The sequence below is a fragment of the Brevibacterium sp. 239c genome, from assembly GCF_900169365.1.
Taxonomy (GTDB): domain Bacteria; phylum Actinomycetota; class Actinomycetes; order Actinomycetales; family Brevibacteriaceae; genus Brevibacterium.
The window spans coordinates 1-56,621 of record NZ_FXZH01000010.1; the positions used below are offsets into that span (position 1 = coordinate 1).

56 protein-coding genes (1 of these 56 running past the window's edge) are annotated in these 56,621 nt (G+C 62.5%); 41 read left to right on the plus strand and 15 right to left on the minus strand.

The window, feature by feature from the left end; all coding sequences use genetic code 11:
* The first annotated feature begins 352 nt into the window (after nt 1-352).
* The 3 genes from BSP239C_RS10560 (at nt 353) to BSP239C_RS10570 (ending at nt 4,971) form a co-directional block, all read left to right on the plus strand.
* Nucleotides 353-547 (plus strand): hypothetical protein, encoded by a 195-nt coding sequence (locus BSP239C_RS10560; RefSeq protein ID WP_101572622.1) that lies wholly within the window; start codon nt 353-355, stop codon nt 545-547.
* Nucleotides 544-3,138, plus strand: coding sequence for a CDP-glycerol glycerophosphotransferase family protein (locus tag BSP239C_RS10565; protein WP_101572624.1), 2,595 nt, complete (start codon nt 544-546; stop codon nt 3,136-3,138). The genes BSP239C_RS10560 and BSP239C_RS10565 overlap by 4 nt, the downstream gene beginning before the upstream one ends.
* 720 nt (nt 3,139-3,858) lie before the next feature.
* Nucleotides 3,859-4,971 carry a hypothetical protein gene (locus BSP239C_RS10570; protein ID WP_145997435.1) on the plus strand — a complete coding sequence of 371 codons (1,113 nt, stop codon included), beginning with the start codon at nt 3,859-3,861 and terminating at the stop codon, nt 4,969-4,971.
* A 21-nt stretch (nt 4,972-4,992) separates the two neighbouring features.
* Here the strand turns inward: BSP239C_RS10570 and BSP239C_RS10575 are convergent, their stop codons facing one another.
* The gene (locus BSP239C_RS10575) at nt 4,993-6,201 is read right to left on the minus strand and encodes a YbfB/YjiJ family MFS transporter (protein ID WP_101572628.1); all 1,209 of its coding nucleotides are present in this window, start codon (nt 6,199-6,201) and stop codon (nt 4,993-4,995) included.
* A 133-nt stretch (nt 6,202-6,334) separates the two neighbouring features.
* Nucleotides 6,335-7,717 carry a cation:dicarboxylate symporter family transporter gene (locus BSP239C_RS10580; protein WP_101572630.1) on the minus strand — a complete coding sequence of 461 codons (1,383 nt, stop codon included), beginning with the start codon at nt 7,715-7,717 and terminating at the stop codon, nt 6,335-6,337.
* 53 nt (nt 7,718-7,770) lie between these two features.
* Between BSP239C_RS10580 and BSP239C_RS10585 the strand changes: the two genes are divergently transcribed.
* The 6 genes from BSP239C_RS10585 to BSP239C_RS10610 all read left to right on the plus strand — a co-directional run bounded on the left by BSP239C_RS10585 (nt 7,771) and on the right by BSP239C_RS10610 (nt 12,716).
* Nucleotides 7,771-8,337 (plus strand): hypothetical protein, encoded by a 567-nt coding sequence (locus BSP239C_RS10585; protein ID WP_308298064.1) that lies wholly within the window; start codon nt 7,771-7,773, stop codon nt 8,335-8,337.
* A gap of 43 nt (nt 8,338-8,380) precedes the next feature.
* Nucleotides 8,381-10,126, plus strand: a complete 1,746-nt coding sequence (locus tag BSP239C_RS10590) for a sensor histidine kinase (protein ID WP_180958981.1) — start codon at nt 8,381-8,383, stop codon at nt 10,124-10,126.
* Nucleotides 10,113-10,823: a response regulator gene (locus BSP239C_RS10595; protein ID WP_101572634.1), complete on the plus strand. Its 711-nt coding sequence runs from the start codon at nt 10,113-10,115 to the stop codon at nt 10,821-10,823. Before BSP239C_RS10590 ends, BSP239C_RS10595 begins: the two co-directional genes overlap by 14 nt.
* Before the next feature lie 115 nt (nt 10,824-10,938).
* Nucleotides 10,939-11,478, plus strand: a complete 540-nt coding sequence (locus BSP239C_RS10600) for a type IV toxin-antitoxin system AbiEi family antitoxin domain-containing protein (RefSeq protein WP_101572636.1) — start codon at nt 10,939-10,941, stop codon at nt 11,476-11,478.
* Nucleotides 11,475-12,392 carry a nucleotidyl transferase AbiEii/AbiGii toxin family protein gene (locus BSP239C_RS10605; RefSeq protein WP_226842081.1) on the plus strand — a complete coding sequence of 306 codons (918 nt, stop codon included), beginning with the start codon at nt 11,475-11,477 and terminating at the stop codon, nt 12,390-12,392. The genes BSP239C_RS10600 and BSP239C_RS10605 overlap by 4 nt, the downstream gene beginning before the upstream one ends.
* Before the next feature lie 21 nt (nt 12,393-12,413).
* Complete coding sequence (locus BSP239C_RS10610) at nt 12,414-12,716, plus strand: helix-turn-helix domain-containing protein (RefSeq protein WP_226831672.1); 303 nt, start codon at nt 12,414-12,416, stop codon at nt 12,714-12,716.
* A gap of 55 nt (nt 12,717-12,771) precedes the next feature.
* On the opposite strand, the gene BSP239C_RS10615 is transcribed toward BSP239C_RS10610, so the two are convergent.
* The gene (locus BSP239C_RS10615) at nt 12,772-13,719 is read right to left on the minus strand and encodes a LysR family transcriptional regulator (protein ID WP_101572640.1); all 948 of its coding nucleotides are present in this window, start codon (nt 13,717-13,719) and stop codon (nt 12,772-12,774) included.
* Between the two features lie 104 nt (nt 13,720-13,823).
* On the opposite strand from BSP239C_RS10615, the gene BSP239C_RS10620 reads away from it, so the two are divergent.
* The 9 genes from BSP239C_RS10620 (at nt 13,824) to BSP239C_RS10660 (ending at nt 24,480) form a co-directional block, all read left to right on the plus strand.
* Complete coding sequence (locus BSP239C_RS10620) at nt 13,824-15,368, plus strand: aminotransferase class I/II-fold pyridoxal phosphate-dependent enzyme (RefSeq protein WP_226831671.1); 1,545 nt, start codon at nt 13,824-13,826, stop codon at nt 15,366-15,368.
* 45 nt (nt 15,369-15,413) lie between these two features.
* Nucleotides 15,414-16,850, plus strand: coding sequence for an APC family permease (locus BSP239C_RS10625; protein WP_101572644.1), 1,437 nt, complete (start codon nt 15,414-15,416; stop codon nt 16,848-16,850).
* The gene (locus BSP239C_RS10630; RefSeq protein ID WP_101572646.1) at nt 16,847-17,779 is read left to right on the plus strand and encodes a universal stress protein; all 933 of its coding nucleotides are present in this window, start codon (nt 16,847-16,849) and stop codon (nt 17,777-17,779) included. Before BSP239C_RS10625 ends, BSP239C_RS10630 begins: the two co-directional genes overlap by 4 nt.
* Nucleotides 17,780-17,822: 43 nt before the next feature.
* Entirely contained in the window at nt 17,823-19,247 is a 1,425-nt protein-coding gene (gene lysA, locus BSP239C_RS10635; protein WP_257930171.1) for a diaminopimelate decarboxylase, read from the plus strand.
* On the plus strand, nt 19,240-20,946 hold the full coding sequence (locus BSP239C_RS10640; protein ID WP_101572650.1) for an amidohydrolase: 1,707 nt from the start codon (nt 19,240-19,242) through the stop codon (nt 20,944-20,946). The genes lysA and BSP239C_RS10640 overlap by 8 nt, the downstream gene beginning before the upstream one ends.
* Before the next feature lie 39 nt (nt 20,947-20,985).
* Complete coding sequence (locus tag BSP239C_RS10645) at nt 20,986-22,155, plus strand: M20 family metallopeptidase (RefSeq protein WP_101572652.1); 1,170 nt, start codon at nt 20,986-20,988, stop codon at nt 22,153-22,155.
* 22 nt (nt 22,156-22,177) lie between these two features.
* Nucleotides 22,178-22,378, plus strand: a complete 201-nt coding sequence (locus BSP239C_RS10650; RefSeq protein WP_101572654.1) for a hypothetical protein — start codon at nt 22,178-22,180, stop codon at nt 22,376-22,378.
* Complete coding sequence (locus BSP239C_RS10655; RefSeq protein WP_101572656.1) at nt 22,375-23,817, plus strand: sodium:solute symporter; 1,443 nt, start codon at nt 22,375-22,377, stop codon at nt 23,815-23,817. Before BSP239C_RS10650 ends, BSP239C_RS10655 begins: the two co-directional genes overlap by 4 nt.
* 306 nt (nt 23,818-24,123) lie before the next feature.
* Nucleotides 24,124-24,480, plus strand: a complete 357-nt coding sequence (locus BSP239C_RS10660; protein WP_226831670.1) for a nucleotidyl transferase AbiEii/AbiGii toxin family protein — start codon at nt 24,124-24,126, stop codon at nt 24,478-24,480.
* A 63-nt stretch (nt 24,481-24,543) separates the two neighbouring features.
* On the opposite strand, the gene BSP239C_RS10665 is transcribed toward BSP239C_RS10660, so the two are convergent.
* Nucleotides 24,544-26,079, minus strand: coding sequence for a class I adenylate-forming enzyme family protein (locus tag BSP239C_RS10665; RefSeq protein WP_101572658.1), 1,536 nt, complete (start codon nt 26,077-26,079; stop codon nt 24,544-24,546).
* Nucleotides 26,080-26,174: 95 nt separating this feature from the next.
* On the opposite strand from BSP239C_RS10665, the gene BSP239C_RS10670 reads away from it, so the two are divergent.
* Nucleotides 26,175-26,969, plus strand: a complete 795-nt coding sequence (locus BSP239C_RS10670; RefSeq protein WP_101572660.1) for an SDR family oxidoreductase — start codon at nt 26,175-26,177, stop codon at nt 26,967-26,969.
* A 101-nt stretch (nt 26,970-27,070) separates the two neighbouring features.
* On the opposite strand, the gene BSP239C_RS10675 is transcribed toward BSP239C_RS10670, so the two are convergent.
* Nucleotides 27,071-28,477 (minus strand): MFS transporter, encoded by a 1,407-nt coding sequence (locus BSP239C_RS10675; protein WP_101572662.1) that lies wholly within the window; start codon nt 28,475-28,477, stop codon nt 27,071-27,073.
* A gap of 100 nt (nt 28,478-28,577) precedes the next feature.
* On the minus strand, nt 28,578-29,537 hold the full coding sequence (locus BSP239C_RS10680) for a phosphotriesterase (RefSeq protein WP_101572664.1): 960 nt from the start codon (nt 29,535-29,537) through the stop codon (nt 28,578-28,580).
* A 203-nt stretch (nt 29,538-29,740) separates the two neighbouring features.
* Between BSP239C_RS10680 and BSP239C_RS10685 the strand changes: the two genes are divergently transcribed.
* From BSP239C_RS10685 to BSP239C_RS10755, 15 genes are all read left to right on the plus strand, one after another.
* Complete coding sequence (locus BSP239C_RS10685) at nt 29,741-30,220, plus strand: MaoC family dehydratase (RefSeq protein ID WP_101572666.1); 480 nt, start codon at nt 29,741-29,743, stop codon at nt 30,218-30,220.
* A gap of 126 nt (nt 30,221-30,346) precedes the next feature.
* On the plus strand, nt 30,347-31,147 hold the full coding sequence (locus BSP239C_RS10690) for an SDR family oxidoreductase (protein ID WP_226831669.1): 801 nt from the start codon (nt 30,347-30,349) through the stop codon (nt 31,145-31,147).
* 29 nt (nt 31,148-31,176) lie between these two features.
* Nucleotides 31,177-32,172: an NADPH:quinone oxidoreductase family protein gene (locus tag BSP239C_RS10695; protein ID WP_101572668.1), complete on the plus strand. Its 996-nt coding sequence runs from the start codon at nt 31,177-31,179 to the stop codon at nt 32,170-32,172.
* Nucleotides 32,173-32,239: 67 nt separating this feature from the next.
* Nucleotides 32,240-33,463: an acyl-CoA dehydrogenase family protein gene (locus BSP239C_RS10700; RefSeq protein WP_101572670.1), complete on the plus strand. Its 1,224-nt coding sequence runs from the start codon at nt 32,240-32,242 to the stop codon at nt 33,461-33,463.
* Nucleotides 33,460-34,485: a phosphotransferase family protein gene (locus BSP239C_RS10705; RefSeq protein ID WP_101572672.1), complete on the plus strand. Its 1,026-nt coding sequence runs from the start codon at nt 33,460-33,462 to the stop codon at nt 34,483-34,485. The genes BSP239C_RS10700 and BSP239C_RS10705 overlap by 4 nt, the downstream gene beginning before the upstream one ends.
* A 52-nt stretch (nt 34,486-34,537) precedes the next feature.
* Nucleotides 34,538-35,224, plus strand: a complete 687-nt coding sequence (locus BSP239C_RS10710) for a TetR/AcrR family transcriptional regulator (RefSeq protein ID WP_101572674.1) — start codon at nt 34,538-34,540, stop codon at nt 35,222-35,224.
* Nucleotides 35,225-35,232: 8 nt separating this feature from the next.
* Nucleotides 35,233-36,201: an alpha/beta fold hydrolase gene (locus tag BSP239C_RS10715; RefSeq protein ID WP_101572676.1), complete on the plus strand. Its 969-nt coding sequence runs from the start codon at nt 35,233-35,235 to the stop codon at nt 36,199-36,201.
* A gap of 162 nt (nt 36,202-36,363) precedes the next feature.
* The gene (locus BSP239C_RS10720) at nt 36,364-37,449 is read left to right on the plus strand and encodes an ImmA/IrrE family metallo-endopeptidase (protein ID WP_101572678.1); all 1,086 of its coding nucleotides are present in this window, start codon (nt 36,364-36,366) and stop codon (nt 37,447-37,449) included.
* 11 nt (nt 37,450-37,460) lie between these two features.
* Entirely contained in the window at nt 37,461-37,952 is a 492-nt protein-coding gene (locus tag BSP239C_RS10725; protein WP_101572680.1) for a hypothetical protein, read from the plus strand.
* Nucleotides 37,953-38,217: 265 nt separating this feature from the next.
* Complete coding sequence (locus BSP239C_RS10735; protein ID WP_101572682.1) at nt 38,218-38,712, plus strand: alcohol dehydrogenase catalytic domain-containing protein; 495 nt, start codon at nt 38,218-38,220, stop codon at nt 38,710-38,712.
* 9 nt (nt 38,713-38,721) lie between these two features.
* Nucleotides 38,722-39,063: a zinc-binding dehydrogenase gene (locus BSP239C_RS10740; protein WP_101572684.1), complete on the plus strand. Its 342-nt coding sequence runs from the start codon at nt 38,722-38,724 to the stop codon at nt 39,061-39,063.
* The gene (locus BSP239C_RS21365) at nt 39,056-39,184 is read left to right on the plus strand and encodes a hypothetical protein (protein ID WP_374701026.1); all 129 of its coding nucleotides are present in this window, start codon (nt 39,056-39,058) and stop codon (nt 39,182-39,184) included. Before BSP239C_RS10740 ends, BSP239C_RS21365 begins: the two co-directional genes overlap by 8 nt.
* 53 nt (nt 39,185-39,237) lie before the next feature.
* Nucleotides 39,238-40,056 carry a 2-keto-4-pentenoate hydratase gene (locus tag BSP239C_RS10745; RefSeq protein ID WP_219618883.1) on the plus strand — a complete coding sequence of 273 codons (819 nt, stop codon included), beginning with the start codon at nt 39,238-39,240 and terminating at the stop codon, nt 40,054-40,056.
* A 123-nt stretch (nt 40,057-40,179) separates the two neighbouring features.
* Entirely contained in the window at nt 40,180-40,953 is a 774-nt protein-coding gene (locus BSP239C_RS10750) for a type II toxin-antitoxin system antitoxin SocA domain-containing protein (protein WP_101572686.1), read from the plus strand.
* A 14-nt stretch (nt 40,954-40,967) separates the two neighbouring features.
* A complete protein-coding gene (locus tag BSP239C_RS10755) occupies nt 40,968-41,318 on the plus strand; it encodes a type II toxin-antitoxin system death-on-curing family toxin (RefSeq protein WP_180958982.1) in 351 nt (116 codons plus the stop codon).
* Between the two features lie 36 nt (nt 41,319-41,354).
* On the opposite strand, the gene BSP239C_RS10760 is transcribed toward BSP239C_RS10755, so the two are convergent.
* Nucleotides 41,355-42,131, minus strand: a complete 777-nt coding sequence (locus BSP239C_RS10760) for an AraC family transcriptional regulator (protein WP_101572690.1) — start codon at nt 42,129-42,131, stop codon at nt 41,355-41,357.
* A gap of 60 nt (nt 42,132-42,191) precedes the next feature.
* Between BSP239C_RS10760 and BSP239C_RS10765 the strand changes: the two genes are divergently transcribed.
* On the plus strand, nt 42,192-42,668 hold the full coding sequence (locus BSP239C_RS10765; protein ID WP_257930172.1) for a DUF2000 family protein: 477 nt from the start codon (nt 42,192-42,194) through the stop codon (nt 42,666-42,668).
* Nucleotides 42,669-42,745: 77 nt separating this feature from the next.
* Entirely contained in the window at nt 42,746-43,612 is an 867-nt protein-coding gene (locus BSP239C_RS10770) for a uroporphyrinogen-III synthase (protein ID WP_101572692.1), read from the plus strand.
* Here the strand turns inward: BSP239C_RS10770 and BSP239C_RS10775 are convergent.
* The 6 genes from BSP239C_RS10775 to BSP239C_RS10800 form a co-directional block, all read right to left on the minus strand.
* A complete protein-coding gene (locus BSP239C_RS10775) occupies nt 43,588-44,205 on the minus strand; it encodes a DUF4166 domain-containing protein (RefSeq protein ID WP_101572694.1) in 618 nt (205 codons plus the stop codon). The genes BSP239C_RS10770 and BSP239C_RS10775 overlap by 25 nt on opposite strands.
* 65 nt (nt 44,206-44,270) lie before the next feature.
* Complete coding sequence (locus tag BSP239C_RS10780) at nt 44,271-44,924, minus strand: histidine phosphatase family protein (protein ID WP_101572696.1); 654 nt, start codon at nt 44,922-44,924, stop codon at nt 44,271-44,273.
* A gap of 126 nt (nt 44,925-45,050) precedes the next feature.
* Complete coding sequence (locus BSP239C_RS10785) at nt 45,051-45,773, minus strand: alpha/beta fold hydrolase (protein WP_101572698.1); 723 nt, start codon at nt 45,771-45,773, stop codon at nt 45,051-45,053.
* A 219-nt stretch (nt 45,774-45,992) separates the two neighbouring features.
* The gene (locus BSP239C_RS10790; protein WP_101572700.1) at nt 45,993-46,685 is read right to left on the minus strand and encodes a GntR family transcriptional regulator; all 693 of its coding nucleotides are present in this window, start codon (nt 46,683-46,685) and stop codon (nt 45,993-45,995) included.
* 6 nt (nt 46,686-46,691) lie between these two features.
* Nucleotides 46,692-47,627 carry a hydroxymethylglutaryl-CoA lyase gene (locus BSP239C_RS10795; protein WP_101572702.1) on the minus strand — a complete coding sequence of 312 codons (936 nt, stop codon included), beginning with the start codon at nt 47,625-47,627 and terminating at the stop codon, nt 46,692-46,694.
* The gene (locus BSP239C_RS10800; RefSeq protein WP_101572704.1) at nt 47,627-48,847 is read right to left on the minus strand and encodes a CaiB/BaiF CoA-transferase family protein; all 1,221 of its coding nucleotides are present in this window, start codon (nt 48,845-48,847) and stop codon (nt 47,627-47,629) included. Before BSP239C_RS10800 ends, BSP239C_RS10795 begins: the two co-directional genes overlap by 1 nt.
* 155 nt (nt 48,848-49,002) lie before the next feature.
* Here BSP239C_RS10800 and BSP239C_RS10805 point away from each other — a divergent pair, with 155 nt between their 5' ends.
* Nucleotides 49,003-50,355 carry a 2-hydroxycarboxylate transporter family protein gene (locus BSP239C_RS10805; RefSeq protein WP_257930173.1) on the plus strand — a complete coding sequence of 451 codons (1,353 nt, stop codon included), beginning with the start codon at nt 49,003-49,005 and terminating at the stop codon, nt 50,353-50,355.
* On the opposite strand, the gene BSP239C_RS10810 is transcribed toward BSP239C_RS10805, so the two are convergent.
* Nucleotides 50,350-51,258: a LysR family transcriptional regulator gene (locus BSP239C_RS10810; protein ID WP_101572874.1), complete on the minus strand. Its 909-nt coding sequence runs from the start codon at nt 51,256-51,258 to the stop codon at nt 50,350-50,352. The genes BSP239C_RS10805 and BSP239C_RS10810 overlap by 6 nt on opposite strands.
* A 146-nt stretch (nt 51,259-51,404) precedes the next feature.
* On the opposite strand from BSP239C_RS10810, the gene BSP239C_RS10815 reads away from it, so the two are divergent.
* The 3 genes from BSP239C_RS10815 (at nt 51,405) to BSP239C_RS10825 (ending at nt 54,632) form a co-directional block, all read left to right on the plus strand.
* A complete protein-coding gene (locus BSP239C_RS10815) occupies nt 51,405-52,337 on the plus strand; it encodes a CoA transferase subunit A (RefSeq protein WP_257930174.1) in 933 nt (310 codons plus the stop codon).
* A complete protein-coding gene (locus BSP239C_RS10820) occupies nt 52,334-53,146 on the plus strand; it encodes a CoA-transferase subunit beta (protein WP_101572708.1) in 813 nt (270 codons plus the stop codon). The genes BSP239C_RS10815 and BSP239C_RS10820 overlap by 4 nt, the downstream gene beginning before the upstream one ends.
* A gap of 94 nt (nt 53,147-53,240) precedes the next feature.
* On the plus strand, nt 53,241-54,632 hold the full coding sequence (locus BSP239C_RS10825) for an MFS transporter (RefSeq protein WP_257930175.1): 1,392 nt from the start codon (nt 53,241-53,243) through the stop codon (nt 54,630-54,632).
* Nucleotides 54,633-54,651: 19 nt separating this feature from the next.
* On the opposite strand, the gene BSP239C_RS10830 is transcribed toward BSP239C_RS10825, so the two are convergent.
* Entirely contained in the window at nt 54,652-55,542 is an 891-nt protein-coding gene (locus tag BSP239C_RS10830) for an oxidoreductase (RefSeq protein WP_101572712.1), read from the minus strand.
* 210 nt (nt 55,543-55,752) lie between these two features.
* Between BSP239C_RS10830 and BSP239C_RS10835 the strand changes: the two genes are divergently transcribed.
* Nucleotides 55,753-56,621 carry the 5' portion of an MFS transporter gene (locus BSP239C_RS10835; RefSeq protein ID WP_101572714.1) on the plus strand. 604 nt of this gene lie beyond the right edge of the window, so 869 of the gene's 1,473 nt are visible here — the first part of the coding sequence; the start codon lies at nt 55,753-55,755; its stop codon lies off the right edge, out of view.

Below are 56,621 nucleotides of genomic sequence, written 5' to 3' on the forward strand. Positions count from 1 at the left end.
GCTGGTGTGCACGGTTTCGGTGAGCAGGAGGCCGCCGGCCTGGCCGAGGGCATTGCTGGGTGCGGTATCGATGTGCAGGCGGGGATAGGTGCGGGTAGGCTTCACTCTGAGAGTGCTCCTTTTTAGTGGATTGATGTTGTCATCGCAAACACCATTATCCCTGGTCAGGAGCACTTTCTTCTTGTCGGTCCGGCATCTGGCAGACCCTAATCATGAAACCCCGAGGCTAATCATGAAAACTCGAGGTTAGACGTTCCGTCATCCTGACGACCTGTCGATTCCGTCTGCGCTCTACCATTTCTACGCCTACGCCACCGGCCAGGCGACTCCGAGCACTATCCGATACGCCTACATGGATATTGCCCGCGACGATGCTGAGCTCTACCTGCTGCGCCTGTCTCGAAGAAATGACATCGACGCATTGTGCCTCAATGACACGAATACAGCGGATGCGGATGAGGAACGGCTTGACGCGTTGCTAAGAAGCTTCCTCGACGACCACCTGCCGATCCCCAGCACATTTGAGAAGACGGAGCACAATCAGTGACCGATAAGAAATTTGCCGTAGTGTCCGCTGTCTACAATGTCGGCAGATACCTCGATGACTTCTTCGCGGCGATGGATAAGCAGACCTGTGATCATTCGATGATTGAAGTGATCCTCGTCGACGACGGCTCCACTGACGAATCTCCTAGCCGTCTGCAAGACTGGGCCACAGCGACAGACTATTCAGTCACAATTCTGACAAAGACCAATGGTGGACAGGCATCTGCCCGGAACCTGGGACTCGATGCGGTGACCGCAGAATGGGTGACGTTCATCGACCCGGATGACACAGTGGCTGACGACTACTTTGCTTTGGTTGATACCTGCATCCGTGCTCAGCCCAAGACTGAACTGGTCATTTGTCATCTAATGGATCATTTTGAAGCTACTGGGGTCATCAAGGATTCCCATCCACTGAAGTACCGGTTCCGCGGAGGCGACCAGCTCGTCGACGTCGACCGCTTCCCCGAATACGTGCATATGCATGCTTCTTCGGCATTCTTTCGGTTAACGCGGGTAAGTAAATTAGGTCTTCGATTCGATGAGAGGGTCCGACCAGTATTCGAAGACGCCCATTTTGTTCAGAAGTACCTGCTGGCTTTGTCAAAGAGATTGGTATTTGTGTCAGATTCGGCGCAGTATTTCTACCGCCGCCGTGCAGATAATTCGTCAACTCTGCAGAATAGCGCGATTGATCCCGGGAAATACACCGTCGTTCTTGAACACGGATGCCTTGATCTCCTTGAACAAGCAGGGCCGATTACTCCTCTGTGGTTGCAATATGCAGTCATCTACGAAATCACTTGGACCCTGCGGGCTGAAGAGGCTATGGCTTCGGGTACCTCTGGAATCGACTCTGAGACCGCCGCTCGTTTCCACGAGCTAGTCGGTAAAATCCGTCTGCATCTCTCGCGGGAAGCGATTGAAACGTTTCCACTAATCAAGCGCTCCACCGCGCAGTGGGAAGCGCTGGCATACGGCTACAATATTGAGGAATGGCGCTGGAGCTCGGTAGTCATCGACCACTTCGATGAGGCCCGTCGTCTTGTCGAACTCCGCTATCACTTCACGGGCAGCATGCCACACGAGGATATACGGTTCAGAGGCAAACGCGCGGCCCCGTTCGCCAGCAAGACACGGAGCTTTAACTATCTGCAAAGGACACTCCTTCATGAGCGGATTATCTGGGTACCCGTCGATGGAACTTTGGAGATTCGTCTTGATGGGCAATCGGTGCCGTTGACGTTTGAGTGGCCAAAACCCAAACAGTTCTCAGTTCGACCAGCCGCGGTTCAATCGCTTAGAGGCTCGCGAATACCACTCTCCAAACAGAAGAAGCGAAGGAAAACGGCTACGGGGAGCGACCGCGCAGTGTCTGCACTTGCCCGTGCGGAACCGATCCGTAGGCTCTTTGCCGGAGCCTGGGTACTGATGGATCGGGATGTGAACTGCAACGACAACGCCGAACATCTGTTCCGCTATCTGCGGAAACGACGGCGAGACATTAACGCCTGGTTCGTCGTGGAGAAGGACTCACCCGGTTGGAAGCGTCTGCGAGCCGAAGGGTTCAAACGATTGATCCCGTATGGATCGACTTTGTGGAGAGCCTTATGCCTCAACGCTCGATTCTTGGTGTCGTCCCACGCTGATCGGTATGTTTCCAATCCTTTTGTGCTCTCAAACGGTGAAAAGCCACGATGGAGATTTGTTTTTCTGCAGCATGGCGTGACCAAAGATGACATATCGCGTTGGCTCAACAGCAAAGACATTGCGGGAATGGTGGCGTCGACCGTTGACGAATATGCCTCTATCGCGGGGGACAACTCCCCCTATATTCTCAGTTCCAAAGAGGTCGCACTGACAGGTATGCCTCGCTACGATGTTCTGGCGAAGAAGGCAGCCGGTTGCGGTGCGGGCAGGCGTAGATCTATTACATTTATGCCGACATGGCGGCAGTTCTTAGCTGGTAAAGCGGTCGGGCAAAGCAATAGACGAGACCTAAACCCCGAGTTCTTCGGATCCGAATTCCTCCACCGATGGCTCGAATTTCTCCAATCTGACGAACTCAAAGAAACGGCCCAGGAACACGGATGCACGATCACATTCATGCCGCATCCAAACCTCGAAGGCTATCTCCCTGAGATCACTCTGCCCGTGCATGTTGAAGTCGTCACATACGCAGATGTCAACGTTCAAGATGTGATTGCCCGATCGGCGGTAGTCGTCACCGACTACTCGTCGATCGCCTTCGACGCTGCTGTAGTCCACCGTCCGGTCGTCTATTATCAGTTCGATCGCGATCGTGTCTTTGGCGGGGGCCATTTAACTAGGCCCGGTTATTTCTCTTATAAAAATGACGGGTTCGGCCCGGTGGCTGAAGAGCTGGGAGGCGTGCTGGATGCCCTGCGCGCGACGCTCGAGGGTGGTGTCGATCCCGCACCCGAATACCTCGAAAGGATCGAACGGACGTTCATCAAGCCTGGGAGAGCTTGCAGCGCTGTCACCGAGATGATTGAAAGCCTCGATCGTCCAGTGGCTGTCGGCGACCATCGTCCGACGCCACAGGCGCCTCAGATCCAGTACCTCAACTGACCGATGAATAGCTCGGTCCTTGGTACGACCAGGCGGAGGGGCCAATCCACGAATTGATCGCGGGGTCATTTCCCCAGGGCGAACTTCCCACCTATGGCGGAGCCAGCTAACTCGGACGGCTTAATATCCGGTGGTCGGGAAACTCCCGGGCATCTGGATCCGGTGATGAGTCGGAGTTCTCCACGTTGAAGGCCTCCGGCTATGCGGCTGCGGGCTCCTCGCTACCCTTCTTGATCGGTGAGAGGTCGAACTCCAGGGCTACTTGGCCACTGACGAGCACACCACCGGAATCCAGGTTGTTGTTCCACTTCATATCTCAGTCCTTGCCTTGGACGTGGTCGGATCCTTCGAACTCGGCGCGTAGATTCCCGAAAGAATCGAAGTCGATGTGTTCAAGTGGAATAGGTACAAGAAGTGGCAACGTCGTCAAAGCCCGAGTTGTGAGACACTCCAATGTGAGACAGAGGATCCCCAGCATGAAGGAGTGCGATAGTGGCCAGAAGCGGACAGCTGACGAAGGATGCTGATCGGGCGGTAGATTCGGCAGCGGTCACTCCGATTCGCTCCTGGCTTGCCCGAATGCGGTTGAGGTCCTGGATCTTTCGTCCCTTTCTATTCCTGATGGTCGGACTGATCCTGCTCGTGCTGTGCTGGTGGCTCTTCGGTCTCACAACCTCTGATTCGTTTTGGCGCGAAGCGGTCAGCGCCATCTTGGGTGCCGTGGCCACGATCATCGGTGCAACCGCAATCGCGTTCATTGCACTGCGGGAACAGCTGCGACGGGTGGAGGAGAAACGCCTACTCAAGCGATTTGAAGATCTGACATGGAAGCATTCCTCGATCCGTGTCGGGGCGATGGAGATTCCGGGCATAGCAGTCGTCGCATCCGCGACTCATGATGCAGGCTGGGACGCGAACACGATCGTGGAATTCGCGCCGGAGGGGAGCCCTCGTGCAACCGATGAGTTGACCGCTCGGGCGCTCGATGTGACCTTGCCAAAGCTTCAGGCGCAGGCTGAGGAACGAAAACTCACATTCTTCGATGATGACTGTGTCGATATTGTTGACGTTGATCTCACCACGATTAACAGGGATGGGAAACGGCGCCCAAAATTTACTTTCACTCCGGCCAAAGCACGCTATTTCGACTTCGCGGTGTCGTCGAGTCGGTTGGACGCCCCGGTTGACCCCGAGGTCGATCCTTTGCAGCCATCATTGCGGCAACTGTGGGGCCACGGTCCGTCCTCGCTTTTAGAAGTCTCGGCATTGCCGGCCGTAGCCAAACTGGGGTGCGGAACGGTGGCAGTGACGAAGGATTCACGCATCGTGTTCGGCATTAGGGGAAAGACCTTCATCGCATCGGATTCTGTTTCCGACTCAGCCCGTCGTTCACTGCATTTTGTGGCCGAAGGGATGATCCCGAAGGATCTCAACCAGGAAGGGCGGGTTGATCCGAAAGTAGGAATCACTCGTGGACTGGACGAGGAACTCAACATCGGGCTATCGAGTCGCAACATCGGCCGTGTCGCCGAGATGATTTCAACGGGAGTCTTCTTTGATCAACAGAGATGGCAGCCGTGCTTCTCCTATCTGAGCAGACTGGATATCACCTGGGACGAAGTTCAGACGGCGGCCCCGATCGCACGGGACGCGTGGGAAGTCGAGGCACTGATTTCGCTTCCCTTCGATATTGAGCACGCCGGAGTGAGACAGCTTCTGCTTGGAACCCACCCTGATTTCCGACTGGCCTCCAACCACGCTGCAGCGATGTTGTGGTTCGCGCTTCTGCACAACCACGGCTATCACGTAATGCGTGACCACTTGCTCTCATAGAGCAAGACGGCCACCTCGGCGTCATTTCTCTATATTGCCGGTCAGCGACCCGAGCAGGGTCAGGACCATGGCCAGAAGCAGAGCAACCGCGGCGGCGATGAAGCTGCCGATGACGGTCCCGCTGAGGACGAGGGCGATCAGGGCAGGGCCAGCGATCTGTCCGAGGCTGTACCAGGTCGTCAGCTTCGCTGCGGCGGCGGTGATCCCCATTTGTGTTCCTTCGCCGATGGTCATCATGACCGCCCCGACGAAGGTCCCGCCGAACAGTGCCGCAGCGATGAGGAGCAGGATCGGGTTGGTGCCGAAGACGGCGAGAACAGCCCCGCCGACCTGCAGGCAATAGCAGAAGGCGAGTCCTCGACGGGTGCCGATGCGGGCGGCGACGTTCGACCAGATCAACGGTGAGGCCGCCGTTGCGATACCAGCGACAACCCAGGTCGAGGCGGCGGCCGTCTCACCGAAGACGGGCTTGGCGAGCACCACCAGGTAGGTGCCGATGATGATGTAGCCGAAACCTTGGAAGAAGTAGCCTGCCGTGAGAACTGCCATGGCCCGGCGGAGCCTCGGGGGATCGGCGGTGATGTCGGGGCGATCGTTTGCGGCGACCACCTCGGCGGGCTTGTCGGCCGGCTTGCTTTCGCCGGGCGCCGGCATGGGCCAGGCCCATGCGATTACGGTGAACACGGCACTGAGCAGCGCACAGATCAGCCAGAGTCCGCGCCAATCGACGAGATTGCCGGCGGTGAGGACGATGACTCCGGAGATGAGGATGCCGGTGCCGATTCCGGCATAGACGAGGCCGGAATCGACCGGTCTGCGGGCCACGAACGGGATGCGCTGGGTGATGCAGACGAAGATCAGGCCCGAGGCGATTCCGGCCAGCGTACGCACCGATCCCTGCCAGACCAGATTCGACGTCAGGGGGATGGCGGCCAGGCACAGGGTGGAGACGATGAGGCTTAAGCGGTAGACGCGGCGGGTGGGTTCAACCCAGCCGCGGGCGATGACCAGGGAGCCGATGAAGTATCCCACGTAGTTGAGCGTGGCGATCCACGCACCCGGAGCCGGACTCCAATGCAATGCGGCGACCATGAGCGGGAGGACGGGTGTGTAGAAGAACCTGCCCATCCCCATGGCCAGAGCCAGTCCGAGGGTGCCGCGAACGGCGGTGGGATTTACGGTGTTGTCGGCGGTGAAGCCCACTGCCCTGCCTCCTGTCTGTGACGTCATCCATAGGAAACGATGTCATGAAAACGCGGCGACCGCCTCGGCGGGGGCGGATATGAAACAACACGGGTGCCGAGACTCCCGCGATGAGGGAGTGGCGGCACCCGCGTTGTGGATGGCCTTGCTCAGGTGAGGATCAGGCGCTGACGGCGACGCGTTCCTTCTCGTCGGGCTCGCCGCTCTCGTCCCAGGCACCGGGTGCCGGCGCTCCGTGGGCATCGGGTTCAAGCGAAAGCTCGTCGAAGGGGCTGGAGCCGTTCAGTGCTGCTCGAGCCTGGTCGAGGTCGATCTCATGCGTCCACTTGCCGATGAGCAGGGTGGCCACGGCGTTGCCGGTGAAGTTCGTCAGGGCGCGGCACTCGGACATGAACTTGTCGATGCCGACGATGACGCCCATGCCGTCGAGGAGCTCGGGGCGGTGTGACTGCAGGCCGGCGGCCAGGGTCGCCAGGCCCGCACCGGAGACTCCGGCAGCACCCTTCGACGCGATGATCATGAACACCAGCAGTGAGATCTGCTCGGGCAGGCTCATCGGCATGCCCATCGCCGTGGAGACGAACAGGGACGCCATGGTCAGATAGATCGCGGTGCCGTCGAGGTTGAACGAATAGCCGGTGGGCACGGTGATGCCGACGACCGGCTTCGAGACCCCGGCGTGCTCCATCTTCGCGATCAGACGCGGCAGTGCCGACTCCGAGGATGAGGTGGAGAAGATGAGCAGGAACTCACGGGCCAGGTATTTGAGCAGCAGGAAGATGTTGAGCCCGGTGACGACCTTGAGCATGGTGCCGAGGACGACGCTGATGAACAGCGCACAGGTGAGGTAGAAGGCACCCATGAGGATGGCCATCGACCCGATCGCAGCCCACCCGGTCTTGCCGACGACGGCAGCGATGGCACCGAAGGCACCGACAGGGGCGGCCCACATGATCATCATCATGAGCTTGAAGACCACGGCCTGGATGTGGCGGATGCCGGTGAGGACGGGCTGACCGGCCTTGCCCATCGACTGCAGGGCGAAACCGACGAGGAGCGCGAGAACCAAGGTCGGCAGGACCGGGATGTCGCCCGGGATGAGGCTCATCAGGAAGCCGACCATGCCGCCGTCATCGTCACCGCCGCCGGCCGCTTCATAGGGCTTGAGGTGCAGGCCCTCGCCGGGGTGGATGAGGTTGCCGACGAGGAGTCCGATGATCAGGGCGAATGTCGCCATGATGAGGAAGTAGATCAGCGCGATTCCGCCGACCTTGCCGACGGTGGCCGCCTTTGCCACCGAGCCGACGCCGAGGACGATCGTGCAGAAGATGATCGGTGCGATGATCATCTTGATCAGTGCCACGAAGGCGGTGCCCAAGGGTTCGAGGGCGATGCCGGCATCAGGGGCGATGAGCCCGATGGCCGCGCCGACGAAGACGGCGATGATGACCATGATGTAGAGCCAGTGGGTGCGGTCCTTCTTGCGGGGTGCCGGCGTTCCGCCGATATCCCCGGTTCCAATGTCTTTTGGCAACGCTGCCATGTCTCCTCCTTGAGAGAGTGTGCTCGCGACGTCTGGTCGCGAAGAATTTCTCAATGAGCATTCCAGAGACTGTGACGGCTGTCTCGGTTGCGTTCATAGTGTTCATGGACACAGTCGGCAGGTCGGCTAGTCTGGGGTTTGTCGGTCACGATCAGGTGGCCGCGAGCCATGACGATATGAAGGGACAGCTCATGAAACTCGATACAGCACTTCTGCGCGCCATCCCGGGTGCGTTCATTCTGAACTCCGGCATCGGCAAGCTCGGCATGGACGAAACCACGGCGGGTGGCCTGCAGCAGATGGCCGCCAACGGTGTCCCCATGGTCGAGAACATGACCCCCGCCCAGTTCGGGAAGTTCCTGTCCTACGGTGAGATCGCCGTCGGTGCCGCACTGCTGCTGCCCTTCGTTCCCACCCGCATCGCCGGAGCCGCGCTGACCACGTTCTCCGCCGGTCTCGTCGCGAACTACTTCTCCATTGACTCCATGACCAAGGACGACGGCATCCGCCCTTCCGAGGACGGTACCGCCGTGGCCAAGGACACCTGGCTGGCTGCCATCGGTGTCTCACTGATGCTTGCCAGCGGATCGAAGAAGAAAAAGAAGAAGTCCAAGAAGTAATCGTCGACGATCTCGTCATCGACGAAGGGACAGTTGGATAGTGATGGCTCCCGGGACGCGGCTCCGTCCCCGGCACCGGCGGCGCAGCGGCACCTTGGCCCGGCGGCTCTTCCTCATGCAGCTGGCGCTCATCGTCATCGTCTGCACCGCCCTGTCCATCACCAGCTACGTCACGACGTTGGCCTCGGCCCGGCAGGCAACCTCGGAGCGGGTGCTCTCCATCGCCGAGACCCTGGCCCATGACCCCTTCGTCATCTCATCGGTGGAAGGCTCGGACGCCTCGGCGAAGCTGCAGCCCTATGCGCTGACCGTCATCGACACCGCCGAGGTCGACTTCGTGACGATCATGGACCGCGACCGCACCCGGTACACGCACCCGGATGCTCAGCAGCTGGGCAAGGACTATATCGGCAGCATCGACAAGGCCCTGGCCGGTGAGAGCCAGGTCGAGGAATACGAGGGGACGCTGGGGGAGTCGGTGCGGGCCATCGTGCCGATCACCGACTCATCCGGCGAGGTCACAGCCATGGTCGCGGTCGGGGTGACGCTGAAGACCCTGTCGGTGGCACGGGCTGCCGCACTCCCGCAGATCATCATCGTCGGCCTCGCCGCAATCGCGTTGGGCGGGCTCGGGTCCTGGGTGCTCAGCCGCTACCTGCGCCGAGTCACCCTCGGCTACGGTCCCGAGCAGCTCAAGTCCCTGTTCGCGTTCTACGATTCCGCCTTGCATTCGCTGCGCGAAGGCCTCGTCCTCGTGAACGGTGATGGGCAGCTGGTGCTCTACAACGATGAGGCCGCTGAGCTGCTGGGTCTGCCCGAGCCCGATGACCGTGATCCCATTCCCCTCGCCGAGGTGGCCCTGCCCACGTCCGTGTCATCCCTGTTCTCATCCGGTCGGGATGCCGTCGATGAGATCCATCTGACCCGTGACCGTGTCCTCGTGGTCAACCAGAAGCAGGCGAGCCAACCGGACAACGGTGCCCTCAGCGGAGGTGGTTCTGGGAGTGGTGGTTCCCGGGGTGGTGCTGGTTCCGGCGGCACCGTGGCGACTCTGCGTGATCGCACCGATATTCAGGAGCTCACCGGTGAGCTCGAGACGATGACGACGCTGACCGAGGCCCTGCGGGCTCAGACCCATGAGCATGCCAACCGACTGCACACGGTGGCGACGCTCATCGAGCTGGGACGCTCGCGGGAAGCCCTGGACTTCGCCGTCCGCGATCAGCAGGAGTCGCAACGACTGACCGATTCGTTCGTCGATTCCCTCGACGAACCCTTCATCACGGCTCTTATGATCGGCAAAGCCGCGCAGGCCAATGAACGCGGGATCGAGCTCACAGTCACGGCCACGGGTGAGCTGCCGGCGGGCAGCCTCGATGCCCGTGACCTCGTCACTGTGGCCGGCAACCTCCTCGACAACGCCTTCGATGCCGCGGCCGAATCCGAAGAGCGGCACGTATGGGCCGACTTCGTTGCCGCCGACGCAGAGCTCATCATCACGATCGCAGACTCCGGCCCGGGCATCGAAGAGCCTGAGATCGATGCGATCTTCCACCTCGGCGCCTCAGGCAAGGCAGCACCGCCGCATTCGGGTGGACGCGGATTCGGGCTGGTCCTCGTGCGCCAGGCCGTGACTAGACTCGGTGGGGAACTCGACGTCGAATCGGATGGCGGCGCGATCTTCACGGTGACGTTGCCACTGACTGAGGACAACCTCGGCGAGGGTGGCGATTTCACAGCAGAAGACGACTCCGGACATGGAAGGGAGGGTGAGGATGACCGGCAATGATGCCGAGCTGCGGGTGCTCATCGTCGAAGACGATCCGATGACCGCCGAGGCTCACGGGGACTATGTCCGCAAGGTCCCCGGCTTCACCGTCGCGGCCATCTGCCTCAGCGGACACGAGGCGCTCGCCCGCTACGATGGCCTGGCGGCCGAGGGTGCCCCGGTCGACATCGTGCTGCTCGACATGAATCTCACGGACTCCCACGGTCTCGACGTGGCCAAGCGCATGAACACGCGCGGTCACGGGGCTGACATCATCGCGATCACCGCAGTGCGCCACCTGCAGATCATCAGGTCCGCAATCTCCACCGGGATCACGCAGTACCTCATCAAACCCTTCACCTTCGCCGCCTTCCGCGAGAAGCTGGAGAATCAGCGGGCGTTCCGGCTCAACCTCGGCGATGGAGGTTCGGGCTCGTTGGCGACTCAGGCGTCGGTCGACAATGCCCTGAGTGCGCTGCGTTCCGTTTCGCCGGACCGACTGCCGAAGGGGCTCATCGAGGAAACCCTGGCTGCGATCTCTGGCGTCGTGCGGGATGCTGACTCTGCTGTGTCGGCCACCGAGGTCGCGACGGCATTGGATCTCTCACGCGTGACGGTGCGCCGGTATCTGGAGCATCTGGTGAAGACCAAACAGGCTGTCAAGCAGCCGCGGCATGGGACTCCAGGGCGCCCGGAGTATGAGTACCGGTGGGTGTGAGGTTGAGGCCCCTCTGAGTGCGCCGAAGCAGTTGTTCACGACGCCTCGATCTGCCGAGACTGTCAAAACCGTACCGAAACTGGTACGCTTTTGACATAAGGGGGGAGGCGGAGTCATGGGCTACCGACACGATCTGTGGGAGATCGCAGCAGAACAGCACGGTGTCGTCACGATCACCGAGGCTGAGGACGCGGGGGTGCCCGCCGTCGAGGTGCGCAAACTTGCCCACCGCGGCGCACTGCAGGCGTATGGCAATGGCGTGTACATCCACCGTAGTGTGCCCACCACAGACCTGACCGAGCCGGCGGCGGCGACGGCGCTGGCCGGTGACGGGGCATTCCTTGAGCGGGAGACTGTGCTCGATCTGCTTGGCCTGGGACAGTTCAATCCGCACCGCATCCGGGTGGCGACCCGTCGCCGAGTGCGCAGGACCCTTCCCGAGTGGGTTGACCTCGAGACGCGGATGGATGTCCCCGACGAGGACCTGACACATTACGAAGGCATCCCCACGACCACTGTTCGTCGCGCTCTCGTCGACGTGCATGACAGGATGCCATCGGAGCGGTGGAAAACGCTGGTCGAACAGGCACGTCAGCGCGAGTTGATCGACAACCACGACGTCGCGAATCTGACAGGTCAACGGGGCGCTGCATGAACACCGCGGCACCGCCTCTGAACTTGGCGCAGTTGAACACCCGGGTGGAAGAGGCTGCTCGAGGCCTTAGGGTGCCTGCGATTCGCGTGCGTAGAATGCTCTGCACGCTCATCGTGTCCCAAATGCTGCCTGACGCCGTCGCCATCAAGGGTGGCATGGGCGTAAAGCTGCGCATGGGGGAGAGTGGGACACGAGCCACAGCCGATCTTGACGTCTCCACGCTACGGCGGGGTGAAGAGCTTGAAGAGACACTCCGGGCAAGTCTGAACTCGGGCTGGGGCACGGTGCCCGCGACCAAGGGTGCACGCAAAAAAGATCCTGACGCGCCGGATCGCGTGGCGTTTACTGCGGACTTGAAGCCTCGGTTGCTGCACGACCCCGGGCTTGCTCAGCCCCAGTACGTGATGCACCCCTACCGGGTCACATTGTCATTTCTTGGTAGGGAATGGGGCGGTCTCGATCTGGAGGTGTCTGATCCTGAGATCGAGCCGCATGCTCATACTCGTCGCCAGATCGACGGCGAGCTCATTGAGCTGAGTAGTCGATTTGGCTTCGGAGCGCTACAGCCAGTCGAGCTGATCGACCTGGAGTACCAGATTGCGCAGAAGATCCACGCGTTGACGGATCCCGACTACTCCCGCGCCCATGACCTGGTGGATCTGCAGCTGCTTTGGGCCGCTGAGCCTGAGCTGGACTCCGTGCGAGAATTCTGTGTGCGCACATTTAACTTCCGTCGCGCGCAGGAGTGGCCCCCGCTGCCGTTGCGACCTATGGACGATTGGGAGCCCGCATATAAACTCTCCCGCGAAGAGACTGAGATCGATGGAGACACACTGGTGCTGGCAGATATCGATTCGGCGCGAGAGTGGCTTAAGCAGATGATCACGTCCATCGATGCAGCCGCAGTAACGTGAAGGCCCGATTATGGGCGGTGATTGCCTGCTCGCCTTCCGGCCTTGCTGCCTCGGCATCTGCCGTCACGTGTACTCAGCGCATTGCGCTCGGTGTCCTCGGAACGGCTGCCGAAGGGCCTGATCGAGGAGACGCTGGCCGTGATCTCTGGTGTCGTGCGGGATGCTGACTCTGCTGTGTCGGCCACCGAGGTCGCGACGGCATTGGATCTCTCACGCGTGACGGTGCGCCGGTATCTGGAGCATCTGGTGAAGACCAAACAGGCTGTCAAGCAGCCGCGGCATGGGACTCCAGGGCGCCCGGAGTATGAGTATCGGTGGGTTTGAGGTTGAGGCCCCTCTGCTCGTGACCGGCTGAAGCTTCCTTCGGCTATCACAAGGACTACCGTCCAGATCGGTGGACCGAGCTATCGCCGATCAAGCTGGTGCAGTCAGTGATGATGTCGGAAAGCTTGCGTGTGTTCGCCGCGAGCTCGGAGCCCTTCGGGCTGTGCGGGGTGGCCAGCAGAAGGGACCGGGAGAAGGCCGGATCGTCGATGGGCAACAGCGCCACTCCCGGGCGGGGGCCCATCGAAGCCAGCAGCGGGACGAGACCGACAACCATCTCCGCGGCGATCATGCCCAGCATCACCGAGTAGTCGTCGGTGCGGAACTTGACCTCGAGCTGATGACCGGCCGCCTTGAATGCATCGACGACGACCGTGTCGATGGGATCGTCCCGGGTCGCGCCGAGCAGCCAGTTCTCGTCCTGCAGCCCGACCAGGGTCTCCATGTCGATCGACTCCCGGCGCGCCAGAGGGTGGGAGGTCGGCAGCGCCAGCTGCATCGGTTCACGGAACACCTCTGTCGTGGTCACTGTCGGCGTGAAGGGCAGATCGTAGCCGGGCACCGAATAGAGCAGCACAGCGTCGTACTCGTGCTGGTTGACATGCGCGACGAGCTGGTAGATCTCCTCGAGCGTGCTGTCGATGTGCAGACCGGCGAGCTTCGACTTCTTGACGATCGAAGGAAGCAGCGCCGAGGCGGCTGTGGGGAAGGTGCCGAACTTCATCCGCGTCAGACCGCTCTGCGCATGCGCCTGCACATCGTGCAGGGCGCGCTGGGAGAGTGTAAGGATCCGCTGCGCCCGATCGAGCATGATCTCACCGGCCGCTGTCAGTGACGAACCACGCGTCGAACGCTTGACGAGGGGGGTGCCGCAGAGGCGATCGAGATTGCGCAGATGGTAGTCGACCGAAGGCTGGCTCCAGGCCAGCTGTTTGGCAGCTCGCGCCACCGAACCCGTCTGGGCCACTGCGGTCAGGGCCTGCATCTGACGAAGATCGAGCATGCCCCGATCCTACGCGGTTCGAGCCCTTCGTTCCATACAGCCTATGGAGCGAACCAGGGATCTGGGGGATTCCTCCCACGGATCTGATGCGCAACGATAGCCCTATGTTGGAATCGCTCACGGACACTTCAGCCCCGCAGAATCGCCTCAGACGTTATCGCCTCGACCAGGACCGGTCCCCCTATTCCGACGCTCTGAGAGCTCTGGCCTCCCGCGATTCGATCAAACTCATGGTCCCGGGCCACGGCGGCACTGACGCCGGCATCAGCGACTTCCTGACCGACTTCATCGGAGAGAGGGCCGTCAGCCTCGACGTGCCCATGCTGCTTGAGGGCATCGACCTCGAGGACGACTCTCCGTTCGCCGACTCACTGGCCCTGGCCGCCGACGCCTGGGGAGCCCGCCGCACCTGGTTCCTCACCAACGGCGCCTCCCAGGCCAACCGCACCGTCGCGCTCGCCGTCGCCGGTCTCGGCGAGAACGTCATCGCCCAGCGCAGCGCCCACTCGAGCTTCAGCGACGGTGTGGTGCTCGCCGGCCTCCATCCCAGCTACGTCCTGCCCTCGGTCGACGCTGTAAACGGGATCGCTCACGGCGTGTCCGTCGCTGCCCTCGACGCGGCCCTCAGCCTGGCTGAGGACGAGGGCCGCCCCGCCTCGGCGGTCTACATCGTCTCGCCGAGCTACTTCGGCTCCGTTGCCGATGTCCGCGGTCTGTCCGAGGTCGCCCACGCTCACGAGGCGCCGCTCATCGTCGACGGCGCCTGGGGCCCGCACTTCGGATTCCACCCGAGCCTGCCCGAATCCCCGGCCCGCCTCGGCGCCGACCTCGTCGTCTCGAGCACCCACAAGCTCGCCGGGTCGCTCACCCAGTCGGCGATGCTCCACCTCGGCGAGGGCCCGTTCGCCGAGGCGCTCGAGCCCCTCATCGACCGGGCGATGACGATGACGGCCTCGACCTCCTCCTCGGCACTGCTCATGGGCTCGCTCGACATCGCCCGACGCGCCCTGGCCACCGGTGAGGACAGGATCGGCCGCTCGATCGACACGGCGCTGCGCTTCCGTGAGCTGCTGGAGACCGATGAGCGCTTCGCCGATGTCAGCGAGGGCTTCGATGCCTTCCCCGATATCGCCGATACCGACCTCCTGCGGGTGCCCATCGACCTCTCGGCCACCGGAATCAGCGCCCACTGGGTCCGCGACCGGCTCATCACCGAACACGACCTGTACTTCGAGATGTCGACCGATACGACACTCGTGGCCGTCATCGGCGCCGGCAAGACTCCGGATGTCGACCGCGTCTTCGCCACCCTCATCGCGGTCATCGACTCGCCCGAGGGCCGGGCCGAGGCGGCGAGCGGAGGCGCGCGGACGGACTTTCCGGAGCTGCCCGCCCCCGGACGGATGCGTGTGCGCCCGCGTGAGGGATACTTCGCGGCCACCGAGATCGTGCCTGCCGCCGAGGTCGTGGGCCGGATCTCCGCGGACTCCCTGGCCGCCTACCCTCCGGGTGTTCCGAACGTCATGCCCGGTGAGGAGATCACCGACGAGGCCCGCGACTTCCTCGCCGCGATCGCAGCCTCACCCTCGGGCTTCGTCCGCGGAGCCGTGACTCCAAGCGTCGACAGCTTCCGAGTCCTCAGGGACTGAATACCGACCGGTCCACCCCCTAAGACAACGACGTCTGGAGAACCCGTGCCCACACCCACACTGCGCCAACAGCTCTTTCGAGTGAAGCCCGTGCCCGTCTACAGTGAAACGCCGGACAGCGGCCTGAAGAGGAGTATCGGCCTGTTCCCGCTGACGATGATCGGAGTCGGTGGCACCATCGGCACGGGCATCTTCTTCATCCTCTCCGAAGCCGTTCCGATCGCCGGGCCGGCTGTGATCGTCTCCTTCATCATCGCCGGCGTCGTCGCCGGACTCTCTGCCCTGTGCTATGCCGAGCTCGCCGGCAGCGTGCCGGTCTCCGGATCCTCGTACTCCTACGCCTACAGCACTCTGGGTGAGCTGCCGGCCATGGGCGTCGCGGCCTGCCTCCTGCTCGAATACGGAGTGTCGACGGCGGCCGTGGCCGTGGGCTGGTCGCAGTACGTCAACCAATTGCTGCTCAACCTCTTCGGCACCCAGCTGCCGGAGGCGCTGTCCTATGCCCCCGAGGAGGGCGGCATCGTCAATCTGCCGGCCGTCATCCTCATCATGCTCTGCGCCCTGCTGCTCATTCGCGGCGCGGCCCAATCTGCGATCACCAACACCGTCATGGTCGTCATCAAGATCGCCGTGCTCGGCTTCTTCGTAGCCGTCGGCTTCACCGGCTGGAACGCCGATCACTTCGCAGACTTCGCGCCGTTCGGCTTCGCTGGTGTGATGACCGGTGCCGGCATCATCTTCTTCTCCTTCGTCGGCCTCGACGCCGTGGCCACCGCCGGGGACGAGGCGAAGAACCCGCGTCGCAACCTGCCCATCGCCCTCATCTCTGCTCTCGTCATCGTCGCCTCGGTCTACGTCCTAGTCGCTCTCGCCGGACTCGGTGCGCAGAAGGCCGAAGATTTCGACGGGCAGTCCGCTGGCCTGTCAGCGATCCTTGAGGAGATCGTCGGTGCCCAATGGCCCGGTACCGTGGTCGCCATCGGTGCGGTCATCTCGATCTTCAGCGTCACGCTCGTCGTCCTCTACGGACAGACCCGCATCCTCTTTGCCATGTCCAAGGACGGTATGGCCCCGAAAGTCTTCCAGCAGGTCAATCCGCGCACGATGACTCCGGTGCGCAACACCCTGATCGTTTCCGCCGTTGTGGCGGTCCTCGCCGGCGTCCTGCCAATCAACTTCCTCGCCGAGATGACCTCGATCGGCACTCTTGCCGCCTTCCTCGTGGTGTCCATCGCCGTGATCGTCCTCCGCCGCCGGGAACCGAACCTCGAGCGCAGTTTCAGGGTCCCGTTCTATCCGGTCATTCCCGTCCTGTCGATCATCGGCTGTCTGTGGATCATCAAAGATCTGCGCCCGGTGACGATCTTCGTCTTCATCATCTGGACCGCTCTCGTGCTCGTCTGGTATTTCTTCACCGGACGGAAGAATTCGGTCCTTGCCCGGGAGCTCGCCGCCGCCGAGGTGGGGGAGGCGATCCGATGAGCATCGTCGTCGGCGTCGTCCCCGGCCGCGATCCCCGACCGCCCGTCCGGCTCGGGGCGCTCATGGCCCGCTCCTACGGACGCAGGCTCGTCCTCGTGTCGATCATCTCCAGACCGTGGGGCTCCGGCGGCAGCGGAGTGGATGCCGAGTATCGCCGCTATCGAGAGAGCGAGACCGCCCGTTGTCTCGAAGCGGCGGCGACCATGGTCCCCGACGGGATCGCTGTCGAGCAGCTCAGCCGCGAGGCCCATTCCCCGCGCAGCGGGCTCCGGAGGGTCTGCCGCGAGATCGGCGCCCATCGTCTCGTCCTCGGCTCCTCCGAGGATGCGCCTGTCGGCCGTATCCGTCTCGGTGGAGTCTCGACCGGCCTGCTCCACAGCGCCACGCTGCCGGTGGCGCTGGCACCACGAGGCTTCGACGCCGCCGATTCGGAGCGGATCACTCGAATCAGCGCCGCCTTCAACGGCACTGGCACCTCTGCTCGACTTGTCCTCGGAGCCGCGACGGTTGCCTCCGCGGCGGGAACCCAGCTGCGCATCGTCGCTTTCACGCCCCGACAGGGCAGGGCGACGACGGGCCTCGAAGCGGGTCTGGGAGCAGACATCGAGGATGAGATCGTCGAACAGTGGGAAGCCGAGATCCAGCAGCGGACACAGAAACTCATCACCGAGATTTCGGAGCGGGAGCCCACGCCTACCCGTACCGAAGCGGTCATCGGTTCCGGCGAGACCTGGGACGAAGCGGTGGCGGACGTGGCGTGGGTTCCCGGGGAGGTCCTCATGATCGGATCTCGCACACTCGGTGCGCTGACGCGCCTGTCGCTCGGCTCACGTGCGGCGAAGATCCTCAAGAATGCCCCGGTGCCGGTTGTGCTCGTCCCACACCGCGCCGGTGAGACCTACGCCGCCGCTGCCGATTCCGCACGGTGAAGCGGATCCGCCGATGACAGGAGAAAACACAACTATGCACACTATGAAGGCCCCTTCGAACCAGGTGGATGAAGCTGCCGCCGCATGCGGGACCGGGCCCACTGCAGCTCGGCCGGCACCGGATGGCACCCGCCTGGGCGAGCTGTGGTCGGTGCTGCCGCAGAACTCCGGGGTCGATGCCGAGGGAGTACTCGAGATCGGTGGCGTGCCGGTCACAGAACTCGCCGAACGGTACGGGACGCCCCTCTACGTCTATGACGAAGCAGGACTGCGCCGACGGATCCGCGCCTTCGTCGGCGGTCTTGCGGCCCGGTGGCCGAACTCCCAGGTCCTCTTCGCGTCGAAGTCTTTCCCCGCCGTGGGGATGTACCGGTTGGCCTACGAGGAGGGAGCGAACATCGACGTCGCAGGCGGGGGAGAGCTGCGGATGGCGCTTGCCGCCGGAGTCGCTCCGGAAAGAATCCACTTCCACGGCAATGCGAAGACCGATGCCGAACTGACGATGGCCCTGCAAGCGGGCATCGACACGATCATCGTCGACAACGAGGACGAACTCGACCGGCTCGACCGGCTCCTCACGACCCCGCAGAAGCTCCTTCTGCGCGTCATCCCCGGCGTTGATGCGAAGACCCACGCCTCCCAAGCGACCGGCGGACTCGATTCGAAGTTCGGCCTGCCCATGGACCAGGCGCTCGCCGCCATCGAGCGCATGCGCTCTCATCCGCTCATGGACTTCGAGGGAGTGCATCTGCACATCGGCTCGCAGATACTCGACACCACGCAGTTCGCCGAGGCCGTCGAGAAGATCTCCACTGCCGGGACGTTCCCCACCTACGATGTCGGTGGTGGACTCGGCGTCAGGTACACCTACGAAGACGAGGACCCCGGTATCGATGAGTACCTCGACGCCATCGTCACCGCTGCTCGTCAGCACCTGCCGCCTGCGGCCCGGCTGCTCATCGAGCCCGGTCGCTCGATCGTCGCTCGCGCCGGTGTCACCGTCTACGAGGTCATTACCGTCAAGCGCACCGGTAGGACCTTCGTCGCCGTCGACGGGGGACTCGCCGACCAGCTCGACGTTGCGCTGACCGGTCAGCGTTTCGAAGCGATCCTCGCCAATCGAGCCACCGATGCCTGGACCGAGACCGTCCAGATCGTCGGCCGACAGTGCGAATCCGGTGACCTCCTCGTCGATCAGGCACCGCTGCCAGCTGCCGAAGTCGGCGATGTCCTCGTTCTGGCCACGACCGGTGCCTACGGGTACACGATGGCGAACAACTACAACGGCGCGCTCAGACCGGCTGTCGTCTTCGTCTCCGAGGGCCATTCCCGCTTGGTCGTGCGGCGCGAGAGCTATGAAGATCTGCTCGCCCTGCACGAACCGATACCCGAGACCAGGACAGCTGCGAACCCGACAGCTGCGAACACGGCAGCATCGCTGCCGAAGGAGGACAATCCCCATGCTTGATCTGCTGCTCACCGACGCCCGCGTGCGCACCTTCGACCCGAATCGGCCCTGGGCCGAAGCCGTCGGAATCACCGGCGGACGTATCGCCTACGTCGGGGCTGCCGCGGACGCTCCCGCAGCGAAGGAGACCCGCCGCCTCGGCGGGAACCTCCTCTCCCCCGGCATCATCGACAGCCACAACCACCTGCTGCTCGGCTTCGACTCCGATGCCGTCAGCCTCGAAGGGGCGGAGACCCTGGCCGAGGTGCGTTCGCGCATCAGCCGCCTCGCCGCCGAACGCCCCGACCTCGATTGGGTGTGTGCGGAGAACGCCGTCTACTCGATCGTCGACGACCGCCGCCCCAACGCCGATGACTTGGCCGGACTGGCCGACCGTCCCATCTTCGTCACCACCTACGACCAGCACTCCGTGTGGCTCAACGACGCGGCCCTGACCATCCTCGGCATCCACGATGGTGCGGACATCGCCTGGGGACGGGCCGAACGCGACTCCTCGGGACGGGCCACGGGCTGGGTCACCGACTTCTACACCTCGGCGATGACGAGCGCAGGTCTGGCCGCTCTTCAGCGTGATATCCCGATGTACTCGCCTGAGCGCCGCTACAAGAAGATCCTCGGCAGTCTCGATATGGCCACCCGCTCGGGCATCACCACCGTCGTCGAACCGCAGGTGCCCGTGGCCGAGATCGGCCTGTTCGACCGTGCCCTGCGCGAAGACCGGCTGTCCTCCCGCGTCATCGCCGCCCTGTTCCACCCTGTCGACTCCGCACCTGAGTTCCGGCAGGAGCTGCGCACGGCCGTCGATGACGCCCCGCGCAGCGACCGGCTGCAGTTCGGGCCGATCAAACTCTATGCCGATGACGTCATCGAACCGCATACGGCCTGGATGCTCGCCGACTACGCCAACCGTCCCGGCCACCGCGGACACCCCTCCGCCCCGATCGGAGAACTGACGAAGATCGTCACTGAACTCGACCGGCTCGGCTTCCAGACCCACACCCACGCCACTGGCGACGGGGGAGTCCGGCTGGCCTTGGATGCCATCGACGCGGCACAGGCGACCAACGGCACTCGTGACCGCCGGCACGGGATCGTCCACGTCGAATGCCTCGACCCGGCCGATCTGCCGCGGTTCGCCGATCTCGGCATCGCGGCCGCAATGCAGCCTCGCCACGCCTCCCCGGACCTCATCGAGGGTACGTGGATGGACAACGTGGGCCAGCAGCGCTGGGACCGCGCCTGGCGCGTGAAATCACTCATGGACAGCGGGGCGCATGTGGCCCTGTCCAGCGACTGGCAGGTGGGGGAGATGGACCCGTTGGTCGGCATCTACTCCGCCCTGACCCGCGCCGGCCTCGATGGATCCAGTTCGTGGACGCCCGATGAGATCATCACCCTCGACCAGGCGCTCTTCGGCTACACGCGAGAGGGCGCATGGGCCTGGCATGCCGAGGATCGCCTCGGCGTCATCCGACCTGGCGCCGTCGCCGACCTTGTCGCCTGGTCGGCCGATCTCTACCGGCTCGACCCGTCGGCGCTGCTCGAACAGCGCGCCGATCTCACCATCGTCGGCGGACAGATCGTCCACGACACGGGCGCCACCGGTGGCGAGCAGGGCGAACAGGGTCTCAACCGTGTCGACATCGCGGCGAAGACCCTCAACCCCGATCGCAGCTGTGCGGGTCACGGGCATCAATAGTGTTATTTTGTGTTGAACGACGATTCAGTTAGGAGATCGATGACGATCAAGAAAATATGCCGGCGCAACGTCGAGGCTGCGGAGGAAGCCCTTCTCGGGCTCAGCCACCGGATCCACGCCGATCCGGAGCTGGGGTTCGAGGAGTACCGGGCCTGCCGGCTGCTGAGCACCGAACTCGAACAGCGGGGATTCACCCTCGAACGCGGACTGGCTCAGATGCCCACGGCCTTCCGGGCCACTATCGGTGAGGGTCCGCTGGTCGTCGGCGTCTGCGTCGAATACGACGCCCTGCCGGGAATCGGCCATGCCTGCGGACACAACGTCATCGCAGCCGCCGGGATGACCGCGGCCTTCGGGCTGGCCCCGCTGGTCGATAAGCTGGGCATCAAGCTCGTCGTCTTCGGCACACCGGCCGAAGAGAACGGCGGGGGCAAGGTCGTCCTCCTCGAGGCCGGAGAGTTCGACGGGCTCGATCTGGCGATGATGGTCCATCCCTCGAACCGGGAGCAGTCCCGCTCGCACTGCCTGGCGATCGGCGATCTGCGGGTGCGCTTCATAGGCAAGAACGCCCATGCCTCGGCGGCCCCCTATGAGGGCATCAACGCCGGAGACGCGGTGACCGTGGCCCAGGTGGCCGTCGGTCTGCTGCGTCAGCAGCTGCATCCCGGCGACCAGGTCCACAGCATCGTCTCCCACGGCGGCGAGGCGGCCAACGTCATCCCCGCCGACACCGAACTGGTTTTCAACTTCCGGTCCCCGAAGCTCGAGACCCTCGACCGCCTCGAACAGCGCATCCGCGCCTGCGTCGCGGGAGCGGCGACGGCGACCGGCTGTACCTTCGAGGCGAGCAGCGAAGCTCCGGCCTATTCGGAATTCAACAACAACGACATCCTCTCCGACCTCTACCGGGCCAACGCCGAGGCGCTGGGCCGGACCTTCGACCACGAGGACGACATCTCACCGGTCGGCTCGACGGATATGGCCAACGTCTCGCGCATCGTTCCTGCGATCCACCCGATGCTCGACATCGACTGCGGAACAGCGGTCAACCACCAGCCCGAGTTCGCCCAGCACTGCATCAGCGAAGCCGCAGATCGTGCAGCGATCGAGGGCGGTCTGTCGATGGCTTGGACGATCATCGATGTCGCCACCGACGAGGCGACGCAGCGCAGCTTGAGAACGGACCGCGAGCATCTGCTCGCGGACTGACACGAACAAAGGAGTTCACCCCATGAAATATTGGCTCATCGGCTCGATCCCGTTCATCGGGGTCTTCCTCCTCACCTGGCTGCCGGCCATCAACGGCCCGCACGTGTGGTTCGGCATGCCGGCGATCTTCGTCTGGCTGACATTCTTCAGCACGATCCCGGTCACGGCAGTCCTCATCTACTTCGAGAAGACCCGCCGCGACCTCGGGGGTGACGACGAATGAGCACAACAGTCGTCGTCGGTCTCCTCGGCATGATCATCATCGCGGCCTTCGGTTTCATGGGGCGGCGCCGTCCGGTGAAGAACATCGAGGAATGGACCGTCGGCGGACGCAACTACGGCGTCCTCACCGCTTGGGTCCTCCAAGCGGGCGAAACCTTCACCACTTTCACCTTCCTCGGCACCGTCGGTCTCGTCGTCTCTATCGGCGCCTCGGCGTTCTACTCGATCCCCTATGTCCCCTTGGCCTATATCGCGATGTACTGGGTCGGTCCGAAGATCTGGCGCAAAGCGAAGGAGCTGGGCTACCTGACGCAGGCGGACTTCCTGCGCGGCAGCTACAACAGCCCCACCCTCGGCTGGCTGGCCGCTTTCTTCGGCATCCTCTTCCTCCTGCCCTATCTGCAGCTGCAGATCACTGGGCTGGGCATCGTCATCTCGGTCGCCACGGGCGGGGAAATCAACGAGAACTACGCGATCGTGATGGCCTTCGTCCTCGTCATCGGCTTCGTCCTGTGGTCGGGCATCCGCGGAGTCGCGCTCACGTCCTACCTCAAAGACCTGCTGATGATCGTCGTCGTCCTCGTCCTGACCTTCGTCGTGCCCTTCCACTTCCGTGGCGGCCTCGATTTCGGTGTGGAGGAGATTCTGGACTCCATGCCCGATCTGCTCTTCGTCCAGCACGGAGAGACTGGCGTCGCCTGGGTCATCTCGAGCATGGCCATCAGCATCATCGGTGTGATGTTCTACGCCCTGCCCCACACCTGGCCCGCTCTGATGTCCGGACGCAGTGAGAAGGTCGTGCGGCAGAACCTCATCTACCTGCCCATCTACAACATGCTCGCCTGTATCCCGATGCTGCTGGGCTACACCGCGATCCTCGCGTTCGGCCTCAGCCAGGATGGCGATCTGGCCATGCTGAAGATGGCAGCAGCCTCGCTGCCCGACTGGCTGACAGGCATCGTCCTCGTCGCCGCGGCATCGACGGCGATGGTTCCCGGAGCTGCGCTGCTCAACGCCATTGCGCCCTTGGCCGTGCAGAACGTGTTCATGATCAAGGGCGAGAAGAACAAGATCGCCTACAACCGGATCTTCGTCGTCGTCTTCGGCCTCGGTGCCCTCGTCCTCGCGCTGACGATGCCGAGCCTGCTGGGCATGATGCTCCTGCTGACCTACAGCGGTTCGACTCAGGTCGTCCCGGCGATCCTCGGAGCGGTGATTCCCCGGATCAAGCTGCACAAGGCGTCGGTCATCAGCGGTCTGTGCTCGGGGCTGTTCATCGTCCTGCTGTTCACCTTCTCACCGATCCACGGTCCGAACATCAACGAGGGAATCAGCGGTCTGGCCGTCAACATCGTCGTGCTGGCCGTCGTTGAGTTCGCCATTCGAGCGAACCGGCCGCGGCCCTCTGTGATGCCTGAACCAGCTGAAGAAGTTGTCTGAACTCGCTTCCTTCACCACACAGCATCGGGTATCTTCTCACGGATGAGAGTGGCGGGGTCATCGCGTAGCCGCCGACGTGTTTTCGGAGCGCCTGCTGTCAGCAGCGCGGACATGGCAGCGGGGAGCTCAGTCGTACCGATGTACGGTTGTCTCTCCTCTGCCGCGGCACGTTCTGCCCTCGGCATCTGTCACTGAACGAGCGTCTTGGAAAGAGCTGAGCCGGTCATGGCGATCCGCCAGACTTGCTGGATGTGTTCCTGATATTGAGTGCTCGCACGCCGAGCTTGAGATTTTCCTGCGAGAGATATGCTGCGGCCAGTTGAGTTGATCGACCTGGAGTACCAGATTGCGCAGAAGATCCACGCCTTGACAGACCCTGACTACTCCCGCGCCCATGACCTGGTGGATCTGCAGCTGCTGTGGGCTGCTGGTCCTGATCTGGTCTCCGTGCGCGAGTTCTGTGTGCGCACATTCGGCTTACGTCGCGCGCAGGAGTGGCCTCCGCTGCCGTTACGCCCGATGGACGGCTGGGCGCCTGCATATCAGCTTTCCCGCGAAGAGACAGAGGTCGATGGTGACTCGCTGGTGCTGGCAGATATAGATTCGGCGAGAGAATGGTTCAAGCAGATGATCAAGTCCGTCAATGCAGCTGCAACGACGTGAAAGCACGAATACCTTCGGTGATTGTCACCTGGCCTTGCGGCTTTGCTGTCTCGGCGCCCGCAATCAAGTCGCCTTCGTGTACATCTTCACGATCTCCCGCTTGAGGATCTTGCCGCTGGGTCCCTTCGGCAGCTCCTCTACGAACTCGATGATCCGCGGGATCTTGTAGGCGGCCAGATTCTCTCGGGCGAACCTCTCCACCTCTGCCGCGTCAAGGTGGGCGCCGGGGGACAGGGCGATGACTGCGGTGACCTGTTGACCGTACTTCTCATCGGGGGTCCCGACCACGCTGGCCTGAGCGACTCCGGGGATCTCGTAGAGGACCTCTTCGACTTCGCGTGGGTAGATGTTGTACCCGCCGTGGATGATGAGATCTTTAATCCGATCGACGATGAAGAGGTACCCATCGTCATCCAACTGGCCGAGATCTCCGGTGCGGAACCACCCCTCGGCATCGAGCACCTCGGCGGTGGCTTCCGGTTTCTTCCAATAGCCGAGCATGACTGCGGGGCCGCGCAAGACCACTTCGCCGACCTCACCGGCAGGAAGCGGTTCGCCTTCGAAGTCGATGACCTTCACCTCGAACCCAGGAGTGGGGAGGCCGACGCTTCCGACCTTCCTCGTCCCGAACAGCGGGTTGAACGTTCCCAGACCGGCCGTCTCCGTCAGCCCATAACCTTCGGCAACAGGGGCAGAGAAGCGCGCTTCGAGCTTGCGGATCACCTCTCCGGCGATCGCGGCTCCGCCCGAGCTCACGAGACGCAGATGCGGGGTGTCACCAGCGGCCGCATTCGTGAGCACCGACATCCACATGGTGGGTACACCCGAGATGATCGAGACCTCGTCCTCGGCAAGCGCATTGACAAAGGCCTGCGGATCCCACCTGGGGAAGAGAGTGAGGGGAGCGCCAGCACTCAGCGCAGGCAGAGCCATATCGGCAAGTCCGAAGACATGGAACAGCGGCAGGCCAGTTGCGGACCGGTCATCCGGGGAGGTCTGTGTCATCTCCTTGACGATGTCGGTGGTGGCGATGAAGTTGCCCAGCGACAGCATTGCACCTTTTGGTTTGCCGGTGGTGCCCGAGGTGTAGAGCAGCGCGGCCAAGTCATTCCACTCGAACTGTGCACGATCGAAGTCGGCAGCTCCGTCGTCTCCCAACTCCAGGATCGGCCCTTCATTGCCGACCAGCCGCAGTGTGGCGAAGTCGACGCCCTGCTCACCTGCAGCGAGTTTCCCCGCCTCGGCCATGGCCGGATGAGCCACGAGGTGGCGTGCGTCCGAGTCCTTGAGGATGTAGACGAGCTCTCTGGCCGTCGAGAGCGGATTGACGGCCACGACCGCCAGCCCGGCAGCATGCGCGCCGAGGAACTCAATGAGGAACTCCGGGCATGACGGAGCGATGAGCACCGTCCGATCGCCTGGGCGAAGTCCTGTCGAACGGTAGCGATCGCGAGCCGCGCCGATTTCGCCGAGGAAGCGCAGCTGAGTCAGCGAGACCCGCTCCGGGCCAGGGGGAGTGCGCACTGCAATGGAGTCGGGGATCGTCTGTGCCCAGGGGGTGAGCAGATCGATGATTGACGTGCGCAGGGTCGCGTCCATGAGACTCCTTTACTTGAAACTGAGTGCAGGTTCAACTATAGATGGATGTGGCCTGTCACACAATGAGGTGAGGTCACTTCGCAGAGAGGGAGACGATGGAGCTCAAAGGACGAAACGCAGTAGTCACCGGTGCAGCCGGAGGGATCGGTGCCGCAGTCGCGGTGGCCCTGCACGAGCGTGGGGCGCGAGTGCTGCTCGCCGACCTCGACGAATCCGTTGCCGATACCGCGGCCACGCTGGGCCAGCGCTATTGGGTGGGGGATGTGTCCTCTGCCGGCGGCGTGGCTGAGCTGGTGAGCACCGCCGAGCGTGAACTGGGTCAGTTTGATCTCTACTTCGCCAACGCCGGGATCACCGGTGTCACCGGCCTGGGCGGCGACGGTGACTGGGATCGGATCCTCGACGTCAACCTGCGCGCCCACATCCGGGCAGCCGAATTGCTTGTGCCCAAGTGGACGGCCCGTGGGGAAGGATATTTCGTCGCCACCGCCTCGGCGGCGGGATTGCTCACTCAGATCGGATCGGCCGGATACTCGGTGACCAAGCACGCAGCCCTTGCCTTCGCAGAATGGCTGTCCGTGACCTATGGCGACGAGGGGCTGCGCGTGTCCGTGCTCGCCCCCATGGGTGTGAACACGAAGATCCTGTGGGGCGAGGATCCAGGGGACGTCACCGGCACAGCCCTGACCGGACAGCGAGCAGTCGCCGAGGCGGGCAATGTCCTTGAGCCCGCCGAGGTGGCCACGACCGTGATGGCCGCCATCGAAGCCGAGAACTTCCTCATCCTGCCCCACCCCGAGGTCCTCGACATGTACCGCATGAAGGGATCGGACTACGATCGCTGGATCCGCGGCATGCGCCGCTACCAGGCGAAGCTGCGGGATGCGTGATCGCGTGATCCGATGGCGACGCGTGATCGTTTCACGTGGTGCGTGAGTAAGGGCAGAGCGAACGGAGCGGCAGGGATGACCCTGCCGCTCTGTAGTGAGGACTAGCTGTTGACCGCCTCGGCGATGGTGGAATTGTCCACTCGCAGATGCTCGCCGGGAACGGCAGTCGGGGACTGCCTGACCGACCTCGGATTGGTCTCCTTCAGGGCGATGGCGCACCCGACCGTGATGACCGCCATGGCGCACACGAACAGGGTGATGCCCAGCGTGGAGCCATCCATTTCGGAGATCAGCCACGTCATCACGATGGGTGTTGAGCCCGACACGATGATCGCGTTGAGCTGATAGGCCAGCGACACCGAGGAGAAGCGGATCTGCGGTGCGAACAGCTCACCGAAATACGAGGCGACCGGAGCATAGACGAGCGACTGGAAGACGGCGGCAACGCTGACTGCAATCGTGAACATGGCCATGTTCGCTGCGTTGATGAGCGCGAAGTAGGGAAATGCCCAGATCAGAATCCCGACTCCGCCGATGATGATGACCGGTCGGCGTCCGATCCTGTCGGCGAGCTTGCCGCCGAGCAGGGTCACCGGGATCGCGACGACGGTGGAGAGCATGGCTGCAATGAGCATGCTGTTGTAATCCATGCCGAGGTACGTCGTGCCGTAGGACAGGGCGCCGGCGATCGTGATGTAGAAGACGCAGTTCGTGGCCGACAGGGTGCCGGAGGCGAGCAGGATGGTCTTCCAATGCGACTTCACTGCCTGCCACAGCGGTGCACGCACGACGGCAGGTTTGTCCGCCGAGACTTCTTGTTTGAGCGCTTCGAACTCTGGGGAGTCTTCGATCTTGAGCTGGATGTACATGACAACCGGCACGAGGAGCGCTGTGGCCCAGAACGGGACCCGCCAGCCCCACGAGATGAAGGCTTCATGGCTGATGGACGTGGAGACGATGACGAAGACGAGATTGCCCAGCAAGGCTCCGCAGGGGACGCCGACCTGCATGAACGAGCCTGAGAATGCACGATGTTTGGGTCCGGCTGATTCGCTGAGCAGGAGCGCAAGGCCACCCCACTGTGCCCCACAGGCGATGCCCTGGAGGAACCGGCACGTCACCAGCAGGATCGGTGCGATGAGGCCGATGCTCCCGGTCGAGGGCAGACACCCGATGGCGAACGTGAAGATCGCCATTCCCAGCAGAGAGATGACGACCATGGGTTTGCGGCCGAGCTTGTCGCCGTAGTTTCCGGCGAGCAGACCGCCGAGCGGGCGGGCGATGAAACCTGTGGCAAAGGTTGAGAACGACAGGAGTACGCCGTTGATGCCTTCCGCATCGGGAAAGAACACGTGTGGGAAGACGAGGGCGGCGGCGGTGCCGTAGAGGAAGAAGTCGTACCACTCGATCGATGAGCCGATGAGGCCGGCCGCGCGGAGGCGTCCGTGCTTTCCGGCGTGGGTCTTGGGGCTGCTGCGATCCAGGCTGGTGGTGGAGTTCGGGGGCATACGGAGTCCTTTGTTCGGTGAAAACTGCTCCATGGGGTGCTGCGTGGCTGGGTCGAGCTGTCACTCGAAGTAATGGGGTGTCACTCGAAGTAGTGGGGTGTCACTCGAAGTAGTGGCGCGGATTCTTCACCAGCATCGTGTCGATGTCGTCCTCGCTGACACCGCGTTCCAGCAGGGTGGGAATGACCTCGTCCGAAATGTGACGGAAATGCCAGTTGGGCTGGATTTCCATCTTCTCCTCGTGCGAGAAGTAGTCGATGTAACAGGAGGCGTCGTGGGCCAGAGTGATCTTCTCGGCATAGCCGCGGCGGACGAGTTCGACGATCGTGTCGATGCGCTTCTGTGTCGGCAGATAGACGTCGAGACCGAAGCGGTCCATGCCCAGAAACGAACCGTTGTCGGCGATCTTCATCAGATAGTCGAGATCCGTCGAATCTCCTGAGTGCCCGATGACGACCTTGTTCAGATCCGCGCCTTCCTCTTTGAGCACCCGCTGCGCGACGAGCCCGGATTCAGTGTGCGGATTCGTGTGCACGGTGATCGGGGCGCCCGTCTGCGCACTCGCCTGACCGACCGCGCGCATGGTCCGTTCTACCCCGGTGGTCAGTCCCTGCTCCTCGATGGCGCATTTGAGGAATGCCGCCTTGACCCCGGTGTCTGCGATTCCGTCCTCGATGTCACCGACGAACAGGCGAACGAGGGGCTCGGGCTCATCGATGAGGAGGCCGGGCCCGCGGACGTCGAACTGGTGCGGCAGATCGGTGTAGGTGTAGAGGCCGGTGGCCACGACAATGTTGAGATCGGTCTGCGCGGCGACCTTCTGCACGCGTGGAATGTAGCGGCCCAGCCCCACGACGGTGGGGTCGAAGATCGTGTCGATTCCTGACGTCTTGAGGTCGTTGAGCTTGGCCACAGCGTCGGCGACCTTCGCCTCCTCATCCCAGTCCGAGTCGTAGTTCTGCCGCATCTCCTCGCTGACGATGAAGATGTGTTCGTGGACCAGAGTCTTGCCGAGGCTGCTGCTGTCGACGGCGCCGGTGACGGTCTGAACTTCTGCCATAGGTGCTGCTCCTTTGCATACGTGGCTTCGCCATGTGAGGCGTGCCGGTGCCACTTGAAGTGACGACGCTCACATGGTTAGTCTTACGTTATCGAATATGACGTCAATTTCAAGTACGGCATCAAGTACGGCATCAAGCACGACTTCAAGTTCCGACATTCTGCGCTCGCCCTCACTGCGTCGCGCCCATCGAAAGGCAGACAATGACAACTCCCATCCGCCCCACCTCGATCTCCGACCTCGAAGTGCTCGTTGGCCAAGAGCTCGGCCCGACCAGCTGGCATGTGCTGGTCCAGGACGACATCAATTCTTTTGCTGACCTGACGAATGATCATCAGTGGATCCATGTCGATGAGGAGCGCGCGGCGGCGGGGCCCTTCGGTGGAACGATCGGTCACGGCCTGTTCACGCTCTCGCTGGGGCCGGCCTTCATGGAGGAGCTGATGGCCTTCGACGGCTTCGCCCACAGCCTCAACTACGGATACGGGAAGGTCCGATTCCCGAATCCTCGTCCCGTGGGCTCGCGTGTGCGCATGCGTGCCACCGTCACCGAGGTGGAGCGACGTAAGACCGGCTCCGCGCAGATCACGACGACTCAGGTCTTCGAGGCTGAAGGCATCGAAAAGCCAGTCTGCGTGGCCGAATCGATCGGATTCTTCACTGAGCACGGCGCTGAGGTCTGAGAGTCGAGGCATCGAGCGACGGGACGTCAGACTATTGAAGTTGAGGTCAAGTTCAACTATGGTCGGGACATACTCACAGACGAGAGCGACGGGCCCGAACCGTCCACCCCGAACGAAGGATTCCGAATGATGACGTCACCCGCCATGAACATGTCAACACTGTTCAACCTGGAAGGACGCTGCGCACTCATCACCGGCGGTTCACGCGGCATCGGCCGAATGATCGCCGAAGGCTTCGTCCAACTCGGCGTGCGCGTCTACATCACGGCCCGCAAAGCAGAGGAATGCGACGCAGCGGCCGCCGAAATGTCTGAGCAGGGAACCTGCACCTCGATCCCCGGCGACATCTCAACGACGGAGGGACTCGCATCCGTCGTCTCCCGACTCCGCGAGCATGAGTCGACGCTGGACATCCTTGTCAACAACGCCGGAGCTGCCTGGGGTGCACCCTTCGACGAGTTCCCGGAAGACGGCTGGGACAAGGTCATGGACCTCAACCTCAAGGCATTGTTCTTCCTCACCCAGCAACTCGCCCCCGAACTGCGCGCCGCCGCTGCCAGCGGTGACCACCTCGCCAAGGTCATCAACGTCGCTTCCATCGACGGCATCCGAACGAACCCCAACGAAACGTACAGCTACCACGCCAGCAAGGCCGGGGTCATCCACCTGACCAAGCGCCTGGCCGCGCAGCTGGCACCAGAAGGCGTGATCGTCAGCGCAATCGCACCCGGAGCATTCCCCTCACGGATGAACAAAGTGGCCCGCGACCACGGAGACGAATTGCAGCAGCGCATCCCCGCCGGGCGCATCGGCGGGCCAGAAGACATGGCCGGAGTCGCGACCTATCTTGCCTCACGCGCCGGTGACTACGTCGTCGGCGATACGATCGTCGTCGATGGCGGCGTCGTCGCATCGGCTGGACTCTAGGACAAACCGAACAAGGAAGACACAACATTATGAAGGCAGTACAGCTGAACGCCACCGACGGGCCAAGCTCCCTCGCGCTCGCAGACGTCGACGCACCCACAGCCGAACGCGGCACAATCCTCATCGACGTCGCCTATGCAGGCGTGACATTCCCCGAACTGCTGCAGTCTCGCGGGCAATATCAGATGCAGCCGCCCCTTCCCTACACAATGGGGTCCGAGGTCGCTGGAACGATCCGCGAACTGGGGGAGGGGGTCACAGGCTTCTCTGTGGGTGACCGTGTCCTCGGCGTTGCCGGCACCGGAGCCTATGCCGAGGTCATGGCCGTTCCTGCCGCCAGCGTCCTGCCTCTGCCGGAGTCGGTGTCTCTGCAATCGGGCGCGGGGATGCCGATGAACCTGCTGACCGCGGACTTCGCGCTGCGCGTGCGAGGAAAAATCGAAGCAGGACAGAGCGTCCTCATCCACGGAGCTGCCGGGGGACTCGGCAGCGCCCTCGTCCAGGTCGCACTCGCCTCCGGTGCCGAAGTCGTCGCAGTCGTCTCCACTCAGGAGAAGGCGGACACGGTGGCCAACCTCGGCGCACAACATGTGGTCTTCGCCGACGGATTCAAAGACGCAGTCAAGGAGATCTTCCCCCGCGGAGTCGACCTGGTCGCAGACCCGGTGGGAGGGGACCGCTTCACGGATTCCCTGCGCTGCCTCTCGACCTTCGGCACGCTCCTGGTCCTCGGCTTCACCGCGGGCCAGATTCCGGAAGTGAAGGTCAACCGACTGCTGCTGGGCAACATCTCCGTGGCGGGCGTGGGCTGGGGAGCCGCTTTGGCCGGACGGCCTGAGATGGTGGCTCAGCAGTGGGAAACCCTCTGGCCCCACCTGTCTGCCGGAGACCTCAACCCTGCAACCCACACCGTCCTTCCCCTGGCGCGGGCCAGTGAAGCACTGGAGATCATCGACTCCCGCTCGGTTCGAGGCAAAGTGCTCCTCGAAGTCGGCGGCGACGCCAACGAGAATGCCACCCACTGACTCTGACAACGCGGCTGTACCGAAGAATTTCGCTCTACCTAAGTGAATTGACCAGAAAGCAGGAACCATGGACTTCGCACCAGATGAGACCACCCTCGACTACCAGGCCAGACTCAACGCATTCATGGACGAATACGTCTACCCTGCAGAGTCCGTCTATCACCGCCAGCGCGCCGAGTCCGGTGACCCGAACTTCCACCCGCCGGTCCTCGAAGACCTCAAGGCCGAGGCGAAGAAGCAGGGACTGTGGAACCTGTTCCTGCCTTACGAAGGGTGGGGTGCGGGACTGACGAACCTGCAGTACGCGCACCTCGCGGAGATCACAGGACGCAGCCCAGAGATCGCCCCGGAGGCCATCAACTGCAACGCACCGGACACGGGGAACATGGAAGTACTTGCCCTGTTCGGCACCGATGAGCACAAGGAGAAGTGGCTCAAGCCTCTGCTGGCCGGCGAGATCGCCTCCGCGTTCTGCATGACAGAACCCGAGGTGGCCAGCTCCGATGCGACGAACATCGAAATGAGCATCACCGCCGACGGGGATGACTACGTCCTCAACGGTCGGAAATGGTTCGCTTCGAATGCATTGCACGCCAACTGCCAGGTCTTCATCGTCATGGGCAAGACCGACCCGAACGCGGAGACCCACCGACAGCAGTCCATGCTCGTCGTACCGAAGGACACCCCCGGCATCACCATTGTTCGCGGGCTGCCGGTGTTCGGGTACATGGACAGGGAAGGCCATGCAGAGATCCTGTTCGAGGATGTGCGCGTGCCCAAGACCGCGCTGCTCTCCGGTGAAGGGGATGGGTTTGCCATCAGCCAGGCCCGACTGGGGCCGGGCCGCATCCACCACTGCATGCGCACGATCGGCATGGCAGAACGATCCCTCGAACTGATGATCGACCGTGCCCAGCAGCGAGTCACCTTCGGACAGCCGGTGGCCGACCGCGCCAACATCCAGGACTGGATCGCCGAGGCGCGCATCGAGATCGAAGCCACCCGTCTCCTCGTGCTCAAGGCGGCATGGATGATGGACACCGTGGGCAACCGGGAAGCGGCAACGGAGATCGCAGCCATCAAGGTCAAGGCCCCAGAGATGGCCCTGACCATCATCGACCGGGCCATCCAGGTTCACGGCGGCGGCGGAGTCACGGATGACTTTCCGCTGGCCGGCTTCTATGCACACCTGCGTACGCTGCGCCTGGCCGACGGACCCGACGAGGTACATAAGCGTTCGATCGCCCGCCGCGAACTGCGCCGCCGGAAGACCGCTCGGGAGGCCGGATGAGTATCGAACTCAACCTGAAAGCTCTCGCAGTCTGGATGCAGGCTGCGGGGGAGGCCGTCGTCGGTGAACTCACGGGGATCCGAGTCGGCCAAGGCCAGTCAAACCTCACGTACCGCATCGATGACGAGGCCGGACATGCGTGGATCGCACGCCGGCCCCCGCTGGGCAGACTGTTGGCCTCGGCTCACGACGTTGCCCGCGAATATCAGATCATGTCGGCGCTGCAGGAATCAGGAGTTCCCGTTCCGACCACGATCGGTGTGTGCACGGACCCCACCGTCGCTGACGTTCCCGTCTTCGTCATGGCCCACGTGGAGGGGATCGTCGTCGATGATGAGGAGACCGCACACTCACTGACCCCAGACGTGCGGCGGCGGCTCGGCCTCGACCTCGCACGGACATTGGCCAAGATCCACGCGGTCGACATCGATGCCGCGGGACTGGGAGACCTGGCCTCCCGGAAGCCCTATGCGCCGAGACAGCTCAAACGGTGGAGTCGGCAACTTGAGGAAAGCCGAACCCAGGACCGGCCCGACCTCGACGCCCTGACTGACCTGCTCCGCGACACCATCCCGGACTCGGATGAGATCGCCCTGGTCCACGGCGACTTCCACATCCGCAACGTCATCATCGACGAGAGCACGGGAGGCATCCGAGCGGTCCTGGACTGGGAGCTCTCGACCCTGGGCGATCCGCTGGCCGATATGGGCAGCGCGCTCGCATATTGGACGCAGGCCGGTGAAATGCCGGACGGAATGTTCGCCGCCTCAGCCCTGGACGGCTTCCCGACCCGGGCAGAGATAGCTGCAGAATATCTGCGTGCCTCCGGACGCGACGGGCAGGCGTTGGCATTCTGGCATGTGCTGGGAGTGTGGAAGGTCGCCATCATCGCCGAGGGAGTCTACCGCCGGGTCCTCGACAACCCTGAGAACGCCGCCGGAACCACCCTCACCCCGGAGAACATCCAAGCCATGATCGATCACGGGTGGGACATCGCCAGAGTGAACGGGTTGGCGCCATGACTCTGCTGCGGCCCGCAGCCGCAATGTCGACGGATTGTATGATGGGCTGACCATGACGAAGACCGAAGAACAGGGTGAAGATCTCCCTGCGCTGGTGGACCCCACGCTGGCGCGTGATCTCCCGTCCACTCCTCGAGGCATCCGCACACGCGCGTCCCTGGTGGCCGCTGCCCGCACCGTGTTCGAACGCGATGGGTTCATCGATTCGCGACTGACGGACATCACGAAGGAGGCCCAGTGCTCCACAGGTACCTTCTACACGTACTTCGACAGCAAAGAAGAGGCTCTGGCTGCCGTTCTGCATGAGGCTCAAGAGGATATGCTCCACCCCGGCCCGCCGCAGGGGCACCACAAGGATCGCAGCGTCGTCGAGTCGCTCGAAGCGGGCAACCGTGCCTATGTCGAGGCGTATAAGCGCAACGCCAAACTGATGCTCCTGCTCGAGCAGGTGGCCGCGGTCGACCCGAAGTTCAGGCGCCTGCGACTCGACCGTGGACGAGCCTTCGCCCAACGGAACTGCAGGTGGATCAAGAAGCTCCAAGACGAGGGTTTTGCCGATCCGAGCCTTGACCCGGTTATGTCGGCAAGCGCATTGTCGCTGATGGTCGGGCGCATGGCCTATTTCAAATACGCATTGGAAGAACCGGACTGGGGCACCGATGACCTTCTCGTGGAGACTGCAACGAAGCTGTGGGTCAACGCGCTGGGCATCCCTGTCGACGGGTCCCGCCGAACCTAGGAGTTTCCATGGCATCGTCAACGACATCCGAACCATCACCTGATCGGAGTACTGGCGCTCCTTTCGACAACGCGTCGGTGGCGGCCCGACTGGCAGAACTGCCGGCGCTTGCTGAGGCAAAAGCGCTGACGGTGACCACGTCGAGTGGACAGCTCTCGGGATTCCAGGCGATACCGGCTCATCCTGATCCGCAGCTCGGCGATGCGCTGCTGCTCCACGGGTGGCCCGAATTCTCCTCGTGCTGGGAGAAAACAGCCGCGCTGCTCCTGGAACAGGGGATGAGCGTGTTCGCCTATGACCAGCGAGGATACTCTCCTGGAGCGCGTCCCGACTCCGTCGATGAGTACACAATGCCGCACTTGGTCGCGGACCTCGATGAGATCTCACGCGCTATGAGGCTTGACCGCTTTCACCTCGTCGGCCACGACTGGGGTGGGATGGTCGCCTGGCATTACGCGGCCAACCATCCGGAGCGTCTGCTGACGAGCACCGTTGTCTCGACCCCGCACCCGATCGCCCACGCCAAGCAGGTGCAGGCGGACCCGGACCAGTACGAGCGCATGGAATACATGCGTTCGATCCAGGACCATCCCGACGGAGTTGCACGAGCTCTGCTGCGCAACGACGGCGAGCGTCTCATCGCCCTCTACGACGGTGACGTACCTGATGACATGGCGGCCTCCTACGCAGCGCGCTTGAGCGAGCCTGGAGCAATGGACTCGGTGCTGAAGTACTACCAGGCGGCGGACGGTCGAGCTCGATTGTCGAGCACCCCAGTCACCGTGCCCACGACCTTCGTGTGGGGCAGTGAAGATATCGCCTTCCCTCGTGCCACTGCGGACCTGACCGCCGAGTATGTCGAAGGCCCCTACCGATTCGTCCCCCTTGAGGGCGCTTCGCATTGGCTGCCCGAGTCTCGCGCGGAAGAGATCGCACGGGCGGTTCTTGAGCGGGTTCGGGAACACCTCGGGGAGTAGCTGTTTGCTGGGGCGGCCGTTCAAGCGGCAGGCAATCCAGGTGCTTGGTGGTAAGAGCGCAGTAGTTACGTCGCCAACCAGTATTGCGCCTACGCGAGTGGCGACATGTGGAGTCCGGAAATACAATTGGGAATTTCCCAAGTTACGGTCTAGAATTGGCCTATGAGTACCATCGGAGACAGGGTCATTGCAGTCATGCGGAAACGTGGTATGGCTCAAAAGACGCTGGCCGAACATACTCAGATGACACCCGACGCGATGTCGCGAGCGCTTCGTGGGCAGAGAGGTTTTGCCGCAGTCGAGCTTGCAGACATTGCGCGGGCTCTCGATGAAGATGTGTATTACTTGATCACGGGCGAGCTCGATCCGTCTCAGCTTGCCTTTGCTGCTCGCCACAGATTCGACCATGAGACAAAAACACGCTCAGTCGACGGTCTTGAAGAAGACAGAGAAGTCCTGACTAAGATTCAGACTGCCTTCAACCTGGCCGGGGAGCTTAGCGCAACCCCGAAATTGCCTGCGGATCCAGCGGAGTTCCGGGAGATTCTCGGCCCAGGATTCGTCGAACGATTTGCAGATAAGCTCGAAGTGCTCGGCGTGGATGTTGTCGTTCTATCGGAGCTGACTACTGCATACTCTTTCACCGTCACCGGCCGAAAGATCATTGCCGTCAATGGTTCAGGCAATTGGTTCAATGAGAATTGGTCGATCGCCCACGAGCTTGCACATCATGCTCTTGGTCATGAAGACGTTCGTCCTTGTAGCGATAACGTCGATGTGTGTGAAGCGGAGGCTAATAACTTTGCCGCTCAATTGCTCCTCCCGGAAGAGTCAATGCGCGCATTCGATTGGCAGTCGACACTGTGCAACGACTTGGCTGACTTTCTATGGGAGTCGGGAGTGTCAACGGCGACGGTGAAAGCTCGGTTGAACAAGCTTGGCATCGTTCCATCGCATGAGATTTCGACAGCGCTCGAACTCAAGACTCAGGGCGTCCTGCGGAAGTATTGGGGCAATAGTCGACACGTACAGGGCCCGGACAAAATCACTGACCGAATGGCTCGCGCGAGTGTGCGCTGCTTTCCCACATGGTTGCGATCCGCTCACCTGCAGCGGATCGAATCCGGCAAGCTGAACAAGAGCTATCTTGCTTGGATGCTTGGTACTAATGAGGCGGAACTCGAGGTCCCCAACCCAGCTCCTATGACTCCCATTGAGGGCGATGAGTTGCTATCGCTTCTTAGATAAGGCTGCTGGATGTGGATTTAAAACCCCTGTTCTTCTTCCATGACACCAACGTCCTCATCAACTTTAGTCTTTGCAATGAGATGGACTGTCTGAAGGAAATCCTGCAGGGTAGAGGCACCTGGACAGCAACTATCCGGCGTGAGTGCGATGGTCGTGGACCGTCGAATTATGGGCTATCGGATCTTGGCTACGCGGCTGAGCTTGTGCTCGGCGAACCGGTCTTTCCCAGCGACGACGAGCATGTGCAGATTCGCCGGCTGCGGTGGGAGATGGCATTCGCAGAGGCGCTCGACGTAGATCTCGCTGAACAGAATATGAAGAATGGCGACGACAAGCACCTAGGCGAGGCTGAAACTATCACCATTATCCAGCGTCGCATGCTCAAGGCGATCTTTGTAACAGATGACTTCAAGGCCAGACCGTTTGCGGAGGGAATCAAGTGTATCGACACTTGGTCATTGGTCATTGGTGAGTGTCGGTCTGAGACTCGGAATTTTGAATGAGGAGCGGGTTCGGACGATGCGTGAGAGGCTCATGAGTTTCAATAGGATCTCCCGTAATCACCGCAGAGAGATCTTCGACGCGGTGAAATTTGAAGAATGGCTTGCAGGATAGATCTACGGTTCGTAGCTCTTCAATGGGAAGATGATTCACACGACATACATACCGGGCGCCGTCCCTAGGGCTCGCCGGAACTGGCAAGTGAGATGAGACTGGTCATGGACGCCCACCTATGCGGCCGCCTCGGCGACGTTGAACGGTGGAGAGATGAATAAAATGCACGCGGTAGTTCAGAACGAATTCGGCGGGCCGGAAATCCTCACTCTGATCCACGACGCACCGATCCCCGACCCCATCCCCACCGAGGTCCAGGTGCGTGTCAGTCATGTGGGAGTCAACCCGGTCGACGGCAAGACTCGTGGCGGAGCTTCAGTAGCAAAGCTCATGGGCACATTCCCCATCACCGTCGGATGGGATATCGCCGGCGAGGTCACCGCCCTGGGCAACGGGGTGAATCGTTTCGCTGTCGGTGACCGTGTCTTCGGGATGCCCCGTTTTCCGTACCCGGCCAACACGTATGCCGAATTCGTGACCTCACCGTCTCGCCACCTTGTGCGCATTCCCGATTCTCTGGATTTCGCGACTGCTGCGTCGATCCCTCTGCCTGCCACGACGGCATACCAGATCGTGCACGAAGCCGCTGATGTGCGCAGCGGGCAGAGCGTGCTCGTCCTCGGCGGTGGCGGCACCGTCGGTAACTAAGTCGTGCAGATGGCGAAGAAGCTGGGCGCGACTGTCATCGGTCACGCAACGGGAGAGAAGCTGAAACATCTCGAGTCTCTCGGTGTGGCCCGGGCGATCGACTATGCGAGCGAGGAATTTGACGACCCCAACCTCGGCGGCGGAGGACTCAGTGATGTCGACATCTTTATTGACCTCAGCGGGGGAGAGTTCGCTCTCCGCGCAGTTGCACTGACCAAACCCGACGGGATCGTCGTCGGAGCACCCTTGGGGCTGCAACAGGGCCTCGACGCGGCTGCCGCACAGGCAGGGTGTCCGCTGGACGAACGTCATCGTCGAACCGGACCATGTTGCGCTCGAATACGTGGCTGAGCTCATCGAAAACGGGGAGCTTCATGTGCCTGCTCCGGCCACGGCCCCGCTCGAGGACGTTGTGCAGGTTCATCGGCAAATGGACGACGGCCACCTATCTAAGACAGTGCTGACTATATGACTGCTTGACGGTCACACCTCCACGGTTCGATCGGGCCGTGCCACACGGATCCCATGACGGACGTGAATGCGATGTGTTCGACGGAGAAGATCGAACGCGGTGCCACCGCCGTGCACAAGGTGGGTCTGCAAGGGGTGGCGATCGATGCGCTGCCGGCGGAGGCAGGTCCTGCGACTCGGGCAGAGACCCACGCGATGCAGACCCGCTATGCCGAGTTGGAAGGGCAGCCCACCCGTGGGTGGAAGATCGCGGCGACGAGTCAGGCCGGGCAACGGCATATCAATGTCGAGGGCCCGCTTAGTGGTCGCGTGCTCGCCGACCGCATCCAAGGAGACGGAGAGGCCGTGTCGCTGAGCGGCAACTCGACGTGCCTGGCTGAGCCGGAGTTCGTGTTCGTCCTCGGTGCCGCGTTCCCTCCGCGTACAAGCATTTACACCCTCGACGAGGTGATGGAGGCTGTGGCTGTGCTGCACTTCGGCATCGAACTGCCAAGTTCCCGCTTCACCGGTGTCACCACAGCCGGTGCACTGCAGATGATCGCCGGCAACGCCTGCGGACACCGATTCGTGCTGGGGCCGGCGACGAAGGAAACCTGGTCCTCGCGGTATCTGACCGAGGTGTCGATGACCGCCGAGGTCGATGGTCCATCAGGGGCCCAAACCATTGAGGGCGTAGGCAGAAACGTTCTCGGCGACCCAGCCGCAGCACTGACCTGGCTAATCAATGAGCTCTCCGCTGTCGACATCGGTCTGGCCGCGGGGGACTTCATCACCACAGGTACTTGCACCGAACCCATTCCAATTGAACCGGGTGATTCTTTGTCTGCGAGGTGTGACGATCTGGGTGTTGTCACCTGCACATTCATAGACTGAGCTGGGGTGGCGTAGAGCCTCAGGGTGCGAAAGGTCTCTTCCAGAGAGCTATCGAGCAGATGACGCAGCCTGACGGGCAGAACGAAGACGGGCCGTGTCATACCCACCTGTCATGCTGATGCCATGTCTGAAGCGCAGCCATTTCAGAGAAATGTCGCCCAATCCGAACTCGATGAACTCAACGACCGTTTGGCCCGGACTCGGTGGACGTACCAGCTCCCCGGCATCGGTTGGTCGCATGGGGCCAACGGCGATTATCTGAGAGACAGCGTCGGTGGCCAGAGCGTTTGCTTCGCTTCAGTTTGCTCCTCGCGTAGTATAGAGATAACTAACAAAATCTTGTTCGAGGTGGTGGGCGCAATGACAACTTCAGTGGATGTGCTGCAGTACATCAAGTTTGCGTTGCCCGAGGTTAATGTCACGAAAGCCATGAAGCTGGTCTACTACACACAGGCGTGGTCACTGGCATGGACTGGAGAAGATGCTTTCTCCGATCCAGTTGTAGCTTGGCAGTACGGGCCGACCACAGAACTCGCGTACAAGAATTTTACCGCCACGGTGCCTCGATCGGACGGCATTTCCGCCGAGCTCAAGCGCGTCGTCGATGCGATTATCGGTTATTACAATCCATTCACGGCTACGCAGCTCGTGGATCGGACTCATAGCGAGTCACCTTGGAAGAAGACGTTCCACTCTCTTAGTGGGGGGCACGAAGCTGGTAGCGCGATTGCCCCTACGGACATGAAGAAGGAGTACACGATGCAGGCGCTGAAAGGCGAGGGTCCAACTAGGCCTAGTTTTGATGCCGCCATCATCGATGACGAGAAGTTCGAAAAGCTTCTGAGCAAGATCCGCACCGAGCGGAGAGAAGCTTTGGACCTCCTCGCATCTAGGTGATCGAGTACTTAAGCGTGGATCTTGTTATCAAGATCCACGACAGAGAATCCTCGGCTCCTCTACTTGAATACGGCAAGCTCGAGTCGGCGGTCCTCTCGCCACAGGCCGATTATTTCGGCCAAGTGCCGTACCCGACTCTGTTTGAGAAGGCAGCTGTCCTCTTATCTCATATCGCCAACGCTCATGCCTTTCTCGACGGGAACAAGCGCTGTGCGTGGGCCTCATGCGAGCTATTCCTCTTGGCAAACGGCGTGGAACTCGACCTCGAAACACAATCACTTGTTGCCTTCATCGAGGACGAAGTTGTCGACAACAATCTGCCTGTTAAGGAGATAGCGGTCTGGCTCAGTCAACGCCAGGCTTGAACAACTGCTACTTCGCTGGTCGGTCTGCTCTTAGCTTCATGCCGCGAAGACGCCCGGTGTCGTTCCCAACGTTCGGCGGAAGTGCCGGGTGAGATGGGACTGGTCGTGGAAGCCGGACTGGGCGGCCGCCTCAGCGGGGGAGAGCCCGGACAGGAGGAGTCGTCGAGCACGATCCACGCGACGGCCCACGACGTACTGGTGTGGAGCAATCCCGTAGGTCTGGGTGAACACCCTGACCAGGTGACTGCGGTGGGCGCCTAAGTCTGCGGCCGCCTCGGCGATGGTGACCGTTTCCTCCAGTCGATCATCGAGCAGGTGACGCAGACGACGGGCCAGGGGCTTGTCGGTGGCAGTGTCGACCGGTGACTTCAGGTGCGGCTGTACGAGATCGCGCAGAGCAAGGACACTGCACTCGGCGGCGAGGACGTCGGCCGGGTCATTCAACGCGGCATGGATCTGGTCGACGGTCGAGATAGCCTTCGGATCGAAGAGCGTCGGAGCCTCCGCCGCAGCATCGACGGCTTTGTGAGGCAGCCATTCGGGCTCGAGGTAGAGCACGCGTTTGCGGAACGGAACATCCGGAGTCGCCGAGCGACCATCATGGGGCACCTGCGGCGGCAGCAGCGTCACCGCCGAGTTCGACGTCTGGTGCTCGTGGCGATCCAAATCGTAGGTCACTGTGCCCTGATCGACGAGCAGCACCGTCCACGAATCATGAGTGTGGGACGGGTAGGCATGGTGCTCGAACCGGGCGTGGAGTACCTCCTGCACCAGGGGCACATCCGGGTGCCACGCGTGGATCACATCAGCCATGTCACAAACGTACAAGACCCACCTGTGGAAACCGGTCAGAGTGGGAACATGCACGAAAACATGAACACAGCAGAAACCGATGTAAGCACGTCCACCGATACGGTCGGTGCAACCGGCGCCGAGGTGGTGCGATTCGATACGAAGGTCGTCGTGGTTCTCCGCGATAACCTGCTTCCCTGGCAGGAACTCAACGTCACCGCGTTCCTCATGTCCGGCATCGCCACGAGCCAATCAGGGTTGGTGGGCGAGATCTACCGCGACGGTGACGGCAACGACTATCTGCCGATGCTGCGCCAACCGGTCCTCGTCATGACGGCAGACGGGGCACTTCTGGCGAAGGCTCGAGAGAAGGCCCTCGGACGGGGGATTCCTCTGGCGGTCTACACGGAGGAGCTGTTCTCGACCGGACACGATGCGGCCAACCGCGAAGCAGTGGCTTCGGTGGCTGCTGAAGATCTCAACCTGGTAGGAATCGCTCTGCGTGGTCCGAAGAATGCTGTCGATCGAGTGGTCAAGGGCGCGCGCATGCATGGGTGAGGTGCTGAGCTGACGCTTGTGGTGGTCGTCTCGATGTACGAGTTGCCCTGACGTCCTGCGGAAGCAAGGATGTGTGCATGGATGAGTCTCGTACCGCCCTGGGCGGCCAGTTGTCCGGATGCCGCGTGGTCCTGACTGCTCAGCGGAAGGCTGAACAGTTCGCGACTGCCCTCGAACGGCACGGGGCGGAGATCGTGCATGCGCCCACACTGTCGGTCATCCCCAACGTCGATGACCCCGAACTCGTCGCACGCACCCGTGCACTCATCGGCACCCAACCCGAGATCGTTGTGGTCACGACCGGAGTCGGTTTCAACGGCTGGGCCGAAGTCGCCGAGGCCGAAGGGCTGAGCGAACAGTGGCACGCCATGCTCGCCGGAGCCCGGATCATCGCCCGCGGTCCCAAGGCACGCGGCGCAATCCAAGCCGCCGGGCTGACACCGGCCTGGGTTGCCGAATCAGAGACCAACTCCGAGATCCAGCAGGTTCTGCTCGAACAGGGCGTGCGTGGCCTTCGGATCGCGGTGCAGCACCACGGCGCTGGCGCCGATGGTCTGGACGAAGCCTTCGCCGCAGCCGGTGCCGAGGTCAGCTCGCTGGTGGTCTACCGGTGGGGTCCCGCACCAGATCCAGACGCTGTGGTGGCAGCTGTCGAACTCGTCGCGGACCGCCGTTGCGATGCTGTGGCCTTCACCTCGGCGCCCGGGGTCACCGCCTTTCTGGACGCCGCTCGTGACCAGGAGCTGCTGCCTGAGGTCGTCGCCGCGTTCACCGACAAGAACGGTGTCCTCGCCGCTGTGGTCGGCAACGTCACAGCGGCACCCCTGGTGGCGCACGGAATCGAGGCGTTGATCCCAGAGAGATTCCGCCTTGGCGCACTCGTGCGCACCCTGGTCACCGAACTCACGGCCCGCCGACGTCAGTCTTCCTCTTCTATTCGGTAGGTGAATGACCCGTGGTACTCATACACCCGGCCCAGGGCAGGGACATCAACTGTGAGACTGACCTTCTGGAGTGCCGCCTCGGCGTCGAAGCGCTCGCTCAAGGCGATCACCGGACGAATGACCTTCGGGACAGGCAGACGGATAGGTCCCAACCGCACGGTGACGCCGCGACTGCTCAGACTCAACCCATCCTCATCCGCCGCGACATCGAATGCAGCTTCTACCAGGGCCGGTCGGCCCAGCACATCGACGACTTGGCCCGACTCGGACACAGAGACGGCGTCGACCATCGTCCAGGTGCCCGACTCCAGTTTCAGCGTGCGGGCAGCAGTCTGCTGGCCGGCAACCGTTCGGTTCTCGATCCGAAACGGGACCTGGTGGTGCATCCCGGGCGCAATCACATGACGTCGTGCCAGCCACTGGAGGATCGGTCGCAGCCACCATCGTTGGGTGCCGAAGCGCTCGAAGATGCCGTCTCCAACACCGACCGAACCTGCGGGGATCGCAGCAAAGTAGCGCTGCAGCACCGGGTGCAGCTCAGACAGTTGGGAACCGAGGGCTCGCTCATACGGCGATCTCATCTCAGGGCTCATGCCTGCGAGTATATGCGGCGGCCCGGCGCGGTCTGCCACCGATCCGGGCCGCCTGACTGAGTCGACTAGCGGTAGGTGACCCGCTCCGGGGTCTGGTGGCCATGTTCGTTGAAGGAGATGAGACTGGTGCCGCTGCGGCCGGTGATGATGCGGGTGATCCCGGTGTTGACGGTCACCCGATTGAACGCCATCCACTGGTCGAAACCACCACCGAGGAGTCTGGCCGCCGTCCACGCGATCGCCCCCGCGCTGGAGACGATGATCGTCGATTCACCCGACCCCATCGACGCGCACACCTCGTCGAGGGCGCGGTCGACTCGTGTGCTGAACTGCTTGAACGTCTCCGAGTAGTCGCCATCATGCTCTCCGCTGGCCCACCGGGCTGCTCCACGTTCGAGTTCGGCTTGGAAGATCTTCGAATCCTGCTTCGCACGCGGATCGGTGTCGGTCAGCGCCCCGGTGAGCTCCCAAGCCTGATACTCGTTCCACCCGGGATCGATCTGCGCATCCAGCTGACTGCCGAGGCCTGTCTGAATGCCTTCGGCAGTCTGTCGCTGCCGCAGCATCTCTCCGTGGATGACGCGCACGGGTGAGACCTTCTGCGCTCCCAGGTGCTCGCCGGTGATGCGGCTCTGCTCCTTGCCCAGATCGGACAGTCGGTCATAGTCATCGGTGCCGAATGACGCCTGGCCATGCCGGACCAGATAAAGAACACTCATCTCTCACTCCTGCGTAGAAGATGCCAATAAAAAACGGGTTAGGCTCAGCCTGCGACTGAGCCTAACCCGTTAAGAACCTCAGCGGCGGATCGATCCACCGTCGCCTCATCGACTCAGCGCAGGCATTTACAGGCTCACCCTTTCGATGATGAGGGAGGCGGCCACTGCTGGTTCGTCCTTCATGGGGAAGTGCCCGCAGCCGGGAATCTCGACCCAGCGAATCGATTGGTCGAGCAGAGCCGCTTGCTGGATGCCGCGGGTGTCCAGAATTGGGTCCGCGTCGCCCCACGCAATCGTAGCGGGTATCCGGATGTCGGCACGGAGACGGACGACGAGGCCCGGTAGCAAATAGCGGGTGAAACCAGACCAACTAGGCTGGTTCCTCGCACCAGTCGTCAGACGACCAACCCGAGTGGTGTTTCTCTTCGCGGTTCGATTCGTTCCGCGCTTGAGGGCCTCGGCGAGCCGGTTCCGAACCAGGCGACCGCCCGCGAGGACGAGGTGAGTCGCGGAAGAGAAACCGGCAGGAGTGAGGGCTGTCACGCTCGATACGAGACCATCGACGGCCATTCGCAGCGCCAGGTATCCACCGAAGGAGTTGCCGACGACGTGGACTTGTGTCAGCTCCAGCGACTCGAGCGTGAAAACAATGCGTCGGATTGTGTCGGCGATCGTCCACTCCCGGCCTCCGGAGAGTCCGTGTCCGGGAAGATCGATGGCGATGACCTGGCACCCGTTTGCCACGAGAATGGGTGTGATCGCTCGCCAGACAGTATGGCGATCACCGAGGCCGTGGATGAGGAGGACGGGAATGCCTTCACCGGAAGACACATAGTGCAAGGGACGCATGTCTTCAGTGTAGGAGTGTCAGGCTTTTGTTTGGGGCTTGCAGCAATGTCTTGCTGGCACCGCTTTCTGACCTGCCTCAGCGTCGGCCGAATAGAACCGCACGGCTGTCAGAAGCCCACCCCTGCGAGCCTCCCCTGTCGGGCCTGCCGTCTGTTGGCGGTTTCACGTGGCAGGCTTTGCAATACCCTTCCCCGGTCTCAAACGGGTGGCCAGCCGACGTCAGCCCTCTGCATTCGGTTGAGCCCGCTGCATCGATTTGAATCGGTTGAGCCCGCTGATGATGTGAGTCTTGCTCACCGCTGCCACCCACTCCTTATCCTCGGCCCGGGCGGCAGCGATCAGCTCGTCATGGTGGTGCATACTCGAGACCACATCGGTGTCCGAATACGAGGAGAAGAGCTTCGCCACGACGATGGGGATCATGAGGTTGAACGTGGTCGAAATAAGCGACTGGGCGGCGCTGCGGCGGATGATGATGCCGTGGAATTCGTTATTCACCGAGGCGATCCGATGCCGGGTCGCCGGATCGGTCGCCAGGCTCTTCATCTGGTCCGTCAACCCGGTCAACGTGGTGAAATCATCGTCGGTGAGCCGTCCGACGCTCTCCGACATCACGTACGGTTCGATGACGGCGCGCGACCGATAGATCTGCTCGATCTCCTCGGCATCGTAGCTGCGCACGCGTGTGCCGCGGCGGGGCACGACCTCGACGACACCGACGCCCACCAGCTCACGAAACGCCTCCCGGATGGGAGTCCGACTCACGCCGAGGCGGCTGGCCAGATCGTTCTCCCGAATCCATGAACCCGGCGGCAGGTCACCGGAGATCACCAGTCCGAGAATACGCGAGCTCACCTCGGTCCAATGGGCTTCGCCGAACTGTCGCGAACGGGCGTCTTCGGTCACTGACATTCGAGCTCAGTCCCAGGTCGCTTTGGCAAGATCCTCGCGGGTCCCGCCACGGCTGACGAACGAACTGACGGGGAACTTCGTCTCCTCGATGAGACTTTCAGAGAGTTGTCTGACACGCTGCAAGTCTATGCCGGTGGAAATGCCCATTCCATCCATCAGATGAATGAGATCCTCGGTTGCCATGTTGCCCAGGACCGTTGGATCGCCGGGGAACCACATATCGCCGCCGAGTCCACCGATCGACGACTCCATCCAATCTGCGCCAGCGGACAGCGCGGCCAGGGCATTCGCCGGCGCGAACCCGTTGCGGTTGTGCAGGTGGGTTCCGATCTCCAGATCGGGGAAGTCCCTCTTCGCTTCGCTGATTCCGGTGAAGACCTCGAGCGGAGTCTCCTCACCGGTCGTGGTGGCAAGATAGACGCCCTCGGCGCCCACCTCGGCGGCCTTGTCCATCACCCTGTCCCGAGCCGCCTTCGACACCGGTCCGTAGCAGGGGGAGAAGAACGCGCAGGCGACGGCGACGATCAGCCGCTGTCCCGAAGCCCGCGAGACCCGTCGGATCTCGTCGAGCTGGTCCAACAGCCCTTCGGTCGTCGTTCCCTGGTTCTTCAACGCCATGCCGTCCTCGGCCGGAACGACGAACGTCAGCTCGTCGAGTTCGCATTCGGCGGCCCGCTGGGCGCCCCGGGCGTTGGGAACCAGAGCGCGGAAGCGCACATCGGGTGGGCGCGGAATTTCGGCCAGGACCGCCTCGGCGTCGGCCAGCTGCGGCAGTACCTTCGGGTGGGCGAAGGACGCGACCTCGATCTCCTTGAACCCGGCGGCGATCATGTCGGCGACCATCTCGATCTTGCGGTCGGTGGGAACTGGGGTGTCGACAGCCTGGAGCCCGTCGCGGAGTCCGACCTCGACGATGCGTGCACGGTCCGGCAGATTCCACATCAGCGGATCACTCCCTTGTCTCTCAGCTCTGCGAGGGCGTCGTGATCGAAGCCGACCTCGGTGAGTACCTCCTCGGTGTCCTGGCCCAGCTCGGGCCCGACCCATCGCACCGCGGTATCCGTTCGACTCAGCCGGGGGAAGGCATTCTGCATGGTCACCGACCCATAGTTCGCACTCTCGACCTCGACGACGGACCTGCGTGCCTTGTACTGGGGGTCGTTGAGCATGTCCTCGACGCGGAAGATCTTTCCGACCGGGACGGAATGCTCATTGAGAAGCGCCACGAGGTCATCGGCACTGAACTGCAGGGAGAACTCGGCGACCAGCTCATCGAGTTCTGCCTGGCGCTCGCCTCGGGCGATGTGGGTGGCGTACTCGGGATCGTCGGCGAGTTCGGGGTTGCCCATCGCCGTGGCCAGGCGGCGGAAGACCGTGTCCTGATTAGCTGCGATGATGAGCCATTGGCCGTCGGAGGTGGGGTAGACGTTGCTGGGGGCGATCTTGGGAAGCGTTGAGCCGCTGCGTTCCTTCTGGATTCCCTCTTCAGCCCATTCGGGCACGAGCGACTCCATCATTCCCAGCACCGATTCGTAGATGGCTGAGTCGATGACCTGGCCGAGCCCGCTGTTGTGCCGTTCCTGGAGGGCAGCGAGGACGCCGATGGTTCCGAACAGTGCTGCCAAAGAGTCTCCGATGGACACTCCGACGCGCGATGGGGGAGTGGACGGGTCGCCGACGACGTAGCGGAGGCCGCCCATGGCTTCACCGATCGACCCGTAGCCCGCCTGCTTGGCATATGGTCCGCTCTGCCCGAAGCCGGAGACGCGCAGCATGATGAGGCCGGGGTTGGTGCGGCTGAGCTCTTCGTGGCTGAGTCCCCACTTCTCGAGCGAGCCGGGCCGGAAGTTCTCGACGACGATGTCTGCGGAGTCGGCCAGGGTGCGCGCGGCCGCTTGGCCTTCGGGGGTGCGCAGGTTGAGAGTCACCGACTTCTTGTTGCGGGCAAGGACGGACCACCAGAGGGACGAGCCTTTGACAGTCGCCTGCCCCCACTGCCGCATCGGATCGCCGTTCTTCGGATCCTCGACCTTGATGACCTCCGCGCCGAGGTCGCCGAGGAGCTGCCCGCAGAATGGTCCGGCGATGAGCTGACCCATCTCCAGGACGCGAATTCCTCGCAGTGGGCCGGACCCTGTCGGCCGTGCTGTCCCTACGTTCACTGGTTCTCCCCTGAATCAATAAGTTGCATACAATCATTCGGAATTGTGGGGTATGCTTTCAAGCATTCCCTGTAATGGAGCCGATTTAAGAAACACCATACACGGAACTGTATGCAATCAATGAAGTTTGTCTACCAGCTAGGACCGCAACGATCATGACCAGCCGAGACGTCAAGGAAGACTCTGCCCAGGCGGAGAACATGCAGGAGAGGAAGCGGTCCTTCGACCGTACGATCATGGGGCTGCCGGTCTGGGCATTCATTCCGATGGCGATCATTGCCCTGGTGGCCGTCAGCTTCACGTCCGAGGAGACCGGAATGACCGCGGCCTTCGCTGTGGTCATGTCACTCGGCGGAGTGCTGATGTGGGTGGGAAGCTCGATGCCCTACTTCAAGCTCATCGGCGGCGGAGTGATCCTGTGCATCCTGGTCCCGGCGATCTTCCAATATTTCGGAATCCTGCCCGGAGCGGTCGAAGGTCTGGTCACCAGCTTCTACGACACCTCCGGCTTCGGTGAATTCGTCGTCGCGGCGCTCATCACCGGCAGCATCCTCGGCATGCCGCGCGGACTGCTCATCAAGGCCGGCGCCCGCATCCTCATCCCCATCATCGCCACGATCGCAGTGTGCTTCGCCGTCCTCGGCCTGGTCGGAAAGCTCACCGGTGTCGGTGCCGGCTATGCGATCTTCTTCGTCGCCGGTCCGGTCCTGGGCGGAGGCGTCGCGGCGGGCGCAATCCCGATTTCGGAGATCATTGCACAGAATGGCGACCAGCCGGCGTCTGCCTATCTGACGGCTCTCGTCCCGGCCGTGGCTGTCGGCAACATCATGTGCATCATCATCGCGGCAGTCCTCAACACTGCGGGGAAGAAGCAGGGGCACCGGTTCCGTGCCTTCAACGGCAAAGGCGTGCTTGCCCAGGGAGTGAAGCTTCCCAAGGGCGCAGCTGAGAAGCTCTCTTCGCCCGCGGCCGCAGTCAAGCTGGCGACGACCGGCTTCTTCCTGGCCGGGGCGCTCTTCGTCGTGTCGAATCTGCTCAGCGACCTGGTACCTGCCCTCCACGCCTATGTGTTCCTCATCGTCATCTGCGCGCTCATCAAGGTGTTCATCCCGCTGCCCGAGTACGTCGAAGCCTCGGTCGACCTCTGGTACGTTTTCGTCGCCAACGCGATGATCCCCGCAATTCTCGTGGCCCTCAGCATCATCGCCATCAACATCGACGAGGTGCTCTCATTGGTCTCGGACCCCGGCTATATGATGATGACGCTGCTGACGGTGGTCATCGCGACTGTCGTCGCCGGGTTCGTCGGGTGGTTAGTCAAGCTGTATTGGATCGAGTCCGCGATCTCCGCGGGGCTGGGGTTGGCCGACTTCGGCTCCAGCGGTGATCTTGCTGTCCTGCAGGCGTCGCAGCGTCTGAACCTGCTTCCGTTCCTGTCGATCTCATCGCGCATCGGCGGAGGAATCGTGCTCGTCGCACTGTCTGCCCTGGCCCCCTACCTGCTATAGGGATGGCTTGGTAGGTACCGGGAACAGCTGTTCCGACAAGCGCAGGACCTCCCGCAGGGCCGGGCTGTCGTAATACTTCCGCCAGGCCATGAGTAGGGGGAAGGGCCCCTGATCGTCTTCGAGTGGAATGAATGTGACATTGGAAAACGTGAAGTTGTACGGCACGGATGAGACCGTGACCGAACATCCGAACTCGGCCCCGACCAGCGACAGGATGGTCCAACTGTCCGGTGCCACCTGAACCACATTGGGGCTGAACCCCGCTGCCTGCGACAGTGCGTAGAGGCGCTCGATGGTTGTCGAGCCTGGGTTCGGGGGCAAGGTGATGAACTCTTCGTCCTTCAGTTCTGCCATCGACACGGACTCCCGGTCGGCAAGCGGATGGTTCTTGTGGACGGCGATGACGAGGGACTCTTCAGCGATCATGCGTGTCTCCACGGCCTGTGGGATGAATGGCCAGTGACCGAAGGCAAGGTCGAATGAACCATCTGCGACTCCCTCGATGGACGGAAGCGCGAATGTGGCGCTCTGCAGGCTCAATTGGATTCCGGGATGAGTGCTGCGGACCAATTTCGACAGTCGACCCACAAGTGTGTGAGTCGCAATCCCCGTGAACGCAAAACGCAGATGACCGACTTCGCCCTGCCCGGCGGCCTTCACCGCCGCATCGGCCAAACGGTGGCTGATGAGAATGTTTCGAGCCGGCTCCACCAGGGCTTCGCCCGCTGCGGTCAGGCGCACTGAACGAGTGCTGCGTTCGAAGAGCTGGGCCGACAGCGACTGTTCCAGATTTCGGATGAGGCGACTCACCTGCGGCTGTGTCATCCGCAGACGCTCAGCCGCGTGCCCGAAGTGGAGCTCTTCGGCCAGTACGAGGAATGCTCGAATCTGCTTGACGTCCAAGTCCAGGCCTTCCAATCAGTGGGTTCTTCGGGTCATAACCGACAAGCCTGTGATGATTCATGTCAGATGGGAATCAAAAAGCAGCACAATATGTATTGGACTAGCATAAATGATTTTGGAAGGATGATCGAGGTCACAGTCAATCGATGCTCAAGGAGGACGCGATGGACAAGACGACGAGCCTGTCAGAGGCGATCAGCACCCATCTCAACGATGGCGATACAGTCGCGCTCGAAGGCTTCGGCCACCTCGTGCCGGTTGCTGCCGCGCATGAGATCATCCGACAGAAATTCTCGAATCTCACCCTGGCGCGCATGTCCTGTGATGTCATCGTCGACCAGCTCCTCGGCGCGAACTGCCTCACGGGACTGATCGCAGCCTTCATCGCCAACAGCTCGGCAGGTTCTCTCCATGAACTGCGCCGAAGAATTGAGCACTCGGATCCGGAGCCGCTGTGGTTCGACGAATACAGCCACGGCGGAATGGTGGCCAGATACCAGGCCGGTGCTTCGAAACTCCCGTTCCAGCCGATCGCCTCCTATCGCGGCAGCGATCTCGCCGAGAAGAATCCCCGAATCAGATCCGTGGACGACCCCTTCGGCGGTCCGCCGATCTACGTCGTGCCCGCACTCAACCCGGACCTCACCGTCATCCACGCCCAACGTGCCGACTCCGCCGGCAATGTGCAGGCCTGGGGCATGCTGGGAATCCAGACCGAAGCAGCCTTCGCCGGTCGACGACTCATCGTCACCGTCGAAGAGATCGTCGACGAGTCCATCATCCGGTCCGACCCGAACCGCACCATCGTCCCGTCCCACGTTGTCGACGCAGTCGTTGAAGTTCCACGAGGTGCTCATCCGCACGCCGTGCAGGGATACTACGACCGCGACGATGCGTTCTCCCGGGACTGGTCGGCTCTCGCCCGGGACGCCGAGGCGGTCAAGGCCTGGTTGCAGACCAACATCCACGACACCGCAGATCACGAAGAATTCCTCGCACTCCTCGGACCCGACCATTTCGACCACCTGGGAATCCGTGACGCTTATTCGACACCCGTCAACTATGGAGGTCGGGAATGACTGCTGATACCTCGAATCACACCGCCGCGAAGAACGAGGGTGAGGACATCACGAGCAGCGAACTGCTCGCCATCCATTCGGCGCGTGCCCTGGCCGGACGCCGCGTCGTCTTCGCCGGACATGGCTTGCCGACGCTGGCCACCTCACTGGCTCAGCGAACCGTGGCACCGGAGATAGAAATCGTCTATGAGTCGGGAGTCGCCGGTGCCAGGCCACCGGACCTGCCGCGCACCATCTCTGATTCTGTGCTGGTACCGGGCGCCGCCTCGGTGATTCCGATGACTCACCTGTTCAACTACGTCCTGCAGGGGCAACGCATCGATGTCGGATTCCTCGGTGCCGCTCAGGTCGATCGCTACGGCAGCCTCAACTCCACCCTGATCGGCGAGGACTGGGAACACCCCGACAGCAGGCTTCCAGGCTCCGGCGGAGCCATCGAAGCCATGGCTGGGGCGGCCGAGATCTTCCTCGTGATGCGTCGGCACACTCCGCGCACTTTCGTTGAAACCCTTGACTTCGTCACCTCGCCCAGTCCCCACCGGGCCGCACAGTCTGAGGTCGGGGTCATGCCAGCCGGTGCGGGGGTCACGCATGTGATCACGGATCTGGGAATCATGACCCGATTCGCCCAGGACGAGGAGCTCACGCTGAGCGCGGTGCACCCAGGGATCGACCCTGCCGAGGTCGTCCGGCAGACCGGCTGGGATCTGAAGGTCTCAGCTGATCTCGAGACGACTACGGCGCCTACGCCGGACGAACTCACCATCCTGCGCGACTCCCTCGACCCTTCCCGCATCTACCTGCGCTGAAGCCGCCGGAAGCGTCTCACAGGAGAGACCGCTGCCGGCGGTGCGAGCCAGAATCCGAAACATTCCACCGAAGTAGGACAGAACTATGTCAAAGATGACGAGTGACTTTGTCGCCACCCCGCCAGATCCGAATGTGACCCGACCCGAACTTCGCCGTGCCGCCTGGTCGTCATGGCTGGGCAGCTCGCTTGAGTACATGGACTTCACCCTCTACACCCTGGCCTCAGCCTTGGTCTTCGGCCCGCTCTTCTTTCCCAACGAAACGCCTGCTGTTGCACTGATCGCCAGCCTCGGCGTCTATGGTTCCGGGTTCGTCGTCCGACCAATCGGCGGCTACATCTTCGGACGCGTCGGTGACAAGCACGGGCGCCGCATCGTCCTCATCGTCACCTTGTCCATGATGGGAATTGCCACCATGGGCATCGGGCTCCTGCCCACCTATGCGCAGATCGGTGTCTGGGCTCCGATCTTCCTCGTCATCTTGCGCCTGGTCCAGGGGTTCGGTGCCGGAGCCGAGCTGGCCGGTGCCTCCGTGCTCCTGGTTGAGTCGTCACCAGTTCGACGGCGTGGGCTCTTCGGCGCCATCGTCGCAATGGGCACCAACAGCGGAATCTTCCTGGCTACGGTCCTGTGGACTCTGCTGACGCTGCTGCCCGACGATGACTTCCTCAGCTGGGGCTGGCGGGTTCCGTTCCTGCTCAGCATCGTCACGACCTTCGTGGCACTGGCCATTCGCACGAAGGTCAAGGAATCACCCGTGTTCGAGGAAGCCAAGGAGCGGCGTGCCGCCCTCAGCGCTGCCGAGGTGAAACAGCCGAGCATTCTCGTCGAGGCTCGACGGTCGACGAAGTCATTCCTGCTCGCCCTCGGTATTCGGATGGGCGAGAACTCCGCCGTGTATCTGGTCAAGGGCTTCATGGTGGGCTGGGTCGTGACGACGACAGGCACCGACTCCTCGGTCGTCACGACAGGGATCATGATCGGAACGATCATCGGATTCGCCACCGTCCCCTTCTTCGGCAAGCTCAGCGACACGGTAGGGCGTCGGCCGGTATTCCTGGCCTTCACCGTTTTCCAGATCCTCTTCGCAGTGCCGGCGATGCTGCTCATCGACACCGGCAATCCGATCCTCATCGCCTGCGTCTTCGCGATCTTCGTCGGCGGACCTCTGCCGAACCTCTACGGAGTTGAATCAAGCTGGTTGGTTGAGCTCTTCGGATCCAAGCACCGGTACACCTTCATGACCACGATCAAGGAGATCGGCTCCGTCGTCTCCGGCGGATTGGCCCCAGTGATCGCGGCCGGCCTCGTTGCAGTGATCACGGACTCCTGGTGGCCCGTGGCGATCGTTCTCATCCTGTTCGCCGGCTGCGGATTGCTGGGTGCCTACTTCGCGCCGGAGACGCGAGGGCGTGACCTGACCACCGAGGTGGATGCGGTCGATGATCGGGTCGAGGCCCAGGTGGAGGCCCCTGTCGGGTCCTGAACCACAGCCGACAGCACTGTCACTTATCGAGGCCGAAGCAGACGCCTGTCAGCTCTTCTGAGACTTCCCACAGGCGACGTGCCGTGGTGAGGTCGCTGGCTGAGGAAGATCGGCCGACCAAGGTGGGGGAGCCCCGCAGCTCACCGCGCCCGTCAGGTCCGATGTAGCTCGCGCCGGGAAGATCCTGTGTTGCCGCGAAGAGCGACGGCAAGGCACCGTGTTCGCTGGTTTGGGCGAATATCCGTCCAGCAAGATTCGCCGCGGCAACGAGAACCTTCGGCTGGCCCTTGGTCCCGAGCCCCGTCGCTGCGTATCCGGGATGTGCGGCCAAGGAGCGAACGTTGGAACCGGCTTGGTGGAGTCGCCGCTGGAGCTCGAGAGAGAACAGCAGATTGGCCAACTTCGACTGCCCGTATGAGGCCGCGAATCCGTACTTGCGTTGGCGCAGCGCCAGATCATCGAAATGGATCTCGCCTGCTTTGTGGGCGCCGGAGGCAACCGTTACCACCCGGTCGCTGATGTGAGGCAGGAGGAGATTGGTCAATGCGAAGTGGCCCAGGTGGTTCGTGCCGAACTGCAGGTCGAACCCGTCCTTGGTCTGAGCGCCGTGAACTCCGGCTACTCCCGCATTGTTGATGAGTATGTCGAGGGGGTCATCCCACGACTGGGCGAACGAACTGATCGAGGACAGGTCGGCGAGGTCGAGTTCTCGCACCTCGGTGTTCCCGCTCATCGCGCGGGCGGCTTCTCGGCCGCGCTGTACGCTGCGGACCGCCAGAACGACGTGCGCGCCCGCTCGCGCGGATGCCGCTGCTGTCGCCGCACCGACTCCACCGTTGGCTCCGGTGATCATCACTGTGCGGCCGACCATTGAGGGCATGTCAGAAGCAGTCCACCGATATTTCGCCATGGGCCGAGCCTACTCGCGATCATCGGGTGAAGAGGTCGCCGCTGCTCCGCGCTGCTCCGGGGTCGACGAATCGCGGCAGTCGAGTTTCGTGGAAACCGAAAGACGCGATTGATGTGCGAATTCCGCCGGCGCCGCGGTCTGCGCATGCGTGAGTGACCGCACTGTGATGGGGTGTTGTGCAGACCTGCGCGGCGGAGTAGAACTGGATCAATGACGGGAACTTCAGAGACAACGGCCATGTCGGCACAGCAGCGCAGGATCCTCGCCGTGATGCTGGTGCCGATGTTCATGTCTCTGCTGAGTGTCTCCATCGTCAACGTCATCCTGCCCGATATGCAGAAGTCGATCGGGGCCTCGAATTCCGCGATCCAGTGGGTGCTCTCCGGCTACACGCTGGCCTTCGGCGTACTGCTCGTCGCAGCCGGTCGCGCCGGTGACCTCTTCGGACGGGGCAGGCTCTTCGTCGCAGGAGTGAGCGTCTTCGCCTTCGGCTCGCTCATCGCCGGCTTCGCTCCCGACCCGGTGATGCTCAACGTCGCGCGCATCGTCATGGGCATCGGCTCGGGACTGCTGAGTCCCCAGGGCGTGGGGATGCTGCAGCAGTACTTCCACGGCAAGATCCGTGGTCGTGCCTTCGGCATGTTCGGCACCATCGTCGGTGTCTCCGTCGGCATCGGGCCCGTGCTCGGCGGAGGCCTCATCGCGGTGCTCGGGGAAGAATGGGGATGGCGTTCGGCGTTCCTCATCAACGTGCCGATCGCCATTGCCGCTATCCTCCTCGGTCGGCTCTGGCTGCCGCGGAGCGCGTGGAGGGGCAGTGCTGCCGAGGCCGGCGGCGCCGACGGCGGGCGCGCCGATTTCGATCCGGTCGGCCTCGTGCTCCTGTCACTGGGCACCCTGTTCGTCATGCTTCCCTTCCTCGAACGCTCCGCCGGTGCCTGGATCTACGCTCTGGTCCCCGTGGGTGCCGTCGTCATCTGGCTGTGGGTGCGCTGGGAGGGCCGTTATGCCCGCCGAGGCGGTGCCCCGATGGTCGATATGAACCTGTTCCGCACCCGGTCATTCGCCTATGGCGCCTC

Excerpts from the sequence above, each read along its gene's own strand:
- BSP239C_RS10790 (WP_101572700.1), bottom strand. The coding sequence starts at position 46,685 with ATGTCAGTGACCGAAGACGCCCGTTCGCGACAGTTCGGCGAAGCCCAT.
- BSP239C_RS10795 (WP_101572702.1), bottom strand. The coding sequence starts at position 47,627 with ATGTGGAATCTGCCGGACCGTGCACGCATCGTCGAGGTCGGACTCCGC.
- BSP239C_RS10820 (WP_101572708.1), top strand. The coding sequence starts at position 52,334 with ATGACTGCTGATACCTCGAATCACACCGCCGCGAAGAACGAGGGTGAG.
- BSP239C_RS10580 (WP_101572630.1), bottom strand. The coding sequence starts at position 7,717 with ATGGCAGCGTTGCCAAAAGACATTGGAACCGGGGATATCGGCGGAACG.
- BSP239C_RS10615 (WP_101572640.1), bottom strand. The coding sequence starts at position 13,719 with ATGCTCGATCTTCGTCAGATGCAGGCCCTGACCGCAGTGGCCCAGACG.
- BSP239C_RS10745 (WP_219618883.1), top strand. The coding sequence starts at position 39,238 with ATGACGGACGTGAATGCGATGTGTTCGACGGAGAAGATCGAACGCGGT.
- BSP239C_RS10765 (WP_257930172.1), top strand. The coding sequence starts at position 42,192 with ATGAACACAGCAGAAACCGATGTAAGCACGTCCACCGATACGGTCGGT.
- lysA (WP_257930171.1), top strand. The coding sequence starts at position 17,823 with ATGAAGGCCCCTTCGAACCAGGTGGATGAAGCTGCCGCCGCATGCGGG.
- BSP239C_RS10605 (WP_226842081.1), top strand. The coding sequence starts at position 11,475 with ATGAACACCGCGGCACCGCCTCTGAACTTGGCGCAGTTGAACACCCGG.
- BSP239C_RS10650 (WP_101572654.1), top strand. The coding sequence starts at position 22,178 with ATGAAATATTGGCTCATCGGCTCGATCCCGTTCATCGGGGTCTTCCTC.
- BSP239C_RS10715 (WP_101572676.1), top strand. The coding sequence starts at position 35,233 with ATGGCATCGTCAACGACATCCGAACCATCACCTGATCGGAGTACTGGC.
- BSP239C_RS10600 (WP_101572636.1), top strand. The coding sequence starts at position 10,939 with ATGGGCTACCGACACGATCTGTGGGAGATCGCAGCAGAACAGCACGGT.
- BSP239C_RS10645 (WP_101572652.1), top strand. The coding sequence starts at position 20,986 with ATGACGATCAAGAAAATATGCCGGCGCAACGTCGAGGCTGCGGAGGAA.
- BSP239C_RS10685 (WP_101572666.1), top strand. The coding sequence starts at position 29,741 with ATGACAACTCCCATCCGCCCCACCTCGATCTCCGACCTCGAAGTGCTC.
- BSP239C_RS10740 (WP_101572684.1), top strand. The coding sequence starts at position 38,722 with ATGGCGAAGAAGCTGGGCGCGACTGTCATCGGTCACGCAACGGGAGAG.
- BSP239C_RS10695 (WP_101572668.1), top strand. The coding sequence starts at position 31,177 with ATGAAGGCAGTACAGCTGAACGCCACCGACGGGCCAAGCTCCCTCGCG.
- BSP239C_RS10760 (WP_101572690.1), bottom strand. The coding sequence starts at position 42,131 with ATGGCTGATGTGATCCACGCGTGGCACCCGGATGTGCCCCTGGTGCAG.
- BSP239C_RS10665 (WP_101572658.1), bottom strand. The coding sequence starts at position 26,079 with ATGGACGCGACCCTGCGCACGTCAATCATCGATCTGCTCACCCCCTGG.
- BSP239C_RS10770 (WP_101572692.1), top strand. The coding sequence starts at position 42,746 with ATGGATGAGTCTCGTACCGCCCTGGGCGGCCAGTTGTCCGGATGCCGC.
- BSP239C_RS10675 (WP_101572662.1), bottom strand. The coding sequence starts at position 28,477 with ATGCCCCCGAACTCCACCACCAGCCTGGATCGCAGCAGCCCCAAGACC.
- BSP239C_RS10805 (WP_257930173.1), top strand. The coding sequence starts at position 49,003 with ATGACCAGCCGAGACGTCAAGGAAGACTCTGCCCAGGCGGAGAACATG.
- BSP239C_RS10735 (WP_101572682.1), top strand. The coding sequence starts at position 38,218 with ATGAATAAAATGCACGCGGTAGTTCAGAACGAATTCGGCGGGCCGGAA.
- BSP239C_RS10630 (WP_101572646.1), top strand. The coding sequence starts at position 16,847 with ATGAGCATCGTCGTCGGCGTCGTCCCCGGCCGCGATCCCCGACCGCCC.
- BSP239C_RS10585 (WP_308298064.1), top strand. The coding sequence starts at position 7,771 with ATGAGCATTCCAGAGACTGTGACGGCTGTCTCGGTTGCGTTCATAGTG.
- BSP239C_RS10775 (WP_101572694.1), bottom strand. The coding sequence starts at position 44,205 with ATGAGCCCTGAGATGAGATCGCCGTATGAGCGAGCCCTCGGTTCCCAA.
- BSP239C_RS10815 (WP_257930174.1), top strand. The coding sequence starts at position 51,405 with ATGCTCAAGGAGGACGCGATGGACAAGACGACGAGCCTGTCAGAGGCG.
- BSP239C_RS10595 (WP_101572634.1), top strand. The coding sequence starts at position 10,113 with ATGACCGGCAATGATGCCGAGCTGCGGGTGCTCATCGTCGAAGACGAT.
- BSP239C_RS10590 (WP_180958981.1), top strand. The coding sequence starts at position 8,381 with ATGGCTCCCGGGACGCGGCTCCGTCCCCGGCACCGGCGGCGCAGCGGC.
- BSP239C_RS10670 (WP_101572660.1), top strand. The coding sequence starts at position 26,175 with ATGGAGCTCAAAGGACGAAACGCAGTAGTCACCGGTGCAGCCGGAGGG.
- BSP239C_RS10825 (WP_257930175.1), top strand. The coding sequence starts at position 53,241 with ATGACGAGTGACTTTGTCGCCACCCCGCCAGATCCGAATGTGACCCGA.
- BSP239C_RS10690 (WP_226831669.1), top strand. The coding sequence starts at position 30,347 with ATGATGACGTCACCCGCCATGAACATGTCAACACTGTTCAACCTGGAA.
- BSP239C_RS10720 (WP_101572678.1), top strand. The coding sequence starts at position 36,364 with ATGAGTACCATCGGAGACAGGGTCATTGCAGTCATGCGGAAACGTGGT.
- BSP239C_RS10560 (WP_101572622.1), top strand. The coding sequence starts at position 353 with ATGGATATTGCCCGCGACGATGCTGAGCTCTACCTGCTGCGCCTGTCT.
- BSP239C_RS10780 (WP_101572696.1), bottom strand. The coding sequence starts at position 44,924 with ATGAGTGTTCTTTATCTGGTCCGGCATGGCCAGGCGTCATTCGGCACC.
- BSP239C_RS10575 (WP_101572628.1), bottom strand. The coding sequence starts at position 6,201 with ATGACGTCACAGACAGGAGGCAGGGCAGTGGGCTTCACCGCCGACAAC.
- BSP239C_RS10705 (WP_101572672.1), top strand. The coding sequence starts at position 33,460 with ATGAGTATCGAACTCAACCTGAAAGCTCTCGCAGTCTGGATGCAGGCT.
- BSP239C_RS10785 (WP_101572698.1), bottom strand. The coding sequence starts at position 45,773 with ATGCGTCCCTTGCACTATGTGTCTTCCGGTGAAGGCATTCCCGTCCTC.
- BSP239C_RS10830 (WP_101572712.1), bottom strand. The coding sequence starts at position 55,542 with ATGGCGAAATATCGGTGGACTGCTTCTGACATGCCCTCAATGGTCGGC.
- BSP239C_RS10700 (WP_101572670.1), top strand. The coding sequence starts at position 32,240 with ATGGACTTCGCACCAGATGAGACCACCCTCGACTACCAGGCCAGACTC.
- BSP239C_RS10655 (WP_101572656.1), top strand. The coding sequence starts at position 22,375 with ATGAGCACAACAGTCGTCGTCGGTCTCCTCGGCATGATCATCATCGCG.
- BSP239C_RS10660 (WP_226831670.1), top strand. The coding sequence starts at position 24,124 with ATGCTGCGGCCAGTTGAGTTGATCGACCTGGAGTACCAGATTGCGCAG.
- BSP239C_RS10620 (WP_226831671.1), top strand. The coding sequence starts at position 13,824 with ATGTTGGAATCGCTCACGGACACTTCAGCCCCGCAGAATCGCCTCAGA.
- BSP239C_RS10710 (WP_101572674.1), top strand. The coding sequence starts at position 34,538 with ATGACGAAGACCGAAGAACAGGGTGAAGATCTCCCTGCGCTGGTGGAC.
- BSP239C_RS10680 (WP_101572664.1), bottom strand. The coding sequence starts at position 29,537 with ATGGCAGAAGTTCAGACCGTCACCGGCGCCGTCGACAGCAGCAGCCTC.
- BSP239C_RS10640 (WP_101572650.1), top strand. The coding sequence starts at position 19,240 with ATGCTTGATCTGCTGCTCACCGACGCCCGCGTGCGCACCTTCGACCCG.
- BSP239C_RS10750 (WP_101572686.1), top strand. The coding sequence starts at position 40,180 with ATGTCTGAAGCGCAGCCATTTCAGAGAAATGTCGCCCAATCCGAACTC.